The 57,671-nt window shown below is 44.6% G+C and carries 50 protein-coding genes and 1 other annotated feature (2 of these 51 running past the window's edge); of the genes, 22 read left to right on the forward strand and 28 right to left on the reverse strand.

The features are described from left to right. On the forward strand, nucleotides 1-1,223 hold the 3' portion of the coding sequence (locus tag AC6R16_RS08830; protein WP_500674163.1) for an ABC transporter ATP-binding protein/permease. 589 nt of this gene lie to the left of the window's left edge; 1,223 of the gene's 1,812 nt are visible here — the last part of the coding sequence; the start codon falls outside the window, past its left edge; its stop codon occupies nucleotides 1,221-1,223. A 31-nt stretch (nucleotides 1,224-1,254) separates the two neighbouring features. Then, complete coding sequence (locus AC6R16_RS08835) at nucleotides 1,255-1,608, forward strand: VOC family protein (RefSeq protein WP_500674164.1); 354 nt, start codon at nucleotides 1,255-1,257, stop codon at nucleotides 1,606-1,608. 45 nt (nucleotides 1,609-1,653) lie between these two features. Here the strand turns inward: AC6R16_RS08835 and AC6R16_RS08840 are convergent, their stop codons facing one another. From AC6R16_RS08840 to trpL2, 8 genes are all read right to left on the reverse strand, one after another. Beyond that, the gene (locus AC6R16_RS08840) at nucleotides 1,654-2,913 is read right to left on the reverse strand and encodes a dicarboxylate/amino acid:cation symporter (protein ID WP_500674165.1); all 1,260 of its coding nucleotides are present in this window, start codon (nucleotides 2,911-2,913) and stop codon (nucleotides 1,654-1,656) included. A gap of 339 nt (nucleotides 2,914-3,252) precedes the next feature. After that, complete coding sequence (gene trpA / locus AC6R16_RS08845) at nucleotides 3,253-4,059, reverse strand: tryptophan synthase subunit alpha (protein ID WP_500674166.1); 807 nt, start codon at nucleotides 4,057-4,059, stop codon at nucleotides 3,253-3,255. Beyond that, entirely contained in the window at nucleotides 4,059-5,249 is a 1,191-nt protein-coding gene (trpB, locus tag AC6R16_RS08850) for a tryptophan synthase subunit beta (RefSeq protein ID WP_004743950.1), read from the reverse strand. Before trpB ends, trpA begins: the two co-directional genes overlap by 1 nt. Nucleotides 5,250-5,299: 50 nt before the next feature. Next, nucleotides 5,300-6,727 (reverse strand): bifunctional indole-3-glycerol-phosphate synthase TrpC/phosphoribosylanthranilate isomerase TrpF, encoded by a 1,428-nt coding sequence (gene trpCF / locus AC6R16_RS08855; RefSeq protein WP_500674167.1) that lies wholly within the window; start codon nucleotides 6,725-6,727, stop codon nucleotides 5,300-5,302. Nucleotides 6,728-6,752: 25 nt separating this feature from the next. Continuing rightward, nucleotides 6,753-7,751 carry an anthranilate phosphoribosyltransferase gene (gene trpD, locus AC6R16_RS08860; protein WP_500674168.1) on the reverse strand — a complete coding sequence of 333 codons (999 nt, stop codon included), beginning with the start codon at nucleotides 7,749-7,751 and terminating at the stop codon, nucleotides 6,753-6,755. 11 nt (nucleotides 7,752-7,762) lie between these two features. Further along, nucleotides 7,763-8,353 carry an aminodeoxychorismate/anthranilate synthase component II gene (locus AC6R16_RS08865; RefSeq protein ID WP_272248832.1) on the reverse strand — a complete coding sequence of 197 codons (591 nt, stop codon included), beginning with the start codon at nucleotides 8,351-8,353 and terminating at the stop codon, nucleotides 7,763-7,765. A 7-nt stretch (nucleotides 8,354-8,360) separates the two neighbouring features. Beyond that, a complete protein-coding gene (locus AC6R16_RS08870; protein ID WP_500674169.1) occupies nucleotides 8,361-9,923 on the reverse strand; it encodes an anthranilate synthase component 1 in 1,563 nt (520 codons plus the stop codon). Between the two features lie 128 nt (nucleotides 9,924-10,051). After that, nucleotides 10,052-10,155, reverse strand: a sequence feature (Trp leader region). Further along, on the reverse strand, nucleotides 10,102-10,227 hold the full coding sequence (trpL2, locus tag AC6R16_RS08875; RefSeq protein WP_004743554.1) for a tryptophan operon leader peptide: 126 nt from the start codon (nucleotides 10,225-10,227) through the stop codon (nucleotides 10,102-10,104). Its footprint overlaps the feature before it by 54 nt. Nucleotides 10,228-10,309: 82 nt before the next feature. Between trpL2 and rnm the strand changes: the two genes are divergently transcribed. The 3 genes from rnm to rluB all read left to right on the forward strand — a co-directional run bounded on the left by rnm (nucleotide 10,310) and on the right by rluB (nucleotide 12,878). Next, a complete protein-coding gene (gene rnm / locus AC6R16_RS08880) occupies nucleotides 10,310-11,176 on the forward strand; it encodes an RNase RNM (RefSeq protein ID WP_500674170.1) in 867 nt (288 codons plus the stop codon). Between the two features lie 36 nt (nucleotides 11,177-11,212). Then, nucleotides 11,213-11,833, forward strand: coding sequence for an L-threonylcarbamoyladenylate synthase (locus AC6R16_RS08885; protein WP_004743552.1), 621 nt, complete (start codon nucleotides 11,213-11,215; stop codon nucleotides 11,831-11,833). A gap of 106 nt (nucleotides 11,834-11,939) precedes the next feature. Continuing rightward, a complete protein-coding gene (gene rluB / locus AC6R16_RS08890; RefSeq protein WP_004749286.1) occupies nucleotides 11,940-12,878 on the forward strand; it encodes a 23S rRNA pseudouridine(2605) synthase RluB in 939 nt (312 codons plus the stop codon). 60 nt (nucleotides 12,879-12,938) lie between these two features. Here rluB and AC6R16_RS08895 read toward each other — a convergent pair whose 3' ends face one another. From AC6R16_RS08895 to trxB, 4 genes are all read right to left on the reverse strand, one after another. After that, nucleotides 12,939-13,139 carry a DUF1289 domain-containing protein gene (locus tag AC6R16_RS08895; protein ID WP_500641946.1) on the reverse strand — a complete coding sequence of 67 codons (201 nt, stop codon included), beginning with the start codon at nucleotides 13,137-13,139 and terminating at the stop codon, nucleotides 12,939-12,941. Between the two features lie 90 nt (nucleotides 13,140-13,229). Continuing rightward, complete coding sequence (cydC, locus tag AC6R16_RS08900) at nucleotides 13,230-14,951, reverse strand: heme ABC transporter ATP-binding protein/permease CydC (protein WP_500674171.1); 1,722 nt, start codon at nucleotides 14,949-14,951, stop codon at nucleotides 13,230-13,232. After that, a complete protein-coding gene (cydD, locus tag AC6R16_RS08905) occupies nucleotides 14,944-16,731 on the reverse strand; it encodes a heme ABC transporter permease/ATP-binding protein CydD (protein ID WP_500674172.1) in 1,788 nt (595 codons plus the stop codon). The genes cydC and cydD overlap by 8 nt, the downstream gene beginning before the upstream one ends. A gap of 112 nt (nucleotides 16,732-16,843) precedes the next feature. Next, nucleotides 16,844-17,806 (reverse strand): thioredoxin-disulfide reductase, encoded by a 963-nt coding sequence (trxB, locus tag AC6R16_RS08910; protein WP_494504845.1) that lies wholly within the window; start codon nucleotides 17,804-17,806, stop codon nucleotides 16,844-16,846. Nucleotides 17,807-18,204: 398 nt separating this feature from the next. Between trxB and AC6R16_RS08915 the strand changes: the two genes are divergently transcribed. After that, nucleotides 18,205-18,861 (forward strand): 2OG-Fe dioxygenase family protein, encoded by a 657-nt coding sequence (locus tag AC6R16_RS08915; RefSeq protein ID WP_174329880.1) that lies wholly within the window; start codon nucleotides 18,205-18,207, stop codon nucleotides 18,859-18,861. Continuing rightward, nucleotides 18,845-20,080, forward strand: coding sequence for a cysteine desulfurase-like protein (locus AC6R16_RS08920; RefSeq protein WP_500674173.1), 1,236 nt, complete (start codon nucleotides 18,845-18,847; stop codon nucleotides 20,078-20,080). The genes AC6R16_RS08915 and AC6R16_RS08920 overlap by 17 nt, the downstream gene beginning before the upstream one ends. A 57-nt stretch (nucleotides 20,081-20,137) precedes the next feature. Here the strand turns inward: AC6R16_RS08920 and AC6R16_RS08925 are convergent, their stop codons facing one another. Then, the gene (locus AC6R16_RS08925) at nucleotides 20,138-20,962 is read right to left on the reverse strand and encodes a DUF2797 domain-containing protein (RefSeq protein ID WP_500674174.1); all 825 of its coding nucleotides are present in this window, start codon (nucleotides 20,960-20,962) and stop codon (nucleotides 20,138-20,140) included. A 317-nt stretch (nucleotides 20,963-21,279) separates the two neighbouring features. On the opposite strand from AC6R16_RS08925, the gene AC6R16_RS08930 reads away from it, so the two are divergent. Beyond that, nucleotides 21,280-22,560, forward strand: coding sequence for a GGDEF domain-containing protein (locus tag AC6R16_RS08930; RefSeq protein WP_500674221.1), 1,281 nt, complete (start codon nucleotides 21,280-21,282; stop codon nucleotides 22,558-22,560). Here AC6R16_RS08930 and AC6R16_RS08935 read toward each other — a convergent pair. The 3 genes from AC6R16_RS08935 to AC6R16_RS08945 form a co-directional block, all read right to left on the reverse strand. Further along, a complete protein-coding gene (locus AC6R16_RS08935; protein ID WP_500674175.1) occupies nucleotides 22,541-23,323 on the reverse strand; it encodes a SanA/YdcF family protein in 783 nt (260 codons plus the stop codon). The two genes, AC6R16_RS08930 and AC6R16_RS08935, sit on opposite strands and share 20 nt — an antisense overlap. Next, nucleotides 23,296-23,616: a DUF3392 domain-containing protein gene (locus tag AC6R16_RS08940; RefSeq protein ID WP_038197444.1), complete on the reverse strand. Its 321-nt coding sequence runs from the start codon at nucleotides 23,614-23,616 to the stop codon at nucleotides 23,296-23,298. Before AC6R16_RS08940 ends, AC6R16_RS08935 begins: the two co-directional genes overlap by 28 nt. Before the next feature lie 139 nt (nucleotides 23,617-23,755). Continuing rightward, nucleotides 23,756-25,444, reverse strand: a complete 1,689-nt coding sequence (locus tag AC6R16_RS08945) for an NAD-dependent malic enzyme (RefSeq protein WP_171321390.1) — start codon at nucleotides 25,442-25,444, stop codon at nucleotides 23,756-23,758. A gap of 156 nt (nucleotides 25,445-25,600) precedes the next feature. Between AC6R16_RS08945 and AC6R16_RS08950 the strand changes: the two genes are divergently transcribed. The 3 genes from AC6R16_RS08950 (at nucleotide 25,601) to AC6R16_RS08960 (ending at nucleotide 29,487) form a co-directional block, all read left to right on the forward strand. Next, nucleotides 25,601-27,946, forward strand: a complete 2,346-nt coding sequence (locus AC6R16_RS08950; RefSeq protein ID WP_500674176.1) for a helicase-related protein — start codon at nucleotides 25,601-25,603, stop codon at nucleotides 27,944-27,946. Between the two features lie 215 nt (nucleotides 27,947-28,161). Then, nucleotides 28,162-28,539, forward strand: a complete 378-nt coding sequence (locus tag AC6R16_RS08955) for a transporter (protein ID WP_500641954.1) — start codon at nucleotides 28,162-28,164, stop codon at nucleotides 28,537-28,539. A gap of 294 nt (nucleotides 28,540-28,833) precedes the next feature. Continuing rightward, nucleotides 28,834-29,487 carry an outer membrane beta-barrel protein gene (locus tag AC6R16_RS08960; protein WP_500674177.1) on the forward strand — a complete coding sequence of 218 codons (654 nt, stop codon included), beginning with the start codon at nucleotides 28,834-28,836 and terminating at the stop codon, nucleotides 29,485-29,487. 59 nt (nucleotides 29,488-29,546) lie between these two features. On the opposite strand, the gene AC6R16_RS08965 is transcribed toward AC6R16_RS08960, so the two are convergent. The 3 genes from AC6R16_RS08965 to AC6R16_RS08975 form a co-directional block, all read right to left on the reverse strand. After that, nucleotides 29,547-30,737: an amino acid aminotransferase gene (locus AC6R16_RS08965; RefSeq protein ID WP_500674178.1), complete on the reverse strand. Its 1,191-nt coding sequence runs from the start codon at nucleotides 30,735-30,737 to the stop codon at nucleotides 29,547-29,549. A gap of 202 nt (nucleotides 30,738-30,939) precedes the next feature. After that, nucleotides 30,940-32,430, reverse strand: a complete 1,491-nt coding sequence (locus AC6R16_RS08970) for an HD-GYP domain-containing protein (RefSeq protein WP_500674179.1) — start codon at nucleotides 32,428-32,430, stop codon at nucleotides 30,940-30,942. A gap of 208 nt (nucleotides 32,431-32,638) precedes the next feature. Beyond that, entirely contained in the window at nucleotides 32,639-32,938 is a 300-nt protein-coding gene (locus tag AC6R16_RS08975; RefSeq protein WP_500641958.1) for a hypothetical protein, read from the reverse strand. 187 nt (nucleotides 32,939-33,125) lie between these two features. On the opposite strand from AC6R16_RS08975, the gene AC6R16_RS08980 reads away from it, so the two are divergent. Together AC6R16_RS08980 and AC6R16_RS08985 are read left to right on the forward strand one after the other, a co-directional pair. Continuing rightward, complete coding sequence (locus AC6R16_RS08980) at nucleotides 33,126-34,514, forward strand: aminotransferase-like domain-containing protein (protein ID WP_500674222.1); 1,389 nt, start codon at nucleotides 33,126-33,128, stop codon at nucleotides 34,512-34,514. An 82-nt stretch (nucleotides 34,515-34,596) separates the two neighbouring features. Continuing rightward, entirely contained in the window at nucleotides 34,597-34,806 is a 210-nt protein-coding gene (locus tag AC6R16_RS08985; protein ID WP_004746160.1) for a hypothetical protein, read from the forward strand. Between the two features lie 40 nt (nucleotides 34,807-34,846). Here the strand turns inward: AC6R16_RS08985 and AC6R16_RS08990 are convergent, their stop codons facing one another. From AC6R16_RS08990 to AC6R16_RS09000, 3 genes are all read right to left on the reverse strand, one after another. Then, nucleotides 34,847-35,038 (reverse strand): hypothetical protein, encoded by a 192-nt coding sequence (locus AC6R16_RS08990; RefSeq protein ID WP_138922207.1) that lies wholly within the window; start codon nucleotides 35,036-35,038, stop codon nucleotides 34,847-34,849. 129 nt (nucleotides 35,039-35,167) lie between these two features. Further along, a complete protein-coding gene (asnS, locus tag AC6R16_RS08995) occupies nucleotides 35,168-36,568 on the reverse strand; it encodes an asparagine--tRNA ligase (RefSeq protein WP_494504853.1) in 1,401 nt (466 codons plus the stop codon). 180 nt (nucleotides 36,569-36,748) lie between these two features. Next, nucleotides 36,749-38,362 (reverse strand): methyl-accepting chemotaxis protein, encoded by a 1,614-nt coding sequence (locus tag AC6R16_RS09000; RefSeq protein WP_500674180.1) that lies wholly within the window; start codon nucleotides 38,360-38,362, stop codon nucleotides 36,749-36,751. A 758-nt stretch (nucleotides 38,363-39,120) separates the two neighbouring features. Here AC6R16_RS09000 and AC6R16_RS09005 point away from each other — a divergent pair. The 4 genes from AC6R16_RS09005 (at nucleotide 39,121) to AC6R16_RS09020 (ending at nucleotide 43,577) form a co-directional block, all read left to right on the forward strand. After that, entirely contained in the window at nucleotides 39,121-39,588 is a 468-nt protein-coding gene (locus AC6R16_RS09005) for a hypothetical protein (RefSeq protein WP_500674181.1), read from the forward strand. Nucleotides 39,589-39,763: 175 nt separating this feature from the next. Next, nucleotides 39,764-41,254, forward strand: coding sequence for a SulP family inorganic anion transporter (locus tag AC6R16_RS09010; protein WP_500674182.1), 1,491 nt, complete (start codon nucleotides 39,764-39,766; stop codon nucleotides 41,252-41,254). A 125-nt stretch (nucleotides 41,255-41,379) separates the two neighbouring features. Beyond that, nucleotides 41,380-42,006, forward strand: a complete 627-nt coding sequence (locus AC6R16_RS09015) for a hypothetical protein (protein ID WP_500674183.1) — start codon at nucleotides 41,380-41,382, stop codon at nucleotides 42,004-42,006. Between the two features lie 416 nt (nucleotides 42,007-42,422). Next, on the forward strand, nucleotides 42,423-43,577 hold the full coding sequence (locus tag AC6R16_RS09020) for an amino acid permease (protein ID WP_500674184.1): 1,155 nt from the start codon (nucleotides 42,423-42,425) through the stop codon (nucleotides 43,575-43,577). A gap of 63 nt (nucleotides 43,578-43,640) precedes the next feature. Here AC6R16_RS09020 and AC6R16_RS09025 read toward each other — a convergent pair whose 3' ends face one another. From AC6R16_RS09025 to AC6R16_RS09045, 5 genes are all read right to left on the reverse strand, one after another. Then, complete coding sequence (locus AC6R16_RS09025; RefSeq protein WP_500674185.1) at nucleotides 43,641-45,248, reverse strand: endonuclease; 1,608 nt, start codon at nucleotides 45,246-45,248, stop codon at nucleotides 43,641-43,643. A 248-nt stretch (nucleotides 45,249-45,496) separates the two neighbouring features. After that, nucleotides 45,497-47,209, reverse strand: a complete 1,713-nt coding sequence (gene tpdA, locus AC6R16_RS09030) for a cyclic di-GMP phosphodiesterase TpdA (RefSeq protein ID WP_500674186.1) — start codon at nucleotides 47,207-47,209, stop codon at nucleotides 45,497-45,499. Nucleotides 47,210-47,436: 227 nt separating this feature from the next. Continuing rightward, on the reverse strand, nucleotides 47,437-48,798 hold the full coding sequence (locus tag AC6R16_RS09035; RefSeq protein WP_500674187.1) for an L-serine ammonia-lyase: 1,362 nt from the start codon (nucleotides 48,796-48,798) through the stop codon (nucleotides 47,437-47,439). Between the two features lie 95 nt (nucleotides 48,799-48,893). Beyond that, nucleotides 48,894-50,147 (reverse strand): aromatic amino acid transport family protein, encoded by a 1,254-nt coding sequence (locus tag AC6R16_RS09040; protein WP_494504859.1) that lies wholly within the window; start codon nucleotides 50,145-50,147, stop codon nucleotides 48,894-48,896. Between the two features lie 289 nt (nucleotides 50,148-50,436). Further along, entirely contained in the window at nucleotides 50,437-51,045 is a 609-nt protein-coding gene (locus AC6R16_RS09045; protein ID WP_500641966.1) for a CoA pyrophosphatase, read from the reverse strand. 84 nt (nucleotides 51,046-51,129) lie between these two features. On the opposite strand from AC6R16_RS09045, the gene AC6R16_RS09050 reads away from it, so the two are divergent. Continuing rightward, nucleotides 51,130-51,672, forward strand: coding sequence for a heme NO-binding domain-containing protein (locus tag AC6R16_RS09050; RefSeq protein WP_500674188.1), 543 nt, complete (start codon nucleotides 51,130-51,132; stop codon nucleotides 51,670-51,672). 5 nt (nucleotides 51,673-51,677) lie between these two features. Further along, nucleotides 51,678-53,375, forward strand: coding sequence for an ATP-binding protein (locus AC6R16_RS09055; RefSeq protein WP_500641968.1), 1,698 nt, complete (start codon nucleotides 51,678-51,680; stop codon nucleotides 53,373-53,375). Nucleotides 53,376-53,676: 301 nt separating this feature from the next. On the opposite strand, the gene pabB is transcribed toward AC6R16_RS09055, so the two are convergent. After that, nucleotides 53,677-55,041 (reverse strand): aminodeoxychorismate synthase component 1, encoded by a 1,365-nt coding sequence (gene pabB / locus AC6R16_RS09060; RefSeq protein WP_500674189.1) that lies wholly within the window; start codon nucleotides 55,039-55,041, stop codon nucleotides 53,677-53,679. 169 nt (nucleotides 55,042-55,210) lie between these two features. Here pabB and AC6R16_RS09065 point away from each other — a divergent pair, with 169 nt between their 5' ends. The 3 genes from AC6R16_RS09065 to AC6R16_RS09075 all read left to right on the forward strand — a co-directional run. Beyond that, nucleotides 55,211-56,734 carry a fumarate hydratase gene (locus AC6R16_RS09065; RefSeq protein WP_500674190.1) on the forward strand — a complete coding sequence of 508 codons (1,524 nt, stop codon included), beginning with the start codon at nucleotides 55,211-55,213 and terminating at the stop codon, nucleotides 56,732-56,734. Between the two features lie 122 nt (nucleotides 56,735-56,856). Further along, nucleotides 56,857-57,042: a hypothetical protein gene (locus AC6R16_RS09070; protein WP_004746177.1), complete on the forward strand. Its 186-nt coding sequence runs from the start codon at nucleotides 56,857-56,859 to the stop codon at nucleotides 57,040-57,042. Nucleotides 57,043-57,161: 119 nt separating this feature from the next. Further along, nucleotides 57,162-57,671 carry the 5' portion of a YcjX family GTP-binding protein gene (locus AC6R16_RS09075; RefSeq protein WP_500674191.1) on the forward strand. 867 nt of this gene lie beyond the right edge of the window, so 510 of the gene's 1,377 nt are visible here — the first part of the coding sequence; its start codon is at nucleotides 57,162-57,164; the stop codon falls past the right edge of the window.

The following is a 57,671-nucleotide window of genomic DNA, read 5'->3' on the forward strand; positions in this document are numbered from 1 at the left end:
TTTACGGGCGACGAGTACGAGCCTTGTCTCGCCAAAGCCAAGATTCGATGGCAGATGTGGGTAGCTATGCCGGTGAAGCGATAGAGCATATTAAAACAGTACAAAGTTACAGCCGTGAAGCACAAGAAAAACGCTTTTTCTCCAATGAGGTAGAGCGAGCGTTCGAGATAGGGCGTAAACGCGTATTACAACGAGCGATCCTCATCTCTGGGGTGATTGTGATTGTGTTTAGCGCCATCTCAGGAATGCTATGGGTTGGAGGTAGTGACGTCATCAATGGTGTTATGTCGGCGGGCGATTTAGCGGCCTTTGTTTTCTACGCGATCATGGTTGCCTCTTCACTAGCGACAATTTCCGAAGTGCTCGGCGAATTGCAACGTGCGGCTGGTGCCACTGAGCGCCTAATCGAAATCCTGCAAGTGGAAAGCCACATTACCGCGCCTGAATCAATAAACCGAAGTACTGATAAACTGAAAGCGGAAGTCTCATTCAATGAGGTTTCCTTTCATTATCCTTCACGACCTGACCAACCTGCGATGCAAGACCTTAATCTTGTGGCAGAAGAAGGAAAAATCCTTGCGCTGGTTGGGCCTTCAGGGGCAGGGAAGACAACCTTATTTGAACTTTTGCAGCGATTCTATGACCCTCAGCAGGGCAGTGTTTTGTTAGGTGATATGGATGTAAGGGAGTTCGCCCCGCAAGATCTAAGAAACCAGATGGCCTTGGTGCCTCAGCAACCTGCTCTGTTTAGTCATGATGTCTTCCATAACATTCGCTACGGCAACCCAGAGGCGACGGATGCACAAGTGATCGAAGCAGCAAAGAAAGCGCACGCTCACGACTTCATTATGAACTTACCTGAAGGATACAACAGTTTCCTTGGCGAGCGCGGAGTCCGATTATCGGGTGGGCAAAAACAACGCATCGCAATTGCTAGAGCGATTTTGAAAGACCCGAATATCCTCTTGCTTGATGAAGCGACTAGTGCCCTCGACAGTGAAAGCGAACATCATGTACAGCAAGCGCTTGAAGAGTTGATGCGTGGTAGAACAACGATCATCATTGCGCACAGGCTCTCTACCATTAAACATGCCGATAAAATTGCAGTTTTGGATCATGGCCGGCTAGTCGATGTTGGTGACCACCAATCACTGCTAGAAAGTTGTGAACTCTATCAGCGTCTAGTTGAATTGCAGTTTAAACACCTTGAGAGCCATAGCTGACCATGTGTGGCAAGTTTATAGGAGAGATGGGATGAAACCTACTGCGTTGCTTGTTCATGTGCCCGATGTAGAAGCTGGCCTTGATTGGTATCAGAAAGCGTTTCCCATGGCTGAGGCTGTCTATTTACCCGATTACGATTTTACTTTGTTGCGCTTAGGGGATTTTGTTATCGAATTGGTACAAGCGGATGCCAAGGTCTCTAATGGGAAAAGTGGCACTGTGCTTTATTGGCTTACCGATAACTTGCAAACTCGAATCGAAGAGCTGTGTGCTCTAGGTGCAAAACTTTATCGAGGCCCACTCGACATTGAAGATGACATGATCATGCTCCAGCTTGAAGACCCCTTCGGCAATCTAATCGGATTACGCGGTCGTAAAAACTAAAAAAGCCACTCAATCGAGTGGCTTCAATTTCAATATTATCAGCGATTAAGCTTGCTGTTTTTGCAGGTCAGCTTCTTGCTCTTCTTCTTCAACTAGCGCATCAACAATAACTGCACACGCTGCATCACCTGTGATGTTCAGTGCTGTACGAATCATATCGAAGATACGGTCAAGAGCGAACAGTAGCGGTAGACCTTCAATTGGAATACCTGCTGCTAGAAGTACGGCAACGACTAGGAAAGATGGGCCTGGAACACCAGCCTGACCAACAGCACCAAGTGTTGATGTTACGATGATTGCGATATACGCGCCCATGCCTAGGTCGATGTTGAACAGCTGAGCAAAGAAGATTGCTACTAGGCCATAGTAAATCGCGTTACCTGACATGTTGATCGTTGCGCCTAATGGCAGAACGAATGATGCTGTCGAGTTCTTAACGCCTAACTCGTGCTCAACCGTGTCCATAGTCACTGGCAGAGTTGCCATTGAAGAGGCTGTAGACAGAGCAACGGCTTGTGGCTTCTTCATTGCTGTCAGGAACTTCTTCGCTGAAGTCTTAGTGAAGATATGTACCATCAGTGGGTAAGCGACGAAACCAAAGATAAGGATAGCAGCGACGTATACAACGAATAGCTTGAATACGACCATAAGAGCGGCAAAACCAAAGGTGCCAACCGCTTCTGCCATAAGACCGAATACGCCGATTGGTGCAATGATCATTACCTTGTTGATCATCCAAACCATAGCATCAACGATACAGTTTACACCGTTCATGATTGGCTCACGGCGCTCTTTTGCTTGCTTAGAAATAGCAATACCAAAGAACATGCAGAAAACTAGGATCTGTAGGATGTTTGCTTCGTTCAGTGATTGGAAAACGTTGGTTGGGATCATACCAGTGATGGTTGCCCAGAAAGTAGGAAGTTCACCTTTAGAAGCGTACTCAGCCGAGAACATGCCTTCGACACCGGAAACATCAATGCCAAGACCAGGTTTAAATACTTCGCCCATAAATAGCGCTAGCGCCACTGCGAGAGCAGAAGTCAAACCAAAGTAGCCTAATGTTACTAGGCCAACTTTACCGGCGGATTGGCTGTTACCTAGGCCAGCAGCACCAGAAATTAAAGCAACGGCAACCAGTGGGATAACTAGCATCTTGATTAGATTGATGAAGATCGCGCCCAGTGGAGCGAACATAGTTGCGCTGTTCCCCATAAAGGCACCAACGGCAGTACCTAGGATCATAGCTATGACAACTTGAACACCAATGTTGTTTAGCAAACTCTTTTCTTTTAACACTTCCATAACCTCTGTGCTAATAAAATTTAAAATCCAAGAATTACCCACCATTTTATTTATTAACAATGGATAATAATATCGTCTTGCTTTGTACACTTTAATTTTACATTTAGCAATATGCGTTATAGATAGTTCGAATAATTAATAAACGATTTATTGATTGGTGCTAAGTTTTTGTACAAAAGAAAACGTTTGCTATAAATCAAGGTTATCTGTTTTTAAGAGCCATTTGTTTAAAGAAGGGCAGTCGAAGGGGCTTGAATACGTGGATAGATGTTAAAAAAAAGATCAGATTCTTACACTCAATAAGAAGCTGATCTCATAGATGTTTAGATGGCTAACACGTTACTTCTGTGTTGCAGCCTTCATTGAAGAAACAAAGTTTGCGAGCTGATTTAACATCTCTGCTGGGTTTTCAGTATTCTTTTCAATGATTTTAACTACGGCTGAGCCAGAAATTGCTCCCGCAGCGCCTGCTTCGAGCGCCTGCTTAACTTGTTCTGGCTCAGAAATACCGAAACCTAGCAGCGCCGGAGGTGCATCAAACTGATTCAGTTTACTTAGCATATCGCCGACAGGCATATTTGCTTTGGTTTCAGCACCAGTTACACCTGCACGCGATAGTAGGTAAGTATAACCACCACCAAGCTGAGAAACTTGCTGAAGTGTTTCGTCACTTGCTGTTGGCGGTGCGATGAAGATTGGGTGAATACCGTGCTTTTCTGCCGCCGCGACGAACTCAGCACTTTCGTTGGTTGGAACGTCTGCGATCAAAACAGAATCAATCCCGGCTTGAGCGCAGCGCTGGTAGAAGTTTTCGATACCGCGAGAGTAAACCAAGTTAGCATACATCAGTAAGCCGATTGGCAGCTCTGGGTATTTGGCACGAATCTTACCGATTTGTTCGAAACAGATATCAGGTGTCGCGCCAGAATCTAGAGCGCGAATATTAGCACCTTGAATAGTTGGGCCATCTGCTAAAGGATCAGAAAACGGAATACCTAATTCAAGCGCATCTGCACCTGATTCAACGAGTGTTTCCATGATCTTGTAAGACTGCTCTGCGTTTGGATCGCAAACCGTTACAAAGGGTACAAATGCGCCTTGGTTTTTCTCGTTTAGGCGCTCAAACATCTTCGCATAACGACTCATTAGATCACTCCTTTTTCTTCTAGGATGGCGTGTACGGTGAAGATGTCTTTGTCACCACGACCGGATAGGTTAACAACCAATAACTGTTCTTTCTCTGGATTCTCGCGTGCCATCCGCAGTGCGTGCGCTAATGCGTGAGAAGACTCAAGCGCAGGAATAATACCTTCGCTACGCGCAAGCTCTTGGAAAGCGTCTAAAGCTTCGTCGTCGGTGACATTGTCATACTCTGCACGTCCAATGGCATTAAGGTGTGCGTGCTGCGGACCAACAGAAGGGAAGTCTAGTCCAGCAGAAACTGAGTAAGATTCTTCAACCTGACCATTTGGATCTTGCATCAATGGTGCTTTCATACCAAAGAAGATCCCTGTTTTACCATGCTTAAGAGGAGCACCATGTTGGTCGGTATCAATACCTTTACCTGCTGGCTCAACACCAATTAAACGTACGCTTTCTTCTTCAATGAAATCTGCAAACATACCAATGGCGTTAGAACCGCCGCCAACACAGGCAATAACTGCATCAGGAAGACGACCTTCGCGAGCAAGGATCTGGTTCTTCGTCTCTTCACCGATCATGCGTTGGAAGTCACGAACGATAGTTGGGAACGGGTGAGGGCCTGCTGCTGTACCTAATAGGTAGTGCGCATCCTCGTATGTTGCAGACCAATCACGTAGCGCTTCGTTACATGCATCTTTTAGCGTCGCAGAACCTGAATGAACAGGAATGACTTCAGCGCCCATCAGTTTCATACGGAATACGTTCGGGCTTTGACGTTCAACGTCTTTAGCACCCATGTAGACACGACACTTAAGACCGAGCAAAGCACAAGCGAGTGCTGTTGCCACACCGTGTTGACCTGCACCGGTTTCAGCGATGATTTCATTCTTACCCATGCGTTTAGCCAGCAGCGCTTGACCCAATACTTGATTGGTTTTGTGCGCGCCACCGTGAAGCAGGTCTTCACGTTTAAGGTAAAGTTTGGTCTTTGTGCCTTTAGTTAGGTTGCGAGTCAGCGTAAGCGCTGTTGGGCGACCTGCATACTCTTGTAGCAGTGACATAAATTCGCTACGAAACTCTGGGTCTTCTTGAGCATCAATAAACGCTTGTTCCAACTGCTCAAGGGCAGGGACCAAAATCTGTGGTACGTACTGACCACCATATTCGCCGAAGTAGGCATCTAGCTTTGCCATGTTAAAATTCCTTTCACTTTGAGCGCGTCTATAACGCGCTATACAAATTCTTAATAATTTCTGATTGCTGCAAAAGCTTGTTCTAGCTTTTCGCTATCTTTCTTACCCGGGGAGTGTTCGACACCCGAGTTGAGGTCTAATCCTAAACAGCCTTGAGCCGCGGCCTTTTGCGCGTTAAACGGTGTAATGCCGCCGGCCAACATAACCTTCGAAGGGTCGCCGATTAATGACCAATCAAATACTAAGCCTGTACCACCGACTTGAGAGCCGACTTTAGTATCGAGCAAGTGACGGTCAACGTTATTCTCGATAAGTTCAGGGACACTCTCGCTTACGCCATACGCTTTCCAGATTTCAACACCAGAAGGTAAAGATGTCTTTAATGTGTCAACAAACGCTTGATCTTCCTTGCCATGCAGTTGAACGGCGGAGAGGCCTAGTTCGTTGACAGTTGCGATGATTTGCTCATGCTGGTGGTTTTGGAACACACCCACATACTTAAGCGGCGCGCCACTCATTGTTAGTCGTGCGGATTCTAACGACACAAAGCGTTTAGATTGCTCGACAAAAATCAAACCACCAAAAATAGCGCCTGATTGGTAAGCTTTCGCGGCATCATCTGGGTGAGTCAAACCACATACTTTGTTTTCGCCCAAAGTCACTTTACGAACGGCGAGTTCAAGGTTTTCTTCTGCCATTAAAGAGCTTCCGATGAGGAAGCCGTGAGCGAACTCAGCAAGATCTCTCACTTGTTGGTGAGTGTAGATTCCAGACTCAGAGATCACGATTGCATCAGGTGCAAGTTGACGAATAGTCGGTGCCAATTCTTTGGTTCGATTTAGGTCGGTTGAAAGATCACGTAAGTTACGGTTGTTGATACCAATAACTTTCGCGCCTAGCTCTACAGCGCGGTGAAGCTCTTGCTCATTACTGACTTCAGTCAGTACGCCCATATCGAGTGAATGAGCCACCGCAGCCAACTCACGATATTCTTCATCATTGAGTACTGAAAGCATTAGCAGAATCGCATCGGCACTATAGTGACGTGCCAAATAAACCTGATAGGCATCAACCATAAAGTCTTTACATAGAATTGGCTGTTTCGCTTGCTTTCTTACCTGAGGTAGGAAGTCGAAGCTGCCTTGAAAGTACTTCTCGTCAGTTAACACCGAAATGGCGTTTGCATGGTTGTTGTAAACTGATGCTATGTAATCAAGGTCAAAGTCATCGCGAATTAAACCTTTGGAAGGAGAGGCCTTTTTACATTCGGTGATGAAAATAGTGTTGTCTTGTTTTAGCGCTGTATAGAAGCTGCGGTCTGATGGCGTTAGATCACTCTTGAATGTCTCAAGTGGCTGTGACTCTTTACGCTCAGCAACCCATTGGTACTTGTCGCGAACAATCTTAGCTAAGACTTCTGCCATCTCGGCTTCTTTAACAGAAACGTGTTCGGATAATTTTTCTTTTACCTGAGTCATTTTCATAACCTTATTGTTCGAGGTGTTAAGCGTGAGCCGCTAATTTCTGCACTAGCTCATAAGCCTTGCCAGAGTTCATCGCTTCCAGAGCTTGCGCTGCGTTTGCTTTAAGGTCTTCGTGACCAAATAGACGCATGAGTAGTGCTACATTGACGGCTACAGCACCTGCTTGAGCTTCTGTGCCTTTACCCGTCAAGATATTAGTCGTGAGAGCCTTGTTCTCTTCAGGTGTTCCGCCCTTAATTGCTTCGAGTGGGTGTTGGCTTAGGCCAAAGTCCGCTGGCGAAACTGTGTATTCATGAATAGCTCCATCTTTGATTTCTGCTACTGTAGTTTCACCGTGAATCGCGACTTCATCAAGTCCACTACCATGGACAACCGCTGCGCGTTTCATGCCCATCTTAAGCATGGTTTCTGCGATAGGGCGAACCAACTCTTTGCTGTATACACCCATTAGCTCGATATTTGGACGGGCAGGGTTAATCAGCGGGCCAAGGATATTGAAGATGGTACGTGTTTTCATCGTTTGACGCACAGGCATAGCGTGACGAACACCACTGTGATATTGCGGCGCAAACAAGAATGCGACACCGATTTCATCGACCGCGTTACGCGTATCTTCAGCACTCATCGCTAGGTTAATACCAAATTTATCGAGTAGGTCTGAAGAACCAGACTTACTTGAAACGCTTCGGTTACCATGTTTTGCGACCTTTAAACCACATGCAGCTGCGACAAATGCAGATGTGGTTGAAATATTGATGGTGTCATGACCGTCTCCGCCTGTTCCTACAATATCAGCAAAGTCATAATCTGGTCGTGGGAATGGGTTCGCATTGGCTAACAAGGCTTTTGCTGCGCCAGCAATCTCGTCTGGGGTCTCACCTTTAATTTTTAGCGCAGTTAGGGCTGACGCCATTAGAATTTGGTCTAACTCACCGCGGATAATAACGTCAAAAAGCTGTTGGCTTTCTAGCTCGCTCAGTGACTCTTGCTCGTAAAGTTTGTTGATAATCTGTTCCATGACCTTGTTCCTTATTTGTCGTTCTTCTTTAGAGCCCACTCAATGGCATTAGCTAGCAGCGTTGCACCGTAGGTAGTCATAATTGATTCTGGGTGGAATTGGAAACCACACACCTTATCTTGCTCTTGTACTACAGACATCACCAAATCATCAACTTCAGCCGTGATGGTTAAAGACGATGGTACTTCGGTTGCGACTAATGAATGGTAACGAGCAATGGCAAGAGGAGAAGGTAACCCAGCATAAGTGTCGTGGTTTTGGTGTTCCATCATCGATACTTTACCGTGAATGATTTCACCCGCGCCAGCCACGGTGCCGCCATAGGCTTCGACGATTGCTTGGTGACCTAAACAAATACCAATCATAGGTACTTTGCCTTTAAGACGTTGGATAATCTCTGGCATTGAGCCCGCTTCTGACGGAGCCCCCGGACCTGGAGATAACAGCACGACTGGGTTATCTAAATTAGCGACTGTCGATTCAATCGCTTCGGCCGCAATGTTGTTACGGTAGATCGTCACGTCGTGACCCAATGAGCGGAATTGATCGACTAGGTTATAGGTAAACGAATCAAAATTGTCGATAAAAACGATATTTGCCATCTCGATGCTACTCCTTATGTGCTGATTGAATAGCAGAGATTACTGCTTGAGCTTTACCGCGGGTTTCGTCGGCTTCAGCTTGTGGGTCTGAATCAAAAACAACCCCAGCGCCGGCTTGAACTTGCGCGATGCCATTTTCTACGTAAGCAGAGCGAATCACGATACACGTATCTAATGTTCCTTCTCCAGTAAGATAGCCCACTGCGCCGCCATAGCTGCCGCGACGGGCTCCCTCGACATCTCGAATCAATTGCATTGCGCGGATTTTCGGCGCACCAGTTAGCGTGCCCATATTCATACAAGCTTGATAAGCGTGTAGGGCATCTAAGTCATCACGCAATTGACCTACAACACGTGAGACTAGATGCATCACATGGCTGTAGCGGTCGACTTTAAGCAAGTCAGCAACGTGGCGAGTGCCTGCTTGAGAGATACGAGCCACATCATTGCGTGCTAAATCGACTAGCATCATGTGCTCAGCATTCTCTTTTTTATCAGTGCGCAGCTCTAACTCGATACGGCTATCTAGATCAAAGTCGATCTCGCCATTTGGTCTTTTGCCACGACGGCGAGTACCTGCAATAGGGTAGATCTCGACTTGGTTTGATTGAGTTTCGTACTTAAGAGCACTTTCCGGTGAAGCGCCGAACAGAGTGAAAAGCTCATCTTGCATGTAGAACATGTAAGGGCTTGGGTTGCTCTGTTTTAGCTCTTTATAAGCCGCCAGTGGAGAAGGGCAAGGCAAGGTAAAGCGACGTGATGGCACGACTTGGAAAACATCGCCTTTAACCACAAACTCTTTTAAGTCGCGCACAATCTGACAGAAGTCAGTATCGGAAATGCTTGGCTCTGCGTGAGTATCAGCAACCGGTACTGCTTTTGGTAGCGTTTTTAAATTGGCACAGGCTGCACTGATCTCTTCGATACGAGCAGTTAATTCAGGTTTGCAAGCGTCGGTGGCGAACAGGGCAGCTTGAAGCTCACATGACTGTTTTTGATGGTCGACAACCAGTAAGGTTTCCGCAACATAGAAAACGTAGTCAGGACATTGGTTTGATTGAGCTGCATCACCCAAAGGCTCAAAGTTAGCCACTAAATCATAGGCAAACAAGCCACCGATAAAAATTGCGTGCTTGTGCAGCTCTGCAATATCGAAGCTGTGCTGAATCAAACGCAGAGCATCAAAGGAAGAGGCTTCGCGTAGGCGAGAGTCTTCATCTAAGGTGTTGCACGGTGCGCTGTATTCCAGTACTAGTTCGCTGCCGTTAAATGTGTGCTCAATATTTGGATTGATGTTGTGCGTAAGGTGAGAAAGCAGGTTTTTACCATTGTCGGTTAACGCGGTCATTGTCACCGTATGTCCGAAACAAACGATGCGCACCGCTGAGTCAACAATAAGAAGGCTTTGTAGGTCCTGCTTTGAGTCGATTTCAGCAGATTCCAGTAGCAGGCTGTCGGTTTTGTTTTCACATAGCGTGTGAAAGAGCTGCGTAGGATCTTGGGCATAAGGTGCCGTGCTTCGAATTAACTCGATGTTACCTAGCTTCTTGATTTCAATGGCCTTGTTCACAAGACCTCCTTTTCTCTAAAATTTCTACTTCCTGCCGTACATAGTCGCATAAAGCAAACGGTCACCCAATCAGGTTTTGGTTAAATTTGACGATTGTTTAAGCACTTAGATGTGAGACAGATTACAAAACAAAAAAGCCCGCTTTAGTAGCGGGCTTTCGAAACTTGAATTCTATGAATTAGAAGTACACGTTAGCCCACCAAGAACTTGTCCAAGTGCGCCACCAAGCAAGATCAGCTGAACTATTATTCATAGTGCCAGCAGCAACTTTTGCTTTATGGTTTTGGTTAATGTCTTGTAACATAGTGAGCCTTAAGTCAGGTACTTCGTATTTGTGTACTAGTTAACTAGTGCAGAGGTAAAAAGTCAACTAAAAAAACAAAATTATGAGAATTGATTTACACAGTCATACGACCGCCTCAGATGGAAGACTGCCTCCACATGAATTAATAGATAGAGCCCTTGGCTTTCAGCTTGATGTATTAGCGATCACCGATCATGATACTGTCGACGCATTATCGACCGCGCATCAATATGTCCAAGACAATAATCTGCCTTTGAAGATCATCAACGGAATTGAAATTTCTACCGTTTGGCAGAATAAAGATATTCACATTGTAGGTTTGAATATCGACCCAGAGTCTCAAGCACTCAATGAACTGATCGTAAAACAAAAAAATCATCGAGTAGCACGCGCTGAAATGATTGCTCATCGCCTTGAAAAAGCAACGCAAGAAGGTGTGCTCGAAGATGTAAAAATAATTGCTGGTGACGCGCCAATCACGCGGGCCCACTTCGCTAAATGGCTGGTCGATAACGGCTATGCGAAAACGATGCAGCAAGTGTTTAAGAAATACCTAACGCGCAATAATCCGGGTTATGTGCCGCCAAACTGGTGCACAATGAAAGAAGCGATTGAAGCAATTCATGCCGCTGGTGGGCAGGCTGTACTGGCTCACCCAGGGCGCTATGATCTAACTGCTAAATGGATAAAACGGCTAATCAGTGCGTTTGTTGAAGCAGGAGGAGATGCGATGGAAGTTGCTCAACCTCAACAAGGGCAACAAGAAAGGCGCAACTTGGCGGATTATGCTATACAATACAATCTATTAGCCTCTCAAGGCAGCGACTTTCATTATCCTTCACCTTGGATGGAGTTAGGACGAAATTTATGGCTTCCATCGGGCGTTGAACCTGTATGGAAAGATTGGGGTATTGAGCCTTCAATGTCAGAACCAATCAATACCAATTAACTATAGAGTCGTGAGACTCGATAATGAGGAATTACAATGAGCCAGTTTTTTTACGTACACCCAGAAAACCCTCAGGCTCGCTTGATCAATCAAGCTGTAGCAATCATTCGTAATGGTGGGGTAGTTATTTACCCTACGGATTCGGGATACGCATTGGGTTGTCAGCTTGAAAATAAACAGGCACTGGAGCGTATCTGTCAGATTCGTCGTTTAGATGATAAGCACAACTTTACTTTGTTGTGCCGAGATTTATCTGAGCTCTCTCTTTATGCTCGTGTAGATAATACGGCATTTCGTCTGCTGAAGAACAATACGCCTGGCCCATACACCTTTATTTTTAAAGGGACTAAGGAAGTGCCGCGTCGCTTAATGAACGCTAAGCGTAAGACGATTGGTATTCGCGTGCCAGACAACCAAATTGCCCTCGACTTACTCGAAGCGCTTGGCGAGCCGCTGATGTCAACATCGCTTATCTTACCGGGTAACGATATGACCGAATCTGACCCTGAGGACATTCGTGACAAACTAGAGCATGCGGTTGATTGTATTCTTAATGGTGGTTATCTAGGCGAGCAACCAACGACAGTGGTTGATTTCAGTAATGATGAACCAATCATTGCCCGTGTTGGTTCAGGTGATCCTGCTCCATTCGAATAGTCAAAAGTGCGTGATTTTCACCACACTTTTTGCGATAATGTGCGACCGCGATTTTGGGTCGCACTTGTTTATTCGACGTCTGAGAAGACGACACATAGGTAGATAAATGAACGAAAAACTACAGAAAGTATTGGCTCGAGCTGGTCATGGCTCTCGACGCGAACTAGAAGCTTTGATTAAAGCGGGTCGTGTGAGCGTGAACGGTATCGTTGCTAAACTTGGCGAACGACTAGAAGACGAAAATGCAGTTGTGCGTATCGACGGACACACTGTTTCTGCTAAAGCGCAGGAAGAAGTGATTTGTCGTGTATTAGCGTACTACAAGCCTGAAGGTGAACTGTGTACTCGTCATGATCCAGAAGGTCGTCGTACTGTTTTTGATCGTCTGCCAAAAATCCGCGGTTCTCGTTGGATTTCAGTTGGCCGTCTTGATGCCAACACTTCGGGCTTACTGCTATTTACCACCGATGGTGAATTGGCTAACCGCTTAATGCACCCAAGCCGCCAAGTAGAACGTGAATACCTAGTGCGTGTATTTGGTGAAGTGACTGAACAGAAGGTGAAGAACCTAGTTCGTGGCGTTGAACTTGAAGACGGCATGGCTCGCTTCGAAGACGTTGTCTACGCGGGTGGCGATGGCATGAACCACACTTTCTACGTAGCGATTAACGAAGGTCGTAACCGTGAGGTTCGTCGTTTGTGGGAATCTCAAGATACTACGGTTAGCCGCTTAAAACGTGTACGTTACGGTGACATTTACCTAGACAAGAAACTGCCTCGCGGTGGATGGATGGAACTGGATCTTAAAGAGGTTAACTATCTACGTGAGCTAGTTGAGCTTCGCCCAGAGAAAGAGACATTGCTTGATGAAAACAAAGCAAACTCATCTCGTAAGCGTGAACGCTCACGCAGCCAAAAGATTCGTCGTGCAGTTAAACGTCACGAAGAACGCGTAAACAGTGGTGGTGGTCGTAGCAACAACCCATCACGCCGTAAGCCGAAAAAAGGCGCAGGTCAGCCGAACGCACGCAATAAGCAGCGTTAAGCAAAAGCAAAGTGATTTAAAAAGCAGCCGGTAGGCTGCTTTTTTCGTTTTGAGCTACTGTTAACTCCAGCGACCCTTTCGCTCCGATTTTCGCTGAGCACACACTTCAAGAATGTTCTGTTTTTGCTCATTGGTTGACTGCGACCATCTTAAGATTTCGTCCAACGAACGATAGCAACCTAAGCAAATATCATCCTGATCTAAACAGCAGTGACGAATGCAGGGGTTAGGAATAGAGCGATTTGAAGGTTGCGCTGCCATAAGCCATACCAAAAACACCTTTTGTATAAGTATACAAAAAGCCCCGGCTTACGGTAATTGTAGGCCGGGGCTATGTAAGATTTTTATCTATTAGAGAGTTTGGCTCAGAGCGAAATAGCGACCTTGCTGCTCTATCAATTGCTGATGAGAGCCATGTTCAACAATCTCACCTTGCTCTATTAAACAAATCGAATCCATCTTGTCTAAGTTGACTAAACGGTGGGTGATAAACACCACCGTTTTACCGACAAAATGCTCCTCGAACAATTGCATGATTTGCTGTTCTGTCTGCTTGTCTAAACCTTCGGTAGGCTCATCAAGTAATAGGATTGGCGCATTATGTAGCAAGGCACGTGCAATACCAATTCGGCGCTTTTCTCCACCAGACAGCTGTCTACCACCGTCGCCAAGCCATGTGTCTAAACCTGCCTCGTCGAGAAGTTTAGCCAGCCCGACTTTAGACAGAACCTGAGCAAGCTCATCGTCCTCAGTAAGTGGTTTAGCCATGACTAGGTTGTCACGCAGTGAGCCATTAAGAATATCGACACGTTGGCTCACAACGCTAATGGCTTGGCGTAGCTGACTTTCACTCCACTCTTGGATTGGTTTACCCGCAATTTCGATGCAGCCTTGTTGAACATCCCAATAGCGGTTAAGCAACTGTAGAAGAGTCGATTTGCCAGAGCCAGTTTGACCGACAATCGCAATTCTGTGCTGAGCTGGAATCGCTAACTCGATGCGTTTAACGACATCATTGTTTGCGTCAGGGTAGTGGAAAGAGACCCCTTTATATTCGATTGAGAACTGCTGCTCATGCTCTGTCTCTTTCTTAGGGAAACAGACATCTGGTTTAGATTGAGTGATATCGTTGAGCCTGCGAGCCGAAGTCAGAGTCTGGCCTAGATGTTGGAACGCGCCAGCGATTGGCATTAACAGCTCAACACTCGCCATTGTGGCAAACGCGACCAGAGCGATCATAGGATCTGGCGTATTGCCGCCGACACCGTCCGCCGCGAGCCATAGCATTAGCACAATCGTCCAGCCGTTAGCTAGCAATAGTAAGGCTTGTGCAAGTCCAGAAAAGTGAGCGTTAAAGAACTGATTCTTTAGCAGTTTCTGTTGTGTCTCAAGGATTGCATTACGGTAGCGTTCTTCTGCACCAAACAGTGTGAGTTCACTGTACCCTTGTAACCAATCAAGGGTAGCGATACGCAAATCGGCTTTGTTTTGAGTGAGTTCACCACCGTTGCGCTTACCCAGTTTGTAAAACAGTACAGGCCACGTCAGTAGTATTGCGAACAGAATAGCGCCTAATGTTAAGCCTAGCTCTGCATCAAACCAGCTAATGAGTGCAGTAAGACCTAAGATACCTAACGTGCCGACAACCATTGGACTTACCAACCTTAGGTAGACATGATCCATCGCATCAATATCGGCCACTAGACGGTTGAGTAGATCGGCATCGCGAAGGTTAGATACGCGGCCCGGGATCAGCGGTGCTAGCTTAGAAAAGAAAAAGATTCGCAGATCAGTAAGCAGCTTAAAAGTTGCGTTATGGCTAACCACACGCTCACCCCAACGTCCGGCAGTCCGCCCCATAGCAAATCCACGCACAAACGCGCCTGGCAGCATGTAGTTAAAGGTTTCTCTTGCGATGGTGAGACCTGCAACGGCTGCTGCTGATAAGAACCAACCTGATAAAGTCAAAAGGCCAATAGAAGCAGCTAAGGTTAGAAACGCCAATAGCATACCGAGTGAAAGACCAAACCAGTGCTTCTTATACAGTTTTAGGTAGGGAAGTAATTCACGCATCTAAGTTCCCCTTATTGGTTTGGTTGAGTGCTTGGTTGGCAGAAAGCATTTCTTGGAACAGTCCTTCACAGTTAGCGAGATGTTCAAATTGTCCAGACTGAACGATCTGACCGTCTTTCATGACGAGGATTTGTTCGACATTTTTAAGTGGTGTTAGCTGGTGGGTAACCATTAAGGCGGTTTTACCTGTGATCTGGTTTTCTAAACCTTGCATCACAAGACGCTCGCTTCGAGCATCCAAGCTTGCCGTTGGCTCATCAAGCAACCAGAAGCGGCCGTTTTGCACCATAGCACGCGCCAAAGCGAGGCGCTGCGCTTGTCCTACCGATAAACCACCAGAGCGGTCGGAGACAGCGTAGTCGAGGCCATGCTGATTCACAAATTCTGCTGAGAACGACTCTTCCAAGGCCTGATTGATGACTTGATCACTGACGTTGGTTTTACCAAGCGTAATGTTGTCACGTATTGAGCCGTGCAGTAGCAGTGGGTTTTGACCAACCCAACTGATTTTCTCGCGCCAACTTTCAAGATCGAGCTCAGTACGCTCAATGTTGTTAATCGTTAGAGACCCTTTGTAAGGTAAGAAACCCAAGATTGCGTTAATCAGGGTCGTTTTACCGGCTCCGCTTGGGCCAACTAGGGCTGTGGTTTGCGCGGAAGAAAGCTTAAAGCTTACTGGACCCAATAGCTTTTGTCCTTCTGGAGAGTAAACTTCGAGATCTGTTGCTGTGATAGATATGGAATCTGTTTCGCCAAGCTTGGTCGAACCTGAGCGAACGGTTTCTACGTCTGTTTCGATAAACTCAACAATGCTTTCTGCAGCGCCTACCGCTTGCTGTTTTGCATGGTAGAAAGTGCCTAAGTCTCGCAGTGGCTGATAAAATTCTGGGGCTAAGACCAGAATGAATAGTCCTGCAAACAGCGTAACACCCGCACCATAGTCACCAAAGTTAAGTTCTCCAATGAAAGCAAAACCAAAGTAAACCGCTGTCAACGCAATGGAGATAGAAGTAAAGAACTCAAGTACTGCAGAGGAAAGAAACGCTATTTTGAGCACGTCCATAGTGCGCACTCTAAACACTTCCGATGCGCCGCGCATCACTTCAGTCTCTGCTGCGGTTCGGTCAAACAGCCTGATGGTTGTCATTGACTGAAGGCGGTCATAGAAGTGACCGGACAAACGCTGCAGTGCTTTAAAGTTCTTACGGTTAGCGTCAGCGGCTTTCATCCCCACTAATGCCATAAACATTGGAACCAATGGCGCGGTAATTAAGAAGATCAAACCAGCTGCCCAGTTGACCGGAAAAACAACGATCAAAATGACAAATGGCACTAATACAGAAAGCGACATTTGCGGTAAATAGCGAGCGAAGAAGTCGTGCATGTCTTCGACTTGTTCTAACAACAAGGTTGCCCAAGCCCCTGCGGGTTTACCTTTGATGTATGCTGGCCCAAGTTCACGCAGTTTATCGAGAATAAGCTGGCGGATATAAACACGAATCTGTTCGCCGCAACGAAAACCTGCGATTTCTCGACCCCATGAACAAAGAGCACGAGCACCGATAACGGCAACTAAACCAAGGAAGTAAGGGACTAATTCATATTTATCGACATGTTCGATAATGAGTTGGTGCAATATTGTTGCAAGCAGAGCGGCCTGAACTAAAAGGAATATGCTTGAAAGAACACCTAGACCGACAGCAATCATAAGCCAGCGCTTGGCGAGCTTACTTTGCTGCTTGAGCCATTGATTCAAGCTGCGTTGTTTCTTTTTATCCATCGTGAAGGCTTAATGAGAATTATTATAAAGTTTTAGAACTGGGCATTATACAAAAGAAAGCCCCGCGGGAATACCGCAGGGCTTTAAGGTTTTGAGCTAAAAATGAAAAATATTATTTACTATCAGCAAGTGCATCGAGGTAACGTTCGGCATCGAGAGCTGCCATACAGCCACTACCGGCAGAAGTAATCGCTTGACGGTAGTTGTGATCCATAACATCACCTGCAGCAAAAACACCCGGTACACTCGTTTGAGTTGCATTACCTTCTAGGCCGGATTGAACGATGATGTAACCATCTTTCATCTCTAGCTGACCTTCAAAGATCGAGGTGTTTGGTTGGTGACCAATGGCGATAAAGGCACCCATTACATCAATCTGTTCGATATTGTCTGACTGAGTATCTTTGATTCGCACGCCAGTCACACCCATGTCGTCACCGACGACTTCTTCCAAAGTACGGTCAGTATGAAGAATGATGTTGCCATTTTCTACTTTATCCATCAGGCGCTTAACTAGAATTTTCTCAGCGCGGAAGCTATCACGACGGTGAATTAAGTGAACTTCGGAAGCAATGTTCGATAGGTAAAGCGCTTCTTCAACTGCGGTATTACCACCACCAACAACGGCAACTTTTTGGTTGCGGTAGAAGAAACCATCACAAGTAGCACAAGCCGAAACACCGCGACCTTTGAATGCTTCTTCAGACTCTAGGCCTAAGTACTTAGCTGAGGCGCCGGTTGAAATGATAAGCGCATCACAGGTGTAATCACCGCTATCACCCTTTAGACGGAAAGGGCGCTGGCTGAAATCAACTTCATTGATGTGATCAAAAAGAATTTCAGTTTCAAAGCGCTCAGCATGCTCTTTCATTCGATCCATTAGACCAGGACCAGTCAAACCTTCAGGATCGCCAGGCCAGTTTTCCACTTCAGTGGTTGTTGTTAACTGACCGCCTTGCTGCATACCTGTCACCAGAACAGGGTTCAAGTTTGCGCGGGCAGCATAAACTGCGGCGGTGTAGCCAGCAGGACCAGATCCAAGGATTAAAAGATTGCTATGTTTTACGTCGCTCATTTGTGCTCCATTAGCGGTGACGCTTATTTATTTGACTCGATTGTATGGAATATATGGGGCCATTTAAAGGGTTAGCAAGGGAAGAGAATGTAATAATTGGTTATAGATTAGAACGCAAACGTTATCAGTTAATTTGGTATTAAGGTTTATAACTCATTGATGTTGATAAGAAAATTAATTATCTCTAGTGAAGTCATCTAGTTTTTTAACTTGCAGCTTTTTAATTCTGGACTTAATCACTGTATATTGAATTATAAATGGTTATATATTCCAAAATATAAAAATTGATGGATTGAAATGCTAAATAAAGTTGATCTGGCAATACAAGTGCGCAAATAATAAATGTGAATAAGATGTTAATCACATTATAGGTATGTACATTCATTAAGGAGATGATGATGTTACATCAGCGCGAAACTACCCTACAACTGACCAAGTTAAGTGATGCTGCGATTTCACAACTGGCCCCTTCGTTTACTCAACTACCTCATACCGAGCATGCTGATGGCCAGTATCGTTTAAGACGTTATTCCGTAGTGACATTGCAAGATGGCAACGTGGTCGATTTAAATAAGAGTGAGTTCGTTCAAAGTGATGATATTAATCGCTTTCAGGGTAACGTGGTTCGCCAGTTTGAACCGATTGAAAAGCCGATCATGAATAGTGACGGTATGCGTGAAATGTGTCAGCTATTTGCGCAATCTAATCATCTCACTGATGGTCATGAAATTGAGATTCACCAAATTCGTATCTCGGCTGTTTACGACGAGACTCAGGTTGCTCCAGAAGGTGTTCACCAAGATGGATTTGAACATCTCGCAGTAGTAGGCATGGGGCGTCACAACATTGAGGGTGGCGATATCATGGTTTACAGCAGCTTCAATGAAGCTCCATTCTTCCGTAAAGCTTTGCATAGTGGTGAAGTCGCCATGCTAGCTGACGACAAACTTTGGCATAATGCGACACCAATTCGCTCGGTTATTGAGGGTGAAGCGGGGCATATGGATGTATTTGTGTTAACCGCAAAGGACAGCGTGAATGAGCTTCACTCCTAATTTAGCAAGAGCGCAGTTCAGCGCTCTTGGTCAAACACATAATGATTTGCCAGTTATCTTTTTAGATGGCCCTGGCGGTTCTCAAGTACCAAAGTCTGTGCTTGAAGCGATGCAGGCTTATCTGGGTTTCTTTAACTCTAACTTGGGTGGTCATTACTTTTCGAGTCAGCAAACGACTGATTTAATGAAGCAAGCACGTGAACATGCTCAAGCCTTGGTCAATGCAGAATCAAGCAGCAACATAGTGTTTGGCGCAAATATGACGTCATTAACCTTTCAGTTGAGCAGAGCTATCAGCCGAGATTGGCAAGCCGGCGATGAAGTGATTGTTACTGCTCTTGACCATTACTCGAATGTCTCAAGCTGGCAACAAGCCGCAGAAGATAAAAGTGCGGTTGTTCATCAAGCTCGCGTCGACGAAAGTGACTGTGGTCTTGATATTGAACACTTACTTTCGCTGATTAATGATAAGACAGTACTTGTTGCTTTGACCTATGCGTCGAATACAACTGGTTCAATTGTTGACGTTCAACGCGTTGTCGAAGCCGCGCATCGAGTGGGTGCTAAGGTTTATGTAGACGCTGTTCACTATGCACCGCATCATTTGGTTGACGTGCAAAAGCTTGGCTGTGATTTCTTAGCGTGCTCTGCTTACAAGTTCTTTGGTCCACATGTCGGTATTGCCTACGTAGCGCCGAAATGGCTACAGAGTTTGAAACCTTACAAAGTTGAACCCGCAAAAGATGAAGGTCCGGGGCGCTTCGAAACGGGTACACAAAGCTTTGAAGGTTTAGCTGGCGTAATTGCTGCTGTGAAATATCTGTCGCAGTGGGGTAAAAGCAACGCTTCGCTTAGGGAAAGATTAGTCGACTCATTTAAGCAGTTTAATCAGCATGAGTCAGCGATTAGTGAACGTTTTCTTAGCCGGTTATCTGAACTCGAAGGCGTGCATCTGTTTGGTAAGCTGGAAGCTAACAGCGAGCTAAGAACGCCAACCTTCGCCTTAACTTTTGATAACTATTCACCTGAGTTTATTGCTAAGAAGCTCGGAGAAAGAAATATCTGTGTTTGGAATGGACATTTCTACGCACTTGGGCTGGTTCGCCAGCTTGATTTAGAAGCGAGTGGTGGTGTAGTGCGAATTGGCTTTATGCATTACAACACATTAGAAGAAGTGGATATTCTGTTCGATGAGCTCAAGATAATTATCGGGCAATAGATAATATAATAAGTAAAAAGACCTCCTCCTAAGTGGAGGTCTTTTTCTAAGCAGTGCTTAAGCGCTGACTTCCACTTCATAAGAAGTGAACTTACGAATATTGATTACACCGGTATCAAAGATCATGTACTGACCTTTAATTCCTTGTAAAATCCCCGTGACTTCTGGGTTTTTGTCAAAATTATGAGAAGTGATTTTTGTAGGGTGTTGCTCCACTGGGTAGCTAATGGCAGTGATACTCTCACTTAGGATCTCAATCGCGTCTTCACCGTACAGCTGTTTAATTTCAGCAATTTTGTCTTCAACCAAAGGCAAGAGTTCAGCAAATCGCTCTTCTAGCGCCATTGGCTCTCCATCACCTTTTAACAGGGTGCGCCAGTTGGTTTTATCCGCGATGTGTTTTGCCAGTTCAACTTCGATAAGGCCTGAAATGTGGCGAGTCTTCACTTTGAAAATCGGCAAGCCTTGAGTAGCGCCTTGATCGATCCAGCGGGTTGGGATCTGGGTGTGACGAGTGATGCCCACTTTCAAACTTGAAGTGTTTGATAGATAAACGAAATGGTCGACCATGCAGTTTTCCTCTCCCCATTGAGGTTCGCGACAAGTCCCCTGATCGTAGTGACACGTCTCAGGCTTCATGATGCACATATCGCAACTGGCGAGCTTCTTCATACAAACAAAGCAGTGCCCTTGCGAATAGCTTTTTTTGGTTTTTTTACCACAAGAACTACAAAAGATATTCCCAGTATGAGTGAGTGTGATGCTCTTACCAATGAAAGGGGATAGGTCAACTAATTCGTCACCGACTGGAAGGCGATAATGAACCGTATTTTCGAGAGAGGCGCGCATTTTACTTAGCGTACCTTTAGCTAATAAAGACATGACAGTGCTCTTACTTTAATGAGGGTTAACCCTCTTTGTTTTTAGACCCCCATTGTAGCAGTTTTTACCCAGACTCGGGCAAATCTATGCCAGTAAGCAATAATGTAACTGTAGTGGTTTAGTTTGGTTATATTTAAGTCAATAAGCACTAAGTTTATGAGTCAGATCTAATATTTACCTGCTGTCATATACCCAAAACGCGATAAAATGGAACCAAAGTCGTATTATTAATTGGTATTGTATTCTGTTCGCTGTTTTTCAGCACAATAATTGGTTGGATTCTAGTATTGAAAGTTGTTCATAAGGTCACCTTTTTCATGGTCGTTGTGACCATATTGGTTGTGCAGTTATATTGGATGCACGGAGGTGGTCACGTCTTTAAAATTTTCCCCAGTCAGTTTACCTTTTTGGCCACAGACGACCAAGATTTAGGGGGCGTCAGTACCGCAAGTTTGGAGCTATCTGAATCTGAAGTGGTATTAAATTGTAAGTTAGATAAATCAGATGCTTACCCTTGGCCTTATTGCGGTGTATCAATACAACTTGGTGACACCATGCAGCAAGGTATCAACTTAAAAAACTACCATACGGTTAGATTGAATATTGACTTTGAGCAACTCGATAGCGCCACTGAACCTACGCTACGCTTTTACCTTCGCAACTTTAATCCAGCGTACTCTTCTGCTGAGGATGAATACACGCAAAAATACAATGGGCTGGCATACTCCCCTGGGGTAGGAAACGGAATCATTGAGATCCCGATTGCTAATTTGCAGGTGTTAACGTGGTGGTTAGCGGATAACCAGATACCAATTGCTCATTCTGCACCGGAGTTCACAAACGTGACTAAGTTGGAGTTAGCGACTGGCTCGGGTCATTTTACTGGTGAGTACAAGATGACTATCAAGAGCATCGAATTCATCGGAAACTATATTGATGGTGAAACACTCATGTTGGCCTTGCTGGTATTTTGGGTTTCGCTAGCGCTTGTATACAGTATTGTGGAGATAAAACGTAGCCACCACCTGATTCTTCAGTCTCATTTTAGACAGGAACACCTTCGCAAACTAAACAAAGAGTTACAAGAGCAGAATATCCACTTTGCAGAATTGGCAAATCGCGACGCACTGACAGGGGCTATGAATCGTCACTCCATTCGGGAGTGGCTAGAGAAGCATTTTGAAGGAAAATTAGGACGCGAGAAGGCATTAGCGGCGCTATACCTTGATATTGACCACTTTAAGGACGTCAATGACAAATATGGACACGCGATGGGTGACGATATTCTGCGAGAGTTCACCATGGTGATATTAAGTATGCTTAGTCCAAGTGAACGCCTCGTCCGTTGGGGGGGAGAAGAGTTCGTGGTTTTTTGCCCTGGATTGAATTTGGAAGAGGCATCTGAGCTCGCGGAACGAATCCGACATCGAATTGAGTCTCATATCTGGGTACATGGGGACCCGCTGACAACCAGTATAGGGGTTGCTTCTCGCTCTAGGGAGCGCACCAACGCAATGATCACTCGTGCCGATGAAGCTTTGTATTTGGCGAAGCGACAAGGAAGAAACCAGGTTGTGGTCAGCTCTCAGACTGACTAATCAAAGGTTGTTCGGCTAACTCTGGTTTTGCTTCGGGTTCAGGAAGTTGTTCGATCAAGATAGGTTCCTTAGGACCGAGAAACTTTGGTTTCGCATTGGTAATATAGATGTCCAGAACCGCTTTTGCGCGCGCAAATACTTCTCTCATTCTGACCTGAAATCCAGAGTGTTTCGAAGGCCCTGCAACCGCAAAACATTTCGCATCAATATTGTGTGAATTGGCGATAAATATCGCTCTCTCGCAATGAAACTTTTGAGAAATGATTAGGAAGTTATTGGTATCAAAAATTTCTTTTGCTCGAACAACGGAGTCCAAAGTTCTAAACCCCGCATAATCTAAAAAAATGCTCTCTTCGGGTACCTCTGCTCTTAGCAAGTCACGTTTCATCGTCCAAGGTTCATTGTAAGAGCGATGCGCGTTATCGCCACTCAGAAGAAAGTTGTCCACCTTGCCTTGCTGATACAGTTCTATCGCCGCGTCGATACGATGGGTGTAATACTCATTGAGAATTTTGCCTAAATACTTGCTGGTTCCCAGAACAACCGCAACATCAAAAGACTCGATCTGTTCGGTGTCGGTAAATAGCTGGTCTCTGGCTTGGTAAGAGACCCATCGATCAATTGCGAATAAAGACACGGCAAGGATCGCTAACGCGACTGGCAGCCACGCTAACGCTCTTAGCGCCAGCTTAAGCCAAGTGTGTTGTCTGGTTTCGTGGTGAAATAATCTTCGCACTAAATTTGTCGATTCCGCTGCGCCCATAGACCTATAAAAATAAAGCAAAACAATACGATGGAAAACATGATGCCAGCCTCTAGACCACGCAGTGTCCGAGATAGGTAAGGTGTTGCTTTGACAATGATTAAGCCGTAACCAAATGCGTTAATCAAGACAAACGCAACAGTTCTGAGGGCAAAGTTGGTGTTTCTTAACAATCTCCTCAGTAATGCGTTAATTTCTCCACCTGCCATGACCAAAATGCATGCGATTAAAGCCGTCGAAATTTCTGTCAGATAGGGGCGTAGGTATCCACCCATAAGGTCTAGGTATTCCATGAAAACTAATGTGAATGTCATCGATTGAGTAACGATATCATGAAGCTGGCGTGTAAGGCAGTGCAGTCTGTCGTCATGAGATCTTTGTGGCAGGAATAAAAAAACCCAGCGTGTGCTGGGTTTTGAATAAACAGTGCGTTTAGAAAGCGGTGCGCTTGTAACGGCGATAAACAGGTTGCCAGAATGAAGCATCAATCGCTTCTTCTAGCGCTTCGTCTGTGATCTCAAGTGCGACGCCTTGCTCAATCGCTTTTTTAGCAACCGCAAAAGCAATCTTCTTAGAAACAGAATGAATCGCTTCTAGTGGCGGTAATAGAGCGCCCTGACCATTAATCGCTAATGGCGAACATGTTGCTAGGGCACGGCTAGATTCCATAAGCATCTCGTCAGTCACGCGTTTAGCTTGAACCGCCAATACACCTAAACCGATACCTGGGAAGATGTAACTGTTGTTACATTGTGCGATAGGGTAGGTCTTACCGTCATGTACCACAGGATCGAATGGACTACCTGTAGCAACCAGAGCTTCACCGTTAGTCCAACGAATAATGTCGTTAGGTGTCGCTTCCACACGGCTTGTTGGGTTAGATAGCGGGAATACGATTGGGCGAGCGCAGTGTTTGTGCATCTCTTTGATTACGTCTTCGCTAAACAGACCTGGTGCACCAGATACGCCAACAAGAACCGTTGGTTTAGCATTGCGCATGACATCAAGAAGTGAGTAGCCGTTACCTTCTGCTTCCCAATCTGCCGTGTTTGAATGCTTCTGTACCAAACGTTGTTGGAAGTCGAGCAGGTTAGGCATGCCTTCTTGCAGCAGACCCCAACGGTCAACCATGAAGACTTGCGAACGTGCTTGCGCATCGCTAATGCCTTCCGAAACCATTTGAGCAATGATGGCTTCAGCAATACCACAACCAGCAGAGCCCGCACCTAAGAAAGTGACACGCTGTTCAGAAAGCTTGCTTCCTGCAGCCTGACAAGCCGCAAGTAGCGAACCTACAGTCACTGCCGCTGTACCTTGAATGTCATCATTGAAACAGCAGAAACGATCTTTGTAACGCTCTAGTAGCGGCATTGCGTTTTTCTGTGCGAAGTCCTCGAACTGAATGAGCGCGTCAGGCCAACGGCGCTGAACAGCCTGCATGAATTCTTCTAAGAATGCATCGTACTCTGCGCCAGTAATACGCGGATGGCGCCAGCCCATGTACATTGGGTCAGCAAGACGTTGCGGGTTATTCGTGCCCACATCGAGTACGATTGGCAGTGTGTAAGCTGGGCTAATACCACCACAGGCGGTGTAAAGCGCGAGCTTACCAATCGGAATACCCATACCACCGATACCTTGGTCGCCTAAACCAAGAATTCGCTCACCGTCTGTCACTACGATAACCTTCACGTTGTGACTTGAAGCGTTGTTCAAAATGTCATCAATGCGATCGCGGTTAGCGTAAGAGACAAAAAGGCCACGGCCACGGCGGTAGATGTTCGAGAAGTTTTCACAAGCTGCACCAACGGTCGGCGTATAGATGATTGGCATCATCTCAGAGATGTGGTTCTGAACAAGGCGGTAGAAAAGTGTTTCGTTTGTGTCTTGGATGTTGCGTAGGTAGATGTGCTTATCCATATCGCTTTCGAAGTTACGATATTGTTGGTAAGCGCGTTCCACTTGTTCCTGAATAGTTTCAGTGTTTTCTGGTAGCAGACCTTCAAGGTTGAATGAGCTTCTTTCCTCAGCTGAGAAAGCACTGCCTTTGTTAAGAAGAGGAGTACTGAGAAGCGCAGGGCCTGCATATTGGATATATAGAGGGCGTTTATCGTTATTCATCACATGCCTTAGTAGGGTGTTAGGGTCAACAGACCTTTGGGAACAGGAACATAAAAATGATAGGGATTCGTTGTCGTATTGTAAACTGAATATTCCTGCATTCTGGCAAAGATTGCGTATATAATTTCATGCTTTAGCACTACCCACGCGTAAATCATGACTAGCCTACCCATAGATACCCTGAAAACCGAATTTTTGTCCCAGCTTTCCGCTCATCATCTCATCGTAGAAGCAGAGACAGGATCGGGTAAGTCGACGCGTTTACCCATTTGGGCGGCGCATCAAGGCAGGGTTCTGGTGATCGAGCCAAGACGTATCGCTTGTACCTCATTGGCTCAGTTTCTCTCTGAGCAAAGTAATCAGCCTCTGGGACAGTCAGTCGGTTATGCGATTAAGCTGGAGAGCCGCTTTGATGAAAACACGCAAGTCGTGTTTGTGACGCCCGGTGTGGCGTTGCGTTGGTTTTCTGAGAACAAGCTGGAGGACTTTGATACGGTTATCGTCGATGAATTCCATGAGCGACGCTGGGATACCGATTTGTTGGTCGCTTTGCTTAAAGATAGCCAGACACACAGATTAGTCGTCACTTCCGCCACCATTGAGGGCGAAAAACTTGCCAATTACATCGGCGCGAAGCGTATGTATGCTGAGGGGCGTAACTTCAATGTCTCAATAGGGCATCGAGCAGGCGACTCAAGGCAGCTTCCTGATGCGAGAAACCTTGATGAAAAAGTAAAGCAAGAAGTGTTGACGCTTAGTGATGTTGACGGTGACATTTTGGTGTTTCTTCCGGGTAGAAAAGAGATCAGTCAATGTCAGGGTAAGTTGGCAGGAATCGAAGGCTTGATGGCTGTCCCGCTCCATGCGTCGGTTACCGATGAGCAGCGAGAAGTCGCACTGAATACACAAGCCTATAAAAAAGTCGTCTTGGCGACCAATGTTGCGGAGACGTCACTGACTATCCCCAACATAGTAGCGGTCATTGACTCTGGATTAGAACGAAGAACAGAACAGCGTAATGGGCGAACCGCTCTAAGTTTAAAGCATATCTCCAAAGCCAGTGCAAAGCAGCGTAGTGGGCGCGCGGGGCGAGTTATGGATGGTATCTGTATCCGCTTATATGGTGAACACGCCGCTTTATCGGAAGTAACGCCGCCGGAGATGCATCGAGAGTCATTAACCGAAGCAATGCTCGCGTCAGCAAGTTGCGGTAAGGCGTTAGCACAGCTAAATTTCTTGGAATTATTGCCTGAGCGCTCTCTTAACCAAGCGAATGAAATGCTCACTGCAATGGGGGCAATCAACGAAGCGGGGACTGCCACTACGCATGGCCAACGGATTTATCCATTACCAATTGATGCTCTGTACGCCGATTTAGTGACTCGAATGCCTTCTAAACCTCTCCAAGAGGCGATGGTTGATCTCACCTCTGTATTGGCTACGCCAGCCAACTTGTATCGCTTATCTAGCAATGAAGAAGAAAGAGAAACGTTAGAGAAAGACGAGCCTTTGGGCTGCGATGCACAACTGGCAATCGGAATCCTTAGGGGGGACCAGTTCTCTGGAATTAAGGTTGACGCAGATGTCGCAAAGGAAGCAAAGGCCCTTTCTGCCCAAATGCGAGAAGTGTTTGAATTACCTCAGCTCAGTGTTGCTTCTCGATATTCACATCAAGAACTGGTTGAGGCAATTGCTCGCCTGCATCCAGAGCTCGTTTTTGTGCGAAGATTGAAACGAAGAGAAGCAATGGGTAATGGTGTGATGGAAGTAGTGCTGGGTAGAGAAACTCGTTTTCCAAACAAATTTGAAGCCGCACTTGTCCTCGATACTCATAGTTTGCCGGGCAGGGGAGTGAAGCAAACCCTTAATTTAGCCACCTTCACTATGCCTATTGCACTGAACGCGCTTAGTAAGATTGGCTTAGGTGAGTGGCAGCAGGGGGATGTGGTAACGGTTGATGCACAGCCAATGGTCGAGATGAGATTGAACTATGCGGGAAGAGTCATTGCCACTCGACATGAAATAGCTCAAGGTGAACTTGCCATTCAGCCCATGCTTGAAGCCGTCATTGCTAATCAATTACTACCTGGGTTTGCAGAAACTCGTCACAAGCAAATTGAGCACTGGAAACTTTATATCGCGCTAGGGCTTGGGACATCGAATGATAAGGTTGATGAGCTAAACTTTGAAAGTTGGTTTACAGAGCAGCTTAGCTTACTTGAGTTGGATGATGTCAGCGAGCTTGAGCTTTTTAGCGCAGAGGACTTTACCTTCGAAGGCATTCCATATTGGGAGTATGAAGACTTCGCCAGTGCATACCCTTTTGAACTCGCATTGGGTGATCTTAATCTCGATGTTGAATACCACGCTAAGAAAAAGCTGATTTATGTCATACACCGCGATGGACTGCGTAAAGGGTATCCAAAACGTTGGGAGCTACCGAGTTGGAAGGGTTGGAGAATTCAGTACAAAAAAGCGAGCAAGATTGTTGATATAAAATAGTATTTAGGGAACAAGATATTATTTGGTATCTAAAATATTAAGCAACCGGTTCCTTATATCATTTTATTGTACACATTTTGTTACCGCATTGGTTTTTATATAGCTTTTTAAAACAGAATTAGGGTATAAAAGACCATTGTTTTATATCCTATTGCTATAACCAGTTTGATCTAGGATATTGAGTACACTGTGTTGCCGATATTACGGGGGATGATATGGAACATCTAGGCAAGACAAGTGTTGTATTCGACTATACTTCTTTTCTCGGTGCTTCTTGTAGTAAGAAATGGACTTTCTTGGAAGCGATGAGCACGTTTGCTCCGATATTCAGCCTTGCTTGGAAGAATACGATAAAAGAGACGCTATCGGTTGAAGATCGCTTGTGGGATCAAGCTATGAAATCGCTATCGGCGAATCGTAGTGATGAATCAAATATTGCTACGCTGCTTCAGTTAGCAAAGAGTGAAGGGGTAGAAGAGCTCAAGCTCGTTATGCCTTACGAGTTGGATGTAGAGCTACTCGAACGACTGAAAACCAAATCCAAAGCAGATATCACGCTCTTGTCCCAAGACGAGCTCATTATCAGACTGTAGTAAGACTATTTTTTCAACAATCCATCACTAGTCTCTATTGTCCATACGTATCGGAAAAAGATCTCACATGAGATCTTTTTCGCTATCTGAGCATTTGAATTCGTACAAGATCATAATTCTCACAATTTATTCAGTAACTTGACGGTTACTTGTTCTATATTTTCTTATCAATATAAATCACATATCCAGTATCTGACGTGGATTCTGGTAAGGGAAACTGGCCGCTATTCTTGCCTCGATATAGGAAAGTTTGACGCCGTTAATTTGTGCAGTATATGGACTTAAGAGGTCGTAATGGAATTGAAGTACCGTTGGATATTAGCCCCTTTACTCTTTGCTAGCTCGGTGCATGCCGCAGAAACCAATAAAATAAACGAACTAAACTATGATTTCTTCTACGCAGATTTAAGCTCAGGGTCGCTGAATGAAAGCTTAGGCAGTGATAACAATGCGACTGCCCTAGCTGTGGGTGGTAACTATGTATGGAGCGAAAACATTCTATTTACGCTCGACTACACGGCAAGATTTATACATCCGCAAGATGTCACTACTGAGCTATATACACTGCTACCAGGCGTTGCCTATCGTTATCCACTTATGGAAAAGCTCGATGTTATCGCGACAGCGAAATTAGGCTACTTATGGGCAAAACAGACTCTCGATAGTACCGAAGAAAAGCTATTTAGCGATAGTAAACCTTCGATTGGCGCAAGTTTAGAGCTCAAATATGCGCTGACTGAGAAATGGGAGTTAGCAGGGCGAGGAGAGTTTAATTACACAGATCTGCTTGAAGAAACGCTGTTTAACGTAAGAGCAGATTATCAGTTTGCAGAGCGATTTACGGTTGGTGCTTTTTATACCCATCGCGACGGTGATTTTGAAACCGCAAGAATCAAAGGTAGTGCAACCACCAATGAGGGAGGCATATCTCTCAGATACCTTTTCTAAACCAATAGAAGCAAAAAGCCAGCTATATAGCTGGCTTTTTCGTATTTGAAAGTAAGCTGTTATAGAACCGCTGCAATACCTTTACAAAGTGGAAGCATGTTAGCTTTCGTCATACCCGCTACGCTGATGCGACCAGAACCTACGATGTAAATTGCGAATTCCTCTTTAAGACGAGTAACTTGCTCTTTAGTCAGGCCAGAGAATGAGAACATGCCATTTTGACGTTCGATAAAGCTAAAGTCAGCGTCAACGCCTTGTTCTTTAAGTGTTGCCACAAACAGCTCACGCATTTCTTGAATACGATCACGCATCTCTTTCACTTCCGCTTCCCACTCTGCACGTAGGTCGGCATTGTTCAGAATGTGAGTTACGACTGCGCTGCCGTGTGCTGGTGGGTTAGAGTAGATAGAGCGAATGATTGCTTTCACTTGTGAGAAGGCTGTCGTTGCCACTTCTTCTGACTCCGCTACGAGTGTGAATGCACCTACGCGCTCATTGTATAGACCGAAGTTCTTTGAGAAAGAGCTCGCGACTAGAATCTCTTTGTTGTACTGAGCAAAGATACGAAGACCCGCTGCGTCTTCTTCAACGCCTTTTGCAAAACCTTGGTAAGCAAAGTCGAAAAGTGGTAGAAGCTTTTTCTCTGCAACAAGCTTAGCCAATGTTTCCCACTCTTCTGCTGTTGGGTCGATACCTGTTGGGTTATGGCAGCAGCCGTGAAGAAGAACGACATCGCCTTCAGATGCTTGCTCTAGATCCGCAACCATAGAAGCGAAATCTTTGTCTTTAGTTTCAGCATTGTAGTAGCTGTACTGCGCAGTCTCGATACCTGCTGCAGCAAACACACCGTTGTGGTTAGCCCAAGTTGGGTTGCTGATCCAAATCTTTACTTCACCCAGTTGGCGTTTAATGAACTCACCAGCAACACGGAGTGCACCAGTACCGCCTGGAGCTTGAGCAGTTTTACCACGCTTGCTAGTAACGATTTCTGCATCATTGCCAAAAAGAAGTTTCTGAACTGCTAAAGCATATTCAGCAGTGCCTTCGATAGTCAGGTAAGACTTAGTCTTTTCTGTTTCAATAAGTGCCGCTTCCGCTTTTTTTACGGTTGCTAGAACAGGGGTTTCACCTTGTTCATTTTTATAGATACCCACGCCAAGGTTAATCTTTTCAGCACGAGCGTCTTTTTTAAATTCTTCAGTAAGGCCAAGAATAGGGTCTGCAGGAGCAGCGACTACTTTTTCAAACATAATGGTCATCCATGTTTATCGAAGGGATAGGTATAAGTAACTCGGTTATTTATACCTTTCTACGTAAAGTGAAACAACAGCGAAAGTGAAGAAAATCTAAAAAAGCGTCGTAATTTGGAGAGGATTTTGTTTAAGCCAAGTTTTCTATATGAAAAGTCCCTTTATTTTTAAAGTAAAGGGACTTTAAATGCAGGAAAATCCGTTATGCGTGCATCAGTTGCTCTAGCTCATTTTCCCTTGCTTCCAACTCTCGATATTTGTTGGCTATTGCGACGAATTCGTCTTCAATCGCCAGGAAAGCCTCAACGATTTGAGGGTCGAAATGAACTTCATTACCTTCGAGTATAATTGACTTTGCTTTCTCATGACTAAACGCTTTTTTGTATACACGTTCAGAAATGAGTGCGTCATAAACATCCGCTAGTGCCATTAATCTTCCTGAAAGCGGTATTTCTTCCCCTTTTAGCCCATTAGGGTAGCCGCTGCCGTTCCATTTCTCATGGTGAGTCAGGGAGATTTCCTTCGCGAGCTGTAAGAATGAGTTACTACCTAGCTGCCCTTCGGCCATTGATAGGGCTTTTGCTCCGATTTCAGGATGACCTTTCATTATTTCAAACTCTTCGTCAGTGAGTTTTCCTGGTTTGAGAAGTATATTGTCAGGAATACCGACTTTCCCTACGTCATGTAGCGGAGCGGATTTGTAGAGCAGCTCAATATAGTTTTCAGTCAGTAGAGGCTTGTGCTTATCGAATTGAGACAGGTATTTTGCCAACGCTCGGACATATTCTTGAGTACGGAGAATATGAGCCCCTGTCTCATTGTCACGTGATTCAGCAAGTGCCGATAAACTGACAATGGCTACATCGCGTGTGGTTTTTACTTCATCTTGAGATGACTCTAGGCTATCAAGCATTTGGTTTGTCAGTGATGCCATTGAGCCTAACTCGTCATGTTCGAAGATAGGAACACGTTTGGAAATGTTGCCGTTTGCGACTTCGATGAGAGAACATTCTTGGGCACTTAATACTTTTCGCATCAGCTTGCTCCATTGGAACATGATCGCGATGACGTAAGCACCCAGAACAATGGATATATATATAAACTCTTTTATGACGCTGATTTTTCCAGTGCCGTCTAGGATTCGTTCGGGGTTATGCTCAAGCCAAAAGATGTCTTTAACGGCAACCATCGCGAGCATCGAGGTCAATGTGATTAACAGCAGGCTAATAAGAAAAATCATCTGCTTGACCATAGATTGTCGTTCACCACTGAGTTCGAATTGGTAACGTTCAGCGCTGTTTAAGCTATCGAAACATGTGATCTTAGAGTCTAGTTGAAGCAGTATTCCGGTAAAGAAACCGAAAAGGCTCATACCAAAAAGAACTTTAAGATTGCTGTCGAGAGGAAAGTCGTAATAGACGTTATAGAAGGCAGCGAGTATTAAGCTAGCGAAAAACATCAATGTTGTATCGAGTCGCGCATGCTTTTGTTCTTTAACAAGTGTGTGTTGCTGAAGCACAAAGTGACGGAGTAGATAGACAACTCCAAATGTTACCGCTACGTGTGTGAAGAGTTCTGTAGATGTCAACGTTTCCAACATCGGACATACTCGTCCACCATAAAGACCGAAAACCACAGCTGCAAGTGCATACAGCTTTAGGGTCAAAGACGCATTGTAATTTGAGTTAACCATGTCAAAGCCTTTATATTATTATCAATATGACGAAAACTAGCCTGTAGACAAATATGAAAACTAAGTAATAGATTTGTCTCTTAAATAAAAGACCGAGCATTCTATCGGTTTGTTTCGTCTATTGATACATTTTTGCAACTTTAGTACTAGGTTTAGGATGCGAGTGGGTAAGAAGCAAGCGCGCACCTTTTAAGGTGCGCGCGGAGGTTTACTTTTTAAGGTTCATCTGAGATTCAATGGCATTAGCTTCGATGTCTGGGTTTTTACCCAGTTTGTCAGCCGCCCACTTGTTTAGGTAAGATAGAATCGCTTTTGCAGCATGTTTCTCAGTTGGTTTTTCACCATCCGTTACTTCAATATCTTGCTTTGGATGAGAGCCAGTAGCGTCCTCCGCAATGTGTAGCCAATCAGGGTGCCAGTAATACGGTTGGCCAGTCGGTGTTGTCCAACTATGTACACCATTGCTCTCGCCTTTGTACTCGATATGCGACGAATCGTATTTTTTCATTATTATCATCCCTTATGTAAGGTTGTTTGGATCACTATTACCTGATAAATGTAACAGAGTTTTTAATATTTAATGTGATTTAACTCTACAAACAGGGTTCGTTAAAACCAAAGCCTTAGAGTGAGAAGCTTGTAAGCCCATGATTCTTCTGACTATGGTATCTTTGCTGACCAATGATGAGGGTACTATGAATCGCTACCAGCAATTAGCAGAAAAATTAAAGCAACAGATAAAAGATAATACGTGGCGCTCTGGAGAAAAAATCCCTTCGCTTCGTGCAGCAAGCAGAAGTTTTTCGGTGAGTTCAGCTACCGTATTACAAGCGTATCAGCTTCTTGAATCAGAAGGGTGGATCAAGGCTAAGCCGCAGTCAGGCTATTTTGTTACGCCAGCCATAGAGAACGGACAACGACAAAGAGCTCAACCGACAGTACGAAGTGAATACAATGACGAGCTCTACGAGTTTCTAAAAAGTAATAATCAAGCCGCGGTCGCTTTTGGCTCTGCATTTCCAACACCTAGCTTGTTTCCTCTTCAATCACTCAACCGCCATTTAGCCAGTGCGGGTAGAAAGGTACCGGCAGAAAGTGTGATACAAAATTTACCACCGGGTAATGAAGCACTACGTAGAATGATTGCTCAGCGCTATATAACTCATGGTGTGACGGTTTCCCATGACGACATAGTGCTGACTTCTGGAGCGATGGAAGCGCTTAATCTAAGCTTACAGGTTGTTTGTGAGCCGGGTGATACAGTAGTGATCGAAACGCCAACCTTTTATGGCGCCCTGCAAGCGGTTGAACGGCTTAAGCTCAATGTTATTCAAGTACCTGTTAACCCCTCAACAGGGATAGACCTACCTCAGCTTGAGCAAGCATTTAGTCAAAACGATGTGAAAGCCTGTTGGCTAATGGCGAATTATCAAAACCCAACTGGTGTCTCCTTAAGCGATAGGTCCAAACGTTCGGTGGTTGAGTTGGCAAACCAATATGATGTCTATCTGATTGAGGACGATGTCTATGCAGAATTACACTTTGAGGATCGCAAACCTTATCCACTCAAGTATTGGGATGAGCAAGACCAAGTGCTGCTTTGTGGTTCATTGTCCAAATCGCTCTGCCCTGGTTACCGAATAGGGTGGGTGGTGAATAGAACTCTGAGTGATAGGTTGCAAAAGCAACAGCTTACCTCAACGTTATCTGCGAGTTCTCCTATCCAGCAAGGTGTTGCTCATTACCTCCAATTCGAAAGTTATGACAACCACTTACGAAAACTTCGCAAACAGCTCTATGCAAGGCAAAAAGAATATCTCAGTCTGATAGAGAAGTGTTTACCGGGTGTCGTAGCAGTTCAGAAGCCTGAAGGAGGGTATTTTCTCTGGCTTGAGTTTAATGAGGAAATTGATACTTACTTTATCTATCAAGAGCTGAAGAAGTTCGATATCTCAATTGCGTACGGTAATCTGTTTGTCGCCAACAATCAATTTCAGAACTGTATGCGCATCAACATCTCATTCGAACTGACTGATGAGGTTAAGAGCGCGCTCAAAAAAATAGGGCAGCTAGTCAACTGCTAGGGCGTTTTTCGGCTTAACTGTACAGTTATGCATGAAGCAAACTGTGGTGAAATAGCCTCATTGCTATTGCGAGGGGTTAGTTATGGAAAAACGACGTTATAAACATGAGTACCGTTTGGTGTTTGTCGCGATAATTTGTGCAAGCCTACTGGTGTTTGGCCACCTAATTTTGGCGAAGTCTTTTGCCACCTTAGCGTGGACTGAGTACACGGCGGCGGCCATACCATTTGTGATGTTTGCCATCTGCTTATACGGGATTCGATACGCTGCCAAGACCGATAGCATAGAGTGAGTTGTGAAGGGCTAACCCAATGGTTAGCCCTCTTTTTTTGTTAGTTCCTAACATTGTCTGGGTGGCTAACGGAAGGGTCAGAGTCACTAGGATAGATTCCCATAAGGTCCTCGGCATTTTGTAGCCAGTCAGGGTGCCAGTAATAAGGTTGGCTTCCGGAGGGATGATCCCAATCCATTGAATGCTCATGTCTTCCGTTATAAGACAAGTCATCGAGTCTGAATACTCTCATAACAATCTTCCTCACTGTGATCATACTGCGTCACAGTATTAAGTATGATCACAGTGAGGAAGATTTGCGTATTTGACAGATACAAAAAAGCCTCCGAGTTCGGAGGCTTTTGCTATTCTTAACTTCGATTTAGAAGTTTGCAGAGCGTGGTGTACGTGGGAATGGAATCACGTCACGAACGTTACCCATGCCTGTTACGTAAGAGACTAGACGCTCAAAACCTAGACCGAAGCCTGCGTGAGGTACTGTGCCGTAACGGCGTAGGTCGCGGTACCAGTTCATGTGTTCTGGGTCGATACCGATTTCACGCATGCGCTCGTCTAGTACATCTAGACGCTCTTCACGTTGAGAACCACCGATAATCTCACCAATACCAGGTGCAAGAACATCCATCGCGGCTACTGTTTTACCGTCGTCATTCAGGCGCATGTAGAACGCTTTGATGTCTTTCGGGTAGTTCTTAACGATAACTGGCGCCTTGAAGTGCTCTTCTGCTAGGTAACGCTCGTGCTCAGAAGACATATCGATACCCCACTCAACAGGGAATTCGAACTCGCGACCAGAATCTAGAAGGATCTGAATTGCATCCGTGTAGTCAACTTGAGCAAAGTCAGAAGAAACAAACTGTTCTAGACGCGTGATTGCTTCTTTGTCGATACGTTGAGCAAAGAATTCAAGGTCATCACGACATTCTTCAAGTGCTGCTTTAAATACGTACTTCAACATATCTTCAGAAAGCTTAGCGATATCTTCTAGGTCTGCGAACGCAACTTCAGGCTCAACCATCCAGAATTCAGCTAGGTGGCGGCTAGTGTTTGAGTTTTCAGCGCGGAATGTTGGGCCAAATGTGTAAACTTTGCTTAGTGCACAAGCGTAGGCTTCACCGTTTAGCTGACCAGATACAGTAAGGAAGGTTTCTTTACCGAAGAAGTCTTCGTTGTAATCTACTTTGCCTTCTTCTGTGCGAGGTAGGTTTTCCATGTCTAGCGTAGAAACGCGGAACATTTCACCAGCGCCTTCTGCGTCAGAAGCTGTGATTAGTGGAGCAGATACCCAAAAGTAACCTTGCTCGTGGTAGAAGCGGTGAATCGCTTGAGATAGGCAGTTACGTACACGTGCTACCGCACCGATTACGTTAGTGCGCGGACGCAGGTGTGCAACTTCACGTAGGTACTCGATAGAGTGACGAGTTTTTGCCATCGGGTAAGTTTCTGCATCTTCAACCCAACCTACAACTTTAACGTCAGTTGCAGCAAGCTCGAAGTCTTGACCCTTCGCAGGAGATTCAACAATCTTACCAGTTACTTCAACAGAGCAGCCAGTAGTCAGCTTTAGTACTTCGTCTTCGTAATTATTAAGATTATTAGGGACCACGGCCTGAATCGGGTCGAAACAAGAGCCGTCATAAATGGCAAGGAAAGAGATTCCAGCTTTGGAATCACGACGTGAACGGATCCAGCCACGAACAGTTACTTCACTGTCTACTGCTAGCTGACCTTTCAAAACGTCTGATACAGGCGCGTAAGTCATGTTTTCAATATTCTCCATTGAGGTAAAAATTCAACCCAATGTCGTAATACTCACCGAATAAATAATGAGCAAACATTGGGTTGGATAGAATTCTATAGATTCAATGGAACATATTACCTTTCAAATATTATGCTTCAACCTTTATTGTCATTTAGTCGAACAAAAATACCCATTATCTGCCTATTTCTTTGTTGAAAGGGTAAATTGAGCCAACAACTGCTCTAGATGTTCTGAAAGTTGCTCAAGATTCATACTGATGTCTCTTGTTTGCGCTGCTGACTCGGTCGTTTGGTTCGCATGTTGGTTTATCACCTGAACTTTCCCCTGAACCTCATGACTTAAGTGTGCAGTGCTGCTGGATTGCCGCTGGATACTGTTTGCATGAGCGAGTGCTTGTTGCATCTCTTCCACTACTTCAGTCATTGCTTGTGAAAGCAGCTCGATTTCGTTAGAGCGCTGATGCGCTGTGCCACAAACGGTGTCGACGGAAGAAAGTGATGCTTCGCTGTCCTTTTGGAATTGAGCAATTATGCTTTCAATGCTGCCCGTTGCTTCAGCGGTGCGACTAGCGAGATTGCGTACTTCGTCTGCGACTACGGCAAACCCTCTGCCTTGTTCACCAGCACGTGCCGCTTCTATGGCTGCGTTGAGAGCGAGTAGATTGGTTTGCTCGGCAACGCCTTTAATCACCTCCAAAATACTCGATACTTCAGCGGTTTGGTCGTTAAGCTCTACAATGCTTTCTTTCACTTGCTCTATGTCGGTCACTAAGCTCTTAATTTCGTGGCTTGCTCCATGCGCCTGACGAGCACTTTGTTCTGCAATATGAGTGGTGTGTTTAATCAGTGTCGACGCTTCTTCAGTTGCAGACTCTACTTGTACTTGTTGCGACTGCATCTGTTCGATATTTTCCTGTACTTCAGCCGTTTCTGCTTGCTGGTTACTTGCAGCAGAATCGGTGACTTGTGCGACTTGCGTCAGTTCACTCGCGCTGCCTGCAACTTTGTGAGACGTCGACTGAACCTGTTCAAGGCTATGGTTGACGGTGTCCATAAATGAGTTGATTGCTCCGGACAATTGACCAATTTCATCGGTTTGCTTGGTGTCGAGTCGTTGAGAGAGATCTTTTGTTTTGCTAACACTCTGCATAAAGCCAGATGTTTTTTGGATTGGGCGAACGATGATCTTTCTGATTAATCCCATTGTGATCACAAAGCCGACGAAGCCGAATGCTGACATGATTGCCAAAGCGATAAAAGCACGTTGACTGATGAGTTGGTTTACATGGGACAAGTTGTACTCGAGACGAATCGCCCCTAATACTTCCCCCTCTGGTGCCATATGACAGGCAACACAGTTAGTCCCACGATAGTTTTCACTCGACTTCATCGGTAGAGCGACCACAATACCTTTGCCCCATTCAGCACTGATAGGCTCAATGATCATTTCGCCCGCAAGAGCGCGCTTATCGATGTCATCGACAGGGTTTTGGTTCTCTTGCCCAGGTCCGTAGAGCTTGCTGACCGCTTCTGCTCGTAGAACTTTGACTTGTTCAATCCCATCTTGAGCTAGGGCTTTCTGTCTTAAGGTTTCTTTTTGAGCCATGGTGCCAGTCAGCATCATCATGTTCAGGCTGTCAAAATAGTTACTTGCCTTATCGTGGAGTTGTTCACTTAAGACAGAGTTTATTAATTCACGTTGCTGCAAGTATTGGTATGTTGTTGACGCTACGAGGACTAAGCCAAATACCGTTAACAATGTAATAAGCAACTTTGTAGTAATTGTAAGGCGCATTATTGGATATAAATTTATAATATTGGAATAGACATCAACATATTCTCCTATATGCAGATAGGAAGAAAGACGTCAAATTTTATACTGTGACCGCACTCTCTGTGAGGGTATTGTAAATGTGATGTAAGGTACGTGTAATCAAATCTTTGACGTAGTGACGTAAAATCGACGTGCTTGAGACGCGATGATAAGTTGTTTAAATATAGTGGTTTATAAGTGGGTTAGGTTGCCAAGTGTTTTTGTCTGTGAAGGGGCTTTTAGTAGTAAGCAACTCAAGTCTAATAGGGCATGACAAAGAGGAGTTGGCAAACAAGACTTGATGATTCAGCGCATGCTAAGAGATGGTGGCAATTTTATTTAATCTGAATATTTATTTTATGAAGACTCATACATATGTTAATTCAGCTGAATTAAATTGGAAAAATGCAATCATTGTTTTTGAATTTCGAAATGTATAAAAGCGTAGCAACAGATTATATTGGCGCGGAAGACATATCTGGCTTATTGTTTTTAAACCTATCAAAGGAGTTTAACGTCACGTGTTAATTACGCCGCCTTAAGTATCAATTCTCTCCCAACCTACACCTAAGCCGAGCGCCCGCTCATCTGAACTACGAGTGAACTTTAAGATGTCTGTATTGGCAGGGTTTACTGTACGCGTAAAAAGAGAATTTTATGATCATATATCCAATTCAAAAACAGTTATGCATGGATAGAGGAGCCTTAAGAAAACAAACATCGACACAAGGATGTTAGTAATGAAGTTGCTGATGACTATTGTTTTATTCGTATTGCTTGCTGGTGCTAGCGCATTAGCAAAGTGGAATGAAGATGAACGATTCTGGAAGAAGCATGCCCTTGCTAATCCAGATGTCGATGAACAGCGAGCAAGGCTCGTTGCTAAACGCCTTTCACAAATACCTACCGATGAAAGGGAACAATTGGAATCTGAGCTGGAACATTTAGAGCAGCTTGGTGAACAGTTAACCCCCCAACAAAATGCACGTTGGTGCGATATCTATCTTTACCTACAAGGCGAGTCTAGCCTTAATCCTACTCTCAATGACGGTGAGCGAGCTTTGACGATTGATGAGCTGATCGATGAGGCGAATTTATTAGCTGACTTACTCGAGCAGCAAGGCCATTCCCAAACCCTATTAGCAAGGTACCGAGAACTTTCGTTCAAGATAGATCTGCTTAGCACTAAGTACAACTCTGAACTGTAAGAGTTATCTGGTAGCCCGATACATGAAAAGAGGAGTTAACCCTAGTGTTAATTACGCCGCCTTAGACGCCATGATTCTCTAACTTTTACTAAATGAGCTGAAGCTCATCGACTTAATAACCTAACTTATACCTGCAACAGGGTAGGGTTAACTACATCATTACAAAGAGAATTACATGATTAAATCACTACAAACACATTGGCTTTCAAACATTAAAGGAGATAGTTTAGCTGGCATTGTTGTCGCGCTTGCCCTTATCCCAGAAGCGATCGCTTTTTCAATTATTGCAGGAGTCGACCCAAAAGTGGGGTTGTACGCGTCATTTTGTATCTGTGCTATTACCGCCTTGGTGGGTAGTCGGCCAGGAATGATATCCGGTGCAACTGGGGCGATGGCTCTGCTCATGGTAACCCTTGTTAAAGAACATGGTATTCAATACCTTCTTGCAGCTTCTTTTTTGACTGGCGTGATTCAAATTTCGATAGGTCATTTGAAGTTAGGCAATCTCATGAATTATGTATCAAAGGCCGTCATTACGGGCTTTGTCAATGCGCTAGCAATTCTGATCTTCTTAGCTCAATTACCAGAGCTAACAGATGTTTCAAATAGTGTATATGTGCTTGTTGCGCTAGGGCTCGGCGTTATTTATCTCTTTCCTTACATCCCGGGGTTGGGTCGTTCGATTCCTTCTCCCTTGGTCGCGATTGTTGTTGTGACGACCACTGCCTTACTGTTTAGACTCGATGTAAGAACGATTGGCGATATGGGTAAGTTACCAGATTCTTTACCCACTTTTCTTATTCCAGATGTTCCGCTAAGCATAGAAACATTGACTATTATTTTGCCATATTCCATTGCGTTATCGGTTGTGGGTGTACTTGAGTCACTGATGACAGCAACCATAGTCGATGATTTGACTGATACGGAAAGTGACAAAAACAACGAATGTAAAGGGCAGGGGATTGCGAACATTGTTTCGTCGTTGTTTGGAGGTATGGCTGGTTGCGCTATGATCGGTCAGTCGGTAATAAACATTAAATCCGGCGGATTGACCCGTTTGTCTACTTTAGTTGCAGGGCTCGGTTTACTCTTGATGGTTGTCTTTTTGTCTGATTGGTTAACTATGATCCCCATGGCAGCGTTGGTCTCGGTAATGATCATGGTCTCTATCGGGACTTTCTCTTGGCGCTCGATAGCAGAGCTAAAAGATCATACATGGCCTACCAATGTAACCATGATTGTGACTGTCATAACCGTCGTTGTGACACACAATTTAGCTATAGGCGTGCTGGTTGGCGTTGTATTGTCGACTTTGTTTTATGTACATACAAGCAAGTCCATGGTGTTTATTTCAGATATGGTGATTGTTGAAGATGTCCAGTCGGTTCATAAAATCAGCGGACACGTATTTTTCGCCTCGTCAGATGCATTTATCGACCTGTTTGATTTTGAATCTGCTACCCCAAAAATCACTATTGATACTGCAAACGCTCATTTCTTAGATAACACAGCGGTTGAAGCGTTGGATAAAGTTGTCTTCAAGTTCAGGAAAAAGGGCTCTAAAGTCGAAGTAACAGGGATGAATGAAGTTAGCGAGCGGCTAATTAGAAAACATGCCATGTTCCTCAAACATGAGGAGTTAATGGCAGTCTCGATAACCCACTAGCTTAAAGCCAGCGTATTCGCTGGCTTTTTTTGCATCTAAAACAAGCTATTATCTATATATCAAAACAATATATACGTGTAAGCTCATCGAATTAAAGCGTAGCGAGTAACAAACAGGGTAGGCATATGGCATCAAAGATCGGTTCGGCGATTCAACTTGTATTGGCGCTTTCAATCTTCTATTTGGGTTATACCATTCACAGCATGACCACTAAGGTTGGTGAAATTGTTGAAACTTACCCTCAAGTTATTGCGGACATCAGCACGCTTTCAGACAACTTGCAGATAAATGAGTGGTTAGCCATTGCAGATACGCTTGAGCAGCTTGTTCCGAATGCATTGAAAAGTATTGATGATGTCACTGCAGCGGTGAATGCAACTAATAAAACCGCCGCTTCTATTGACGCAAAACTTCCGTCGATTGTTGAAGAAGTGAGTTTGTATCGCCAGTCTGTCATCCCAGCGGTTATTGATGAAACCAAGCAGTACCGAATTAACGTAATCCCCAAAGTACTGGTAGAGAGTGAAGGTTACAGGCTAGAAACCGTTCCTCTCGTGGTGACTGAATCTCAAGCTCTGCGCCAAGAAATACCGCCAATTTTAGTCAAAGCGGATCAGATTGTTGAGAAAAGCCAAGATATTGCGCAACAAGCTACGCAGGGAGCCGTAAAAGGCGTGATTATGTCGCCCATTGATCTGATTCGTGATGCGGGTAATGAGATAAAGGGAAGAGTAGCGCCAACGGAAGAATAGTGTTTCTAGCAGGCGTAAATCTAATGAGTGGGTTAGGTTGTTATTTGACCAGTTAAAAACTAACCCATTGCAATCATAGCTTCAGCCTATAAGATGAAGTTATCTCAGATCGAGATAACATAGCGCAGGATTTGCTATGCTTTTCCCAACGGATTGTCTTTTACTTAGGACATCTTAATGATTTTCAAAATTACTACCCCGATTCTGGAGCCAACAGAAGGGTCGCCGCATAAGGCTTCAAACAACGTAACCTCTCTTTTTTCTTCTTTAGCACTCTTCCGCTTTTGCAATACCCTCTTGCAGCCTTATTCATTTTCTCGATTTTATTTTTCGTATTGATTCTCCCTTATTTCAGTACGTCTGCGCACCAAGCGCATAGCTTCAAATTTTAAATAATATTTACGGTTTTAGAGAAAATGAATACAAAACTTCTGGGCAGCGCGCTCATTATTTCTGGTACAGCGCTTGGCGCTGGTATGCTTGCAATTCCTATGGTACTAGCCCAATTTGGCTTATTGTACGGAACCCTTTTAATGGTACTGATTTGGTTTGGTACCACATATTCAGCATTACTTTTGCTCGAAGCAACCATCAAATCTGGTGGCGGGTTAGGACTTAACTCGATAGCTCGCAAAACGTTAGGCAAGGGCGGACAACTTGTCTCCAATGGTCTGCTCTATGCTCTGCTCATCTGCCTATTGATGGCATACATTCTTGGCGCAGCAGACTTGTTGTCTCAAGGCCTTTCCGCTCTTGGATTGTCGATTAGCTTCACTCAAAGTCAGATTCTATTTACTTTGATTGCTGGTGCGATTGTTGCGTGCGGTACAGGCGTGATCGATAAGCTTAACCGAGCGCTTTTCTTTGTTATGATCGCAAGCTTGGCGGTTACTTTACTGGTGCTTCTGCCAGAGTTTTCAACGCAAAATCTTGCTCAAGTGAGCAACAACGATCAGATCGGTTTGATTCAAACCAGTGCAGTGCTGTTTACCAGTTTTGGCTTTATGGTTGTGATCCCAAGTTTGGTGACTTACAACAGTGAGGCGACAGACAAGCAGCTAAGAAATATGGTTATTCTTGGTTCTTTGATCCCTTTGTTTTGCTACCTGTGTTGGTTGTTTGCTGTCGTCGGTAACTTGCCGCCAGAACAGCTAAAAGAGTTCGCTAGCGTTTCTGAGTTGATGGCAGGCTTTGAGCATGACGCTCCTTGGATTGGCACAGTGTTGTCTCTGTTTACAGGCTTAGCGCTGCTGACATCTTTCTTCGGTGTTGCAATGTCACTGTTCCACCAAAACAGCGATACCTTCAAACAAAATCGTTTAGTCACTTATGTGCTGACCTTCGTATTGCCATTAATCGGTGCGATCATGGCCGCTGACCAGTTCTTATCTGTTCTGGCTTACGCGGGAATCATCTTGGTATTTCTGGCCGTTTTCGTTCCTCTTGCTATGGTCTACAAACTAAGAATAGCGAACACCTTAAGTGAGCGTTATGCTGCTGAAGGCGGTAATGCAATGATGTTATTTGGGCTGGCTTTTGGTGTGTTCTTGCTTGTGTCGCAAATGATATAGCGATGTTGTTGGCACAATGAATAATAGGCGCTAGTGAATAGCGCCTATTTTTTTATACTTATATTAATTTCCCCATATCTGCGCGACAAACTCTGGATGGTCGATAAATGGGTTTCGATTTCCTTGAAACTCAAATACCGCCTGATTGCGATTTACTTCCTTTGTACTGACAGGATCTTCTTTGTGCCAACGCTTTAGCATTGAAAGAAGCCAAGGTTCAAATACAGTCGTGCTGGTACCGTTGAGCACTGCGTCTGAATTAGTGCTGTTGTTTTGCCAGCTTCCAATCACATTTTCGTAGCGAGTCGCCATATAGAAATACGCACGAGCAAAGTCCCCTTTGAATTCATCTATAGGTTCAAACACCGTACCGTTGTAACCTAATGAACTGCTTGCACTGCCAAGTTTTGAACCATTGCTTGAGACGTATGTTGTACTCGTAACCTCACCAAACGGCCAGTTACTGCGTTTCGCATTAACGTAACCGTCGGTAGCAAACAAGTGATGGGCATCGGAGTTCATCGGTTCTACCTTGCCACCAAACCAGCTTTTAGGGAAAGAGTGCTCTCGATTATAGCAATCGCCTTCTTTACTATATTGGCCACACTGGTCAGTCACTTTAGTGAAGTTAATGGCGTCCGATGTTTCTGGCTTTTCGGAATAGACGTCGAGAATTGAACCATCTTTCTCGTAGTAGTTATCGATGTCGGCGTCTTTAACTAGAGTCCAAATGGCGGAATAGCCGCGACTGTTGTGATCCTTAATGATGTTATACAACGCGGTTTTTAGCTCAAATCCGGATTTCCCTTGTGCAGACTTATAGTAGTCGCTGGTTGGCGGTGGGTTAGTACTGCCAAGAGTAAAGTTAGTGGTTTGGCTGTTTTGGAATTGACCGCCGGACGCGATGACTTCTTGACCATTTTTTAACGAATAAGCGCCATTACCAGAGTTACAGCAAATCCCATCTCCGTAGCTATCTAGGATTGTGAATTGATAGCTGCCATCGTCGAGACAAATATCCTTGGTATAGGTGGTAGAGTTGCTGTAACCCTCTCCGGAAGCGACAACTGTCGAGCCACTGTTTTTGATATTCCAAGACGTCTCTGAACCATATTGGTCAGTAGTCAACGAAAGGGTGAGATTAGTCTTATCACACGTCGATGGCTGAGGGGTAGAGGAGTTTGTTGGTTGGAAATTGTCAACGTACACCGCTTCTGAACCGTCAAAACCAGATATATCGTAAAATCTGAGTCCAACCTGAATGTCTTTACTAGTGGTGGCAGTATACGTATAGGTGAGATCTTGCCACTGGTTTGTTTTGGATGGATCTGAATAATTCTGGTATCCGTCGACAATAAGCCTCGCTTTTACCTTGCCTTCTGTATGGAAGATGGCAGCCGAGAATGGGTACGTTTTTCCTTGTTCCACAGAAATTGTTTGCAAAAAGTCAGTATTGCTCTGCGTGCCTGTATTGATTGTGATCTGAGCGGATAAACCACCGCTCTTTATCTGAACACTCGATGGGGCGACAGATATACCAGAGTCGATAGTTGTCCAGTTAGCGGGTGTGTTTCCATTCCACTGCTCAAAGTCGCCATTTTGTATTTGTGCAAAAGCCATAGGGGAACACATTAATGCGACTAGGGTGAGTTTATTCATTTTTGTTGTCATAGGGTTTCTCATTGGATTAAAAAATCACAACTAAGATAGGTATTTACTATGTCAATAAGTTTAACGTTCGTCGCATTTTCATTTGATTGGATGAATTGGTATTGCAAAATTATGCAGAATATCTCACAAACAACAGATTGGGGTGATATTTACGTCAACAGATATCTCCTGATGTAAATGGGGGATGCGAATGCTGAGCGGCCTACTTACAGAGAACAAAGGTGGCTTAGCCACCTTTGTTTATAATTTTAGGCGAGGGCGTAATAAAAGCCCTGATGTATTTTGGCTCCTAGCTTTGTCAGCAGGTGAGCACATTCTGCCGTTTCTACACCTTCAACAATAATCGTACATTGGTAGGCTTTACCCATAGCAATGAGTTGGCGCACAGTTTCAATTTTCTTTTCGTCTTGACGCATGCCAATAACAAAGTCTCGATCAATTTTGAGGTAGTCTGGCTTAATTTTGCCAATTAATTCGACGTTGTTATTGCCAGTCCCAAAATCATCAATGCTAATTTTACAGCCAAGTGATTTGATTAGACGGATATTGTGGTAAATCTCATCGGTATAATACATCGATGCATTTTCGGTAATCTCGATGGTTAAATAATGGCAATCGTATTGGGCTAAACATTGGTATAGCGAGCGAAAATTGTCGCCTTTCAATAGAGAAGGGCAAACATTGACACTGACCGGAGCAAGCAAGTTAGTCTCTTCAGCATACAAGGTTTTGATTACCAATAGCGTATGAGTGAGCAGTAGATCCCTTGCTATCAGCGTTTCAATAAACTTCTGTGTATTCGAAGTTGTGAAACGAGACAGGGCTTCATAGTGCAGATTTACGTGTCCCTCAGTGTCATAAATAGGTTCAAGTTTCATGCTAAATCGCCTAATACCTAAGAAATACTGGCTAATTGCAATCAAGTTTTTGTACCGCAGCATTATGACCATTAACACGGTAAACAGCAGGATATTACGTATAGGGTTGGATATGTAAAAAAGCTCCGTATAACCTGCATCTGTTTCCTTGCTTATTGACGGTCGCCCATCTGTTTTACCTACCTTGAGTGATGTACCCGTGTTGGTGCAGATCTTAATGCCTTTAAGAAAGAAACTTGATAAATGGCCCTCTATACTTCGAGATAGATTAATGTTCTTTACTCGCACCACCATAGACGTTCCTTTCTTTTCGAACTCATGCATGATGTAGTTACTGTTCTCAAGCCATTGTTCATATTGTTGTTTGCTTACAGGCATAACATGTTCTGGCGTTACTAAGCAGCGAGTATTGTAACGATCGATCATCATACTTGACTCAACAAGCTCTACTTGATCGAACATAGAGCTCAGTGTTGTTTGATCTGTAAAACAGCTTTGCTCTGCGAGAGCGTCTGTGAAGTCGTTAACGTCATTGAAGTAGCTTTGCTTAATAAGGGCATTAATAGTGATGTAGCAAATAAAGACAAAACCAAGACTAGATAGCATTAGAACAAGCCCGAGATCGAAATAGAGTTTTCGATTGGTTAGGCAATGTTTAAGCGCAGTGACGACAGCATGCTTAGCGACTTTATTGACTCTTCTTTGTTGGTCTGCTCCATTTTTTTGATTGTCGTGACTTTCGAAAGGAACGAAATATCCGACCCGATGGATGTTTTCTATGATGTTTTTTCTTGTTTCTAAGTGAGGCTTGATCAGCGTTTTGAATTTTTTACGCAATGAAGCGATAACATTTTTAAAGCCGTTTTCTGGCAGTGTTACCTGGTGATTTTGCGTGAGCTTATTCTCGATGGCTCGCTGGCATATCGGAGAATTTAGCGTTCCGTATGCGGATATAGTGCTTAATATTAGATATTCATTATCAGTAATGGAAAGGGATGCATGTCGTTGGTGATCGATCTCGATTAAGAGTTCGTCTTCCGACAGGCACACACAGATTTGACTTCCAAGTTCAAACCTAATCATTTGAATAATAACCCCTGAGTTGAAAAGGGGATGAAGTTATCAATAAATGAAGCGTTTGGATGTGATTAAATGCGGGCATATCCAAAGTATTTGGATATAGCGACATATTTATATTTTTTTATAAACTAAACCAAATGATGTATTTATTTGGTGAATGGCGTTGTTTGAAGTGATAATAAAAAAGCCCGAGCGATAGCTCAGGCTTTATTCTATAAGGTTTAGCGCGATTAGCAGATGACTTTAACTGCTAGTCCACCCTGAGATGTTTCACGGTATTTAGCATTCATGTCTTTACCCGTCTCTAGCATAGTTTCAATTACTTTATCCAGAGAAACTGTTGGCGCTGAAGAGCGGCGTAGAGCCATACGAGTCGAGTTGATCGCCTTAACAGCAGCGATGCCGTTACGCTCGATACATGGAACCTGTACCTGACCAGCAACTGGGTCACAAGTCAGACCTAGGTTGTGCTCCATTGCGATTTCGGCTGCCATACATACTTGCTCTGGGCTACCACCCATAAGTTCTGCAAGACCCGCTGCCGCCATAGAACATGCCACACCAACTTCTCCCTGACAGCCAACTTCAGCACCAGAGATAGAAGCGTTACGCTTGTATAGACCACCGATTGCACCAGAAGCTGCAAAGTAACGGATGTAGTCTTTCTCTGTGACTGTTTGAATGAACTTGTCGTAGTAAGCCAATACCGCAGGAATAATGCCACAAGCACCGTTAGTTGGCGCAGTCACCACACGGCCACCCGCAGCGTTTTCTTCGTTAACAGCAAAAGCGAACATGTTTACCCAGTCTACAACAGACATAGGGTCATTAGTCGTTTTCTCTGAAGTTAGAAGTTGCTGGCGTAGCGCTGCTGCGCGGCGAGGCACACGTAGAGGACCTGGCAAAATACCTTCCGTATTCATGCCGCGATCCATACACTCACGCATGGTCTTCCAGATGTTAGCAAAGTAAGTGCGAGACTCTTCGTCAGAATGAAGCGCAGCTTGGTTTTTCATTACCAATGTGCTGATAGAAAGGCCGCTTTCCTTACACTGATTCACTAGCTCTTCCGCTGTGGTGAATTCATAAGGAGCTTTTACTGGGTTTTCTTCTTCTTTACCGAAGTTCTCTTCATCAACGATGAAACCACCGCCGATAGAGTAATAAGTCTTAGAGTAAACCTTCTCTTCACCGATCCAAGCATGAATTTGCATGCCATTTTCGTGAAGTTCAAGGTTAGTAGTATGGAAGTTCATACCACCCTCTTTAGGGAACGATACTGTGTGACAGTGCATGCCAACAGGAAGGCGCTCAGTTTCTTCTACGCGAGCGATAAAGCCCGGAATAGAGTCAATATCAACTTTCTCAGGGGTATTGCCTGCAAGACCCATGATGATAGCAATATCTGTGTGGTGACCTTTCCCTGTCAGTGATAGTGATCCATAAACGTCGACGGTAATTTTAGTGATGTCGCGCAATTTTCCCATTGAGCGTAAATCATCAATAAATTCTTTACCTGCTTTCATTGGGCCTACAGTGTGTGAGCTAGAAGGACCAACGCCGATCTTATAGATGTCAAAAACACTAATCATATCGATTACCTCAGAACAAAGCCTCCCAAGGGGTAAGGGAGGCTTATTTATTATCGTTATATTCTTGGTTTAATCAGACTTTATAAAGCCGTAGATTAAAGAGCGCCGTAGATTACAGAAGTAATTGCCGCAATACCACAGATTGCTGTGAAAATCTGTACAGGTGCAGAAGTTTTGTACTTCGCCATAGCTGGCACTTTCTGCATTGCGAATACTGGCATTAGGAATAGGATTGCCGCAATCATTGGCGCACCCATTGTTTCAATCATACCTAGGATGCTTGGGTTAACGATAGCCACGATCCAAGTAGTGATAACGATGAACAGTAGAGAGCCTTTTTCAATCTTGCTAACTGGCGTTTCAGAGCGAGACTTGATTAGACCTACTAGACCTTCGTGAGCACCTAGGAAGTGACCGAAGTAGCTAGATGTGATCGCTGCGAATGCCACTAGTGGACCCATGTAAGAGATAAGTGGTGATTCGTGAACGTTCGCTAGGTAAGAAAGAACTGAGATGTTTTGCTCTTGCGCCATTGCTAGTTGCTCTGGAGACAGAGATAGAACAACTGAGAATACGAAGAACATTACAAAACCCATTAGCATCATCGCTGCGCCGCCAGTGATAGTGTCAGTTTTCTGAACTGCATTTTCACCGTGAACACGACGTTGCTCTTTAGAGAACTGAGAGATTACTGGGCTGTGGTTGAAAGAGAATACGATGATTGGAATTGCTAGCCAAACAACAGATGGCATAGAAGACCAGTCTGGTGCTACTTCTACCATTGAGCTGTTCCAATCTGGAATTAGGTAGAAAGAAAGCGCAAGTAGGATGAACACTAGTGGGTATACCAGTGCAGATGTCGCTTTCAGCATTAGCTCTTTACCAAACACTACGCCCGCAGTCATTGCAGCGATCAGCGCGCCAGATAGCAACCAACGTGGGATAGATTCCATACCCATTTGGTTAACTAGGAAAGAGTCAACCGTGTTTGTGATACCAACACCGTAGATAAGAACGATTGGGTAGATAGCGAAGAAGTAGGCAAAAGTAATAAGGTTTGCGCCAGTCTTACCAAAGTGTTCTTCAACAGTGTCAGTGATATCAGCTTCAGGGTTTTTCGCAGAAAGTACGAAACGAGCAAGAGATTTGTGAGCGAACCAAGTCATTGGTGCTGCGATTAGAGCAAGGATAACTAATGGCCAAAAACCACCCGCTCCAGCTTTGATAGGAAGGAAAAGTACGCCAGCACCTACAGCGGTACCGAAAAGTGATAGACACCAAGTGAAGTCTTTGTAAGTAAACTTACTAGACGATTGTGCGGTCGAAGCCGCAGTAGTTGTAGTATTCATTTTGTGATACTCATTTTTGGGAACAGGAAATAAGTCGGGGGCAATTTTGCATAAAAACCTTGCACGAAAACTAGATCTAAATCATGAATTGATTCAAGTTATAACATGATATGTCAAAAACAGGTTTTTGCTCACGAAAATGATGTGCTACTAGTGATTTATGCTAATGCGATTCATTAGTAAATCTAATGTTGTTATGAATTTGTTTAATGTATGTCTCAGAAAACGTTTCCGTTATTGATAAACAATTTAACTAATGTGAACAGATTTGTTTCATTCATTGGAGTTATTAATGCTGATGCATAATGTGATTTTGCATCGCTTGAATGATTTGCGCTGTCATCCCCCAAATAAAATGAGAATTGTAAGAAAGCCCAAAGACTCGATGTGAAAAATTGTTAACTCGAAATTGCTGACTGTGTAATTTTTCTCTATCTAAAACCACAGAAGCGGGTACCTCAAAAACTTCATCCACTTCATTTTTGTCAATGCGTGTTTGATAATCTGGAGAAATAAATCCCAAGAAAGGAGTGACCGTAAATCGGCTTATTGTGACCAGTTCTGGCATTTGACCAAATATTTCAATTTGGTTTTGCTCAATTCCCACTTCTTCATAAGTTTCTCGTAACGCAGTGTGAGACAAATCGATGTCGCCTGATTCGAATTTCCCTCCTGGGAAGCTGACCTGACCGGGGTGATGTTTCAGGTGCTTGGCTCGGCGAGTGAAAAGAACATTAATGCCGGTTTCGCGTTCGACAAAACCAACCAACACAGAGGCTTTACGTAAGTGAGTTTGATTAAGGTGTGAGACACGGTTGAGAGCTTCTTGGTGATAGTTGACGGTTTGATGCATTTGAAATCGCTGGATCAAGTGGTTTTTATTTAGCTCAGACAACACGTTAGCTCCTGTCGATATTTGAAAAAGCCTTCAATATGGCTCATGCTTTCTACTACACCTATTAGCGCAAGGATAGCGTACTTAATGAAAGGCATTATCTTTACTGAGTTTATGGACTTGGTTGAACAAAAGTTTGGTCTAGAAGAGCTTGATAGCTTACTTTCTGCTGCGGGAGATGATGGCGTCTACACATCCGTTGGTAGTTATGATCATCGCAATTTGGTTAAGCTCATCATGCAACTCAGCATTCGTACTGGTATCTCACCAGAAGATCTTCAACGAGTTTTTGGTCAATCAGTTTTTAATAACCTTTATAACACCTTACCTGATAATAATAGCTTACAAGAGTGCAAGTCGACGTTTCAATTTATCAAATTGGTCGAAGACTATATTCATATCGAAGTCAAAAAGCTGTATCCCGAAGCCAACCCTCCTTCCTTTATATTCATTTCTGAGGCTGAAAGCGAGATGGTCTTTGACTATCGCAGTGCCCGTTGCATGTCGCATGTCTGTTTGGGTCTAATTGAAGGTTGTGGTGAGTTTTTCAAAGAGAAAATCGCAACGACGATGGAAAACTTGTCCGAAGACGGTAGTCAAGTTCGGTTCAAGGTTAGTGTCGTGGGATAACCTAAATGGAAAAGGACACCCCTTTAGAACGAAAGCTAGCCAGAGAAATAGCTGCGCGTAAACAAGCAGAAGCGTTGCTGGAGCAAAAAAGCTTAGAGCTGTATGAATCCAACCAGCACTTGAAGTTGGTATTAACGCAGCTTAAAAAGCAAACCCACAGTGATTTGCATAAGCTTGAATTTGAGCAACATATCAGTGAAGCGCTGATTCACTTCGGGCGCGCCTTCTTGAGCAGAACTCTCGATGATGGCTTGATTGCAAATTTGCTCGAACGTCTGATGGCTTCTTCGGCACTATGTGGCGTTGGCTTGTACATTGAGGCTGAACTTATGACTTCCGTCATAGGTAACGTGTTTGGTTCTGCACAAGTTAAAGATTTAAACTTAGTGAAGCCCTACGCTATTTGGCAGCATAACTCTTTAAAGCTACCGATCGAGGTGGAACATAAGATTGTTGGTGAACTCACGGTCGACTTACTTAGCGAAGATATCGACCGAGAGTTTGTCGTAAATCAGCTATTGCTCGTTGCAGAGTTACTATGCAGCGCGATAAGTCGCCAACTGATTGTGACAAGTAACCAAGAAGCGAGAGCGAGAGCTGAAGAGTCTGAACGCTCGACCAAAGAGTTTGTTGCCATGATCAACCACGAACTCCGAACGCCTCTCAATGGCTTATTAGGCAGTGCTGAACTGTTAGCCGGAACTCAGTTAGATGAAGAGCAACAAACCTTGCTAAGCAACCTCTCACATTCGGGCGACCTGCTTCGCCATATCATCAACGACATTCTCGACTTTAGTAAAATGAGTGCAGGGATGATGCAGCTGATCCCATCTCAGTTTTTATGGTCGGAAATGCGTGAAATGTTGTTAGGGATATTTGAGACGAAAGCACTAGAGAAGGGGGTGGGGTTCGAGATCATTGAGCAAAATACGATCCCAGCGGCCTTCATCGGTGACTTTGAACGTATTAGCCAGATTCTGATCAATTTGGTGGGCAATGCGATTAAGTTTACTTCTCAAGGTGAGGTGACCATTAAAGTCAAATGGGAGAATGAGGGACTACTCTTCGCAGTAACGGATACAGGGATTGGGATCAGTGAAGAGTCGCAAGCGCAATTGTTTACGCCATTTGTACAAGCAGATAGGACAGCGAAGCGAAATTTTGAGGGGACAGGGTTAGGCCTCGCGATCTGCAAAAATCTTGTCGAACTTATGTCGGGTGAAATATCGCTCTCTAGTGAAATAGGGAAAGGCAGTACGTTTACAGTGCTCTTACCGCTTAAACAAACCGCCGAGTGGACGGTTAGCTCAGAACAAGCAGAGCACAAACCCCTGATTAAGCCGCTAGAGGAACTATCTATTCTGGTGGTTGACGATATTCGTATGAATCAAGTCATCATCAATCAAATGTTAAAGAAGCTCTCTATTACTCCCGATATGGCTAATAATGGCCTTGAAGCAATCAAAGCTTTTAACTCCTCCAAGTATGATCTTGTCTTTATGGATTGCCGCATGCCCGAAATGGATGGCTTTGAGGCAACAGCATACTTAAGAGAACAAGCGTATACCTTACCCATTATTGCGTTAACGGCTGGAACTACGCTCGAAGAGCGTGAGAAATGTATCCAGTGCGGTATGGATGATATTTTAACAAAACCCTACACGGCTAAAGATCTAAAATTGATGCTCGAAAAATGGAGCTAACTTTCACCTAGATTGCGGGCACCTTTATAGTCAATCTCGAGATGATAGAAGGTGAGCAAGAATTACTTTTCTTTGTTTGTGTTATGTTATAACATCTCATTGAATCTTAGCTTGTAGTATCTGCCTTAAAGTAGGTAACGTTAAGCTGAGAGCAGAGTTTCAAATTGTTGCATGGGCTAGTTAATTCTCAGGCTTTGGTGTTGAAGGGGTTCTCACTGCTACGTCTATGGTAAGGCTGCCCATGCGACTCTCTTGTTAATGAATGCGCGATAGGCATTAGATGTTTGCCTCAAATCACTCTCTACTCTAAGGTCGGCAGGATTTTACTTAGTTTATCAAGCGTTTCTTGATACTCCGCGTCACACTGGCTATCTGCAACTAGACCGCCCCCCGCCCATACGTGGATATTACCATTCTCAGCGACTAACGTACGAATCGTAATACTAGTGTCCATACGACCATGTCGACTTATATAGCCAATACTGCCGCAATAGGCGCTTCGTCGGTGAGGCTCAAGCTCTTCAATAATTTCCATCGCGCGAATTTTTGGTGCGCCTGTGATGGAACCTCCGGGGAAAGAGGCTTTCAATAAGTCTGCTGCGCTATATTGGTCATCGAGCTTGGCACAAATGGTACTGACTAAATGGTGTACCGCAGGAAAGCTCTCTATATCAAAAAGTTTGGGTACGTGTACGCTGCCAGGTTTCGCCACTCGGCCAACATCGTTTCTTAGTAGGTCAACAATCATCAGATTTTCGGCTTGATCTTTTTCTGCGTTAGCAAGCTCATAAGCCGCTTGTTTATCCAACTGTGGGTCCGTGCTACGAGGGCGAGTACCTTTGATGGGTTTTGTTTCAATCTTGCTGTCTTTCACCTGTAAGAAGCGCTCGGGAGAGACGCTCAAAATTGCACCATGCTCGGTTCTCACAAAAGCGGAAAATGGACCCTGGTTTATGCCTTCGAGCTTTTGGTACGCTTGCCACTCACTGCCTTGGTATGATGCACTAAACCTTTGCGCTAAGTTAATTTGGTAACAGTCACCAGAACGCAGGTACTCTTGAACTTGAGCAAACTTGTCACTGTATGACGCTTTGGTCATATTGGACTGCCAATCATCAATGAGTTCGAACGTATCTCTGTCGGTGTTTTGCTGACTGCAAAGCCACTGCCAATTCTTTTCTGCGTCAATACCAACGACACACGCAGACTTCTCTTGATGATCAACGATCATCGCCCATTCATATAGCCCGATAGCCATATCGGGTGTTTTAAGGTCTTGTGCGGCTATCGAAGGCATCCGCTCAACTCGGCGGCCCAAATCATACGAAAAATACCCCAAAGCACCACCAACAAAAGGCAGTTCACCACAATAGTCGAGCTCAGGCAAAACTTGAGCTTGCACTCGCTTAAGGAGTTCAAACGGGTTTTCGCTGGAGGTTACCTCCACGCCTTCAGTGACGATATAGCTGTCGTTACCAAGGGTGGTAATCGTCGCTTTTGGTTTTGTCACTAATACATCAAATCGGCTATCAACATGAGTGCGTGAAGGCGAGCGCAACAACATTGACCAAGGCAGGTGTTGAATGTTGGCAAAATGCTGAGTTGCAAGGTCTTCTTGATAAGAAATCGGTTTGATTTCTAGGCGATTTGGCTTGATGTTATTCATTTGTTTAATTTGTGACAAAGAGATCGTTGATTACGTGGCGTGTTGAGGAAAGCAAGAGTATCATAATGACAACAAAGGTCGCTACAACAGTGTTTTGCAAATATAAAATCAACGAGCAAACGTTTGTGTTCGACCACAAAAAGGAAGCATAAATATAACGAGGCATGCAATGACCGTAATTCGCCAGCAGGATGTGATCAGCAGTGTTGCTGATGCGCTCCAGTACATTTCTTATTACCATCCATTAGACTTTGTCCAAGCCCTAGAAAAAGCCTATAACCGTGAAGAGAGTCAAGCGGCGAAAGATGCCATTGCTCAAATTCTAATTAACTCTCGTATGTCTGCAGAAGGCCATCGACCGATCTGTCAGGACACTGGTATTGTGACCTGCTTTGTGAATGTGGGCATGGGTGTCCAGTGGGATTCAACCGAACTGACTGTTCAACAAATGGTCGATGAGGGAGTACGCCAAGCTTACACAAACCCAGATAACCCGCTACGTGCTTCTGTTCTTATGGATCCAGCAGGTAAGCGAATCAATACCAAAGACAACACGCCAGCCGTTGTTCACATTAATATGGTGCCGGGTAACAAGGTCGAAATTCAAATTGCGGCCAAAGGTGGCGGCTCTGAAAACAAGACTAAGATGGTGATGCTTAACCCATCGGATGATATTGCTGAATGGGTAGAGAAAACGCTACCAACTATGGGCGCAGGTTGGTGTCCACCAGGTATGCTAGGCATCGGTATTGGTGGTACGGCAGAAAAAGCTGCGGTACTGGCAAAAGAATCTCTGATGGAGCACATCGACATCCAAGAGCTTATTGACCGTGGTCCACAAAATGCAGAAGAAGAGCTTCGCCTAGACATCTTCAATCGCGTTAACAAGCTAGGCATTGGTGCGCAAGGTCTGGGCGGTTTGACTACCGTTGTTGATGTTAAAATTAAAACAGCACCAACTCACGCCGCTTCTAAACCTGTGTGCTTGATTCCAAACTGTGCCGCGACTCGTCACGTACATTTCACATTAGATGGAACAGGCCCTGCAGATCTGCAACCACCTAAGCTTGAAGAGTGGCCTGATATTACTTGGGAAGCGGGAGCAAATACGCGCCGCGTCAACCTAGATGAAGTGACTCAAGAAGAAGTAGAAAAGTGGAAAACAGGTGAAACCGTTTTACTGTCAGGCAAAATCCTAACAGGTCGTGATGCAGCGCATAAACGCATTCAAGGCATGCTGCAAAGTGGTGAAGGCTTGCCTGAAGGTGTCGACTTCAAAGGCAAATTTATCTACTACGTAGGTCCAGTTGATGCTGTGGGTGATGAAGCGGTTGGTCCAGCTGGTCCTACAACCTCTACGCGTATGGATAAGTTTACCGATATGATGCTAGAAGAGACGGGCATCATGGGCATGATTGGTAAAGCCGAGCGCGGGCCTGCAACAGTAGAGTCGATTAAAAAGCATAAAGCGGTGTACCTAATGGCGGTAGGCGGTGCGGCTTACTTGGTTGCTAAGGCGATTAAGAAAGCACGCGTGGTTGCATTTGAAGACTTAGGCATGGAGGCGATCTACGAGTTTGAAGTCGAAGATATGCCTGTTACTGTCGCGGTTGACTCAAGTGGCGCAAACGCTCACCAGATTGGTCCAGACACTTGGAAAGTAAAAATCCAAGAAATGGAAGACCAAGCTTAGCAGTCGTTGTTTAGCTTGTGAGAAATGACTGATTTAATTAGTGAAGATTTGACAGAGGTGGAGCGAATGCTGCACCTTTTGTCTATCTAGTTTAGAGTTGTAACCCTAAGTCAGGAGTAAAAATGCCACGCTTTATTCAAATCTTGCAGATCATCATTGCGGTGGTTATTGGTGCTTTCGTCGGATATGACCTTATTCTCCATGGCATCAGTATCTTCGATGAAAAGTATGTCACGATTAGCTGTGCTCTGTTTGTGCTGTTAGAAATCGCCCTGTTTGTCATCTATAAATTGATCGAAGACGACTAACGTTTGCCGTTTTCGTTGATACACTAAGCCTCTGATTGTTATCAGGGGCTTTTTTGTTCATCTAGGATTAAGATTAGAGTCGCTAAGCTACCAGTGTGATTGAAACAAAGAGAATGTGAATGAAGCAAATTACTCAAGAAGTAAATGATTTACTTAGTCGTACTATGGATTCCCATGTCCGTATTGCCGTGACAGGTCTTTCTAGAGCCGGTAAAACTGCATTTATTAGCTCGCTCGTTAATCAGCTTCTCCATACTTCAACTCATGAAAATCTACCGCTATTTGCCGCTGCACGGGACAAAAGATTAGTCGGCGCCAAGCGTGAACCGCAAACCAATATGCTCGTTCCGCGTTTTGCTTACGACGAGGCGATGCAGCATGTGCACTTAGATCCTCCGATTTGGCCGGAACCGACTCGCGACGTGAGTGAGATCCGACTGGCAGTTAAATATCGTCCGCAGAAAAAGACTAAAAAACTGTTTGGTAGTACATCTACTTTGCATATCGATATTATCGATTACCCGGGTGAGTGGTTACTTGATTTACCCCTGCTTGATATGGACTTTCATCAGTGGTCGCAAAGTCAGTTCGAGGCGTTGAAAGGTAAGCGAAAAGAATTGGCGCAGTCT

This window comes from Vibrio sp. R10-SG3-ISO10, assembly GCF_059834185.1.

Excerpts from the sequence above, each read along its gene's own strand:
- cydC (WP_500674171.1), bottom strand. The coding sequence starts at position 14,951 with ATGCGTGAATTACTTCCCTACCTAAAACTGTATAAGAAGCACTGGTTT.
- trxB (WP_494504845.1), bottom strand. The coding sequence starts at position 17,806 with ATGAGCGACGTAAAACATAGCAATCTTTTAATCCTTGGATCTGGTCCT.
- AC6R16_RS08970 (WP_500674179.1), bottom strand. The coding sequence starts at position 32,430 with ATGGTTAACTCAAATTACAATGCGTCTTTGACCCTAAAGCTGTATGCA.
- AC6R16_RS08840 (WP_500674165.1), bottom strand. The coding sequence starts at position 2,913 with ATGGAAGTGTTAAAAGAAAAGAGTTTGCTAAACAACATTGGTGTTCAA.
- AC6R16_RS09005 (WP_500674181.1), top strand. The coding sequence starts at position 39,121 with ATGAAGTTGCTGATGACTATTGTTTTATTCGTATTGCTTGCTGGTGCT.
- AC6R16_RS09065 (WP_500674190.1), top strand. The coding sequence starts at position 55,211 with ATGACCGTAATTCGCCAGCAGGATGTGATCAGCAGTGTTGCTGATGCG.
- AC6R16_RS08965 (WP_500674178.1), bottom strand. The coding sequence starts at position 30,737 with ATGTTTGAAAAAGTAGTCGCTGCTCCTGCAGACCCTATTCTTGGCCTT.
- rluB (WP_004749286.1), top strand. The coding sequence starts at position 11,940 with ATGAACGAAAAACTACAGAAAGTATTGGCTCGAGCTGGTCATGGCTCT.
- AC6R16_RS08925 (WP_500674174.1), bottom strand. The coding sequence starts at position 20,962 with ATGTCTTTATTAGCTAAAGGTACGCTAAGTAAAATGCGCGCCTCTCTC.
- pabB (WP_500674189.1), bottom strand. The coding sequence starts at position 55,041 with ATGAATAACATCAAGCCAAATCGCCTAGAAATCAAACCGATTTCTTAT.
- AC6R16_RS08950 (WP_500674176.1), top strand. The coding sequence starts at position 25,601 with ATGACTAGCCTACCCATAGATACCCTGAAAACCGAATTTTTGTCCCAG.
- AC6R16_RS08885 (WP_004743552.1), top strand. The coding sequence starts at position 11,213 with ATGAGCCAGTTTTTTTACGTACACCCAGAAAACCCTCAGGCTCGCTTG.
- AC6R16_RS08835 (WP_500674164.1), top strand. The coding sequence starts at position 1,255 with ATGAAACCTACTGCGTTGCTTGTTCATGTGCCCGATGTAGAAGCTGGC.
- AC6R16_RS09025 (WP_500674185.1), bottom strand. The coding sequence starts at position 45,248 with ATGACAACAAAAATGAATAAACTCACCCTAGTCGCATTAATGTGTTCC.
- AC6R16_RS08945 (WP_171321390.1), bottom strand. The coding sequence starts at position 25,444 with ATGAATAACGATAAACGCCCTCTATATATCCAATATGCAGGCCCTGCG.
- AC6R16_RS08895 (WP_500641946.1), bottom strand. The coding sequence starts at position 13,139 with ATGGCAGCGCAACCTTCAAATCGCTCTATTCCTAACCCCTGCATTCGT.
- AC6R16_RS09015 (WP_500674183.1), top strand. The coding sequence starts at position 41,380 with ATGGCATCAAAGATCGGTTCGGCGATTCAACTTGTATTGGCGCTTTCA.
- AC6R16_RS09070 (WP_004746177.1), top strand. The coding sequence starts at position 56,857 with ATGCCACGCTTTATTCAAATCTTGCAGATCATCATTGCGGTGGTTATT.
- rnm (WP_500674170.1), top strand. The coding sequence starts at position 10,310 with ATGAGAATTGATTTACACAGTCATACGACCGCCTCAGATGGAAGACTG.
- cydD (WP_500674172.1), bottom strand. The coding sequence starts at position 16,731 with ATGGATAAAAAGAAACAACGCAGCTTGAATCAATGGCTCAAGCAGCAA.
- asnS (WP_494504853.1), bottom strand. The coding sequence starts at position 36,568 with ATGACTTACGCGCCTGTATCAGACGTTTTGAAAGGTCAGCTAGCAGTA.
- trpL2 (WP_004743554.1), bottom strand. The coding sequence starts at position 10,227 with ATGTTACAAGACATTAACCAAAACCATAAAGCAAAAGTTGCTGCTGGC.
- trpA (WP_500674166.1), bottom strand. The coding sequence starts at position 4,059 with ATGAGTCGTTATGCGAAGATGTTTGAGCGCCTAAACGAGAAAAACCAA.
- AC6R16_RS08975 (WP_500641958.1), bottom strand. The coding sequence starts at position 32,938 with ATGAAAAAATACGATTCGTCGCATATCGAGTACAAAGGCGAGAGCAAT.
- AC6R16_RS08920 (WP_500674173.1), top strand. The coding sequence starts at position 18,845 with ATGAGCTTCACTCCTAATTTAGCAAGAGCGCAGTTCAGCGCTCTTGGT.
- AC6R16_RS09050 (WP_500674188.1), top strand. The coding sequence starts at position 51,130 with ATGAAAGGCATTATCTTTACTGAGTTTATGGACTTGGTTGAACAAAAG.
- AC6R16_RS08940 (WP_038197444.1), bottom strand. The coding sequence starts at position 23,616 with ATGGAATACCTAGACCTTATGGGTGGATACCTACGCCCCTATCTGACA.
- trpD (WP_500674168.1), bottom strand. The coding sequence starts at position 7,751 with ATGGAACAGATTATCAACAAACTTTACGAGCAAGAGTCACTGAGCGAG.
- AC6R16_RS08980 (WP_500674222.1), top strand. The coding sequence starts at position 33,126 with ATGAATCGCTACCAGCAATTAGCAGAAAAATTAAAGCAACAGATAAAA.
- AC6R16_RS08915 (WP_174329880.1), top strand. The coding sequence starts at position 18,205 with ATGTTACATCAGCGCGAAACTACCCTACAACTGACCAAGTTAAGTGAT.
- AC6R16_RS08990 (WP_138922207.1), bottom strand. The coding sequence starts at position 35,038 with ATGAGAGTATTCAGACTCGATGACTTGTCTTATAACGGAAGACATGAG.
- AC6R16_RS08985 (WP_004746160.1), top strand. The coding sequence starts at position 34,597 with ATGGAAAAACGACGTTATAAACATGAGTACCGTTTGGTGTTTGTCGCG.
- AC6R16_RS08960 (WP_500674177.1), top strand. The coding sequence starts at position 28,834 with ATGGAATTGAAGTACCGTTGGATATTAGCCCCTTTACTCTTTGCTAGC.
- AC6R16_RS08930 (WP_500674221.1), top strand. The coding sequence starts at position 21,280 with ATGGTCGTTGTGACCATATTGGTTGTGCAGTTATATTGGATGCACGGA.
- AC6R16_RS08955 (WP_500641954.1), top strand. The coding sequence starts at position 28,162 with ATGGAACATCTAGGCAAGACAAGTGTTGTATTCGACTATACTTCTTTT.
- AC6R16_RS08865 (WP_272248832.1), bottom strand. The coding sequence starts at position 8,353 with ATGGCAAATATCGTTTTTATCGACAATTTTGATTCGTTTACCTATAAC.
- AC6R16_RS09040 (WP_494504859.1), bottom strand. The coding sequence starts at position 50,147 with ATGAATACTACAACTACTGCGGCTTCGACCGCACAATCGTCTAGTAAG.
- trpCF (WP_500674167.1), bottom strand. The coding sequence starts at position 6,727 with ATGACTCAGGTAAAAGAAAAATTATCCGAACACGTTTCTGTTAAAGAA.
- AC6R16_RS08935 (WP_500674175.1), bottom strand. The coding sequence starts at position 23,323 with ATGGGCGCAGCGGAATCGACAAATTTAGTGCGAAGATTATTTCACCAC.
- trpB (WP_004743950.1), bottom strand. The coding sequence starts at position 5,249 with ATGGCAAAGCTAGATGCCTACTTCGGCGAATATGGTGGTCAGTACGTA.
- tpdA (WP_500674186.1), bottom strand. The coding sequence starts at position 47,209 with ATGATTAGGTTTGAACTTGGAAGTCAAATCTGTGTGTGCCTGTCGGAA.
- AC6R16_RS09000 (WP_500674180.1), bottom strand. The coding sequence starts at position 38,362 with ATGCGCCTTACAATTACTACAAAGTTGCTTATTACATTGTTAACGGTA.
- AC6R16_RS09010 (WP_500674182.1), top strand. The coding sequence starts at position 39,764 with ATGATTAAATCACTACAAACACATTGGCTTTCAAACATTAAAGGAGAT.
- AC6R16_RS09035 (WP_500674187.1), bottom strand. The coding sequence starts at position 48,798 with ATGATTAGTGTTTTTGACATCTATAAGATCGGCGTTGGTCCTTCTAGC.
- AC6R16_RS09020 (WP_500674184.1), top strand. The coding sequence starts at position 42,423 with ATGAATACAAAACTTCTGGGCAGCGCGCTCATTATTTCTGGTACAGCG.
- AC6R16_RS09055 (WP_500641968.1), top strand. The coding sequence starts at position 51,678 with ATGGAAAAGGACACCCCTTTAGAACGAAAGCTAGCCAGAGAAATAGCT.